Origin of the sequence: Mesorhizobium sp. M0768, assembly GCF_040320195.1 — a bacterium.
In the GTDB taxonomy this organism is placed as follows: Bacteria; Pseudomonadota; Alphaproteobacteria; order Rhizobiales; family Rhizobiaceae; genus Mesorhizobium.
Genome location: NZ_JAMYPD010000004.1, coordinates 81706 through 139376, shown reverse-complemented (window position 1 = coordinate 139376; position 57671 = coordinate 81706). Strand labels below are relative to the sequence as shown.

Annotated in this window: 51 protein-coding genes, 1 tRNA gene and 1 pseudogene (2 of these 53 only partly in view); 27 read left to right on the top strand and 26 right to left on the bottom strand. The window is 63.3% G+C overall.

Features of this window, described 5'->3' with window-relative positions; all coding sequences use genetic code 11:
- A protein-coding gene (locus NKI08_RS07200) for a LysR substrate-binding domain-containing protein (protein ID WP_352471415.1) crosses the window boundary here: on the top strand, positions 1-638 show its 3' portion. The gene continues 220 nt to the left of window position 1, outside the view; 638 of the gene's 858 nt are visible here — the last part of the coding sequence; its start codon lies off the left edge, out of view; the stop codon is at positions 636-638.
- A gap of 71 nt (positions 639-709) precedes the next feature.
- Here NKI08_RS07200 and NKI08_RS07195 read toward each other — a convergent pair whose 3' ends face one another.
- Together NKI08_RS07195 and NKI08_RS07190 are read right to left on the bottom strand one after the other, a co-directional pair.
- Positions 710-3325, bottom strand: a complete 2616-nt coding sequence (locus tag NKI08_RS07195) for a TIGR02302 family protein (protein WP_352768067.1) — start codon at positions 3323-3325, stop codon at positions 710-712.
- Positions 3326-3537: 212 nt separating this feature from the next.
- Positions 3538-4479 carry a threonine/serine dehydratase gene (locus NKI08_RS07190; RefSeq protein WP_352768064.1) on the bottom strand — a complete coding sequence of 314 codons (942 nt, stop codon included), beginning with the start codon at positions 4477-4479 and terminating at the stop codon, positions 3538-3540.
- A 50-nt stretch (positions 4480-4529) separates the two neighbouring features.
- Here NKI08_RS07190 and NKI08_RS07185 point away from each other — a divergent pair, with 50 nt between their 5' ends.
- The gene (locus NKI08_RS07185; protein WP_352489424.1) at positions 4530-4832 is read left to right on the top strand and encodes an ArsR/SmtB family transcription factor; all 303 of its coding nucleotides are present in this window, start codon (positions 4530-4532) and stop codon (positions 4830-4832) included.
- A gap of 10 nt (positions 4833-4842) precedes the next feature.
- Here the strand turns inward: NKI08_RS07185 and lysA are convergent, their stop codons facing one another.
- The 3 genes from lysA to argH all read right to left on the bottom strand — a co-directional run bounded on the left by lysA (position 4843) and on the right by argH (position 7805).
- A complete protein-coding gene (lysA, locus tag NKI08_RS07180; protein WP_352703637.1) occupies positions 4843-6111 on the bottom strand; it encodes a diaminopimelate decarboxylase in 1269 nt (422 codons plus the stop codon).
- 15 nt (positions 6112-6126) lie between these two features.
- Positions 6127-6333 (bottom strand): hypothetical protein, encoded by a 207-nt coding sequence (locus tag NKI08_RS07175; RefSeq protein WP_023677931.1) that lies wholly within the window; start codon positions 6331-6333, stop codon positions 6127-6129.
- Between the two features lie 71 nt (positions 6334-6404).
- Entirely contained in the window at positions 6405-7805 is a 1401-nt protein-coding gene (gene argH / locus NKI08_RS07170; RefSeq protein ID WP_352540187.1) for an argininosuccinate lyase, read from the bottom strand.
- A gap of 35 nt (positions 7806-7840) precedes the next feature.
- Between argH and tlpA the strand changes: the two genes are divergently transcribed.
- Complete coding sequence (gene tlpA / locus NKI08_RS07165; protein WP_023677933.1) at positions 7841-8524, top strand: thiol:disulfide interchange protein TlpA; 684 nt, start codon at positions 7841-7843, stop codon at positions 8522-8524.
- Positions 8525-8526: 2 nt separating this feature from the next.
- On the opposite strand, the gene NKI08_RS07160 is transcribed toward tlpA, so the two are convergent.
- Positions 8527-10959 (bottom strand): bifunctional diguanylate cyclase/phosphodiesterase, encoded by a 2433-nt coding sequence (locus NKI08_RS07160; protein WP_352768452.1) that lies wholly within the window; start codon positions 10957-10959, stop codon positions 8527-8529.
- Positions 10960-11253: 294 nt separating this feature from the next.
- On the opposite strand from NKI08_RS07160, the gene ugpB reads away from it, so the two are divergent.
- The 4 genes from ugpB (at position 11254) to ugpC (ending at position 15462) form a co-directional block, all read left to right on the top strand.
- A complete protein-coding gene (gene ugpB / locus NKI08_RS07155; protein WP_352471403.1) occupies positions 11254-12564 on the top strand; it encodes a sn-glycerol-3-phosphate ABC transporter substrate-binding protein UgpB in 1311 nt (436 codons plus the stop codon).
- Positions 12565-12645: 81 nt separating this feature from the next.
- Positions 12646-13530, top strand: coding sequence for a sn-glycerol-3-phosphate ABC transporter permease UgpA (gene ugpA, locus NKI08_RS07150; RefSeq protein ID WP_352683133.1), 885 nt, complete (start codon positions 12646-12648; stop codon positions 13528-13530).
- 8 nt (positions 13531-13538) lie between these two features.
- Positions 13539-14387, top strand: a complete 849-nt coding sequence (ugpE, locus tag NKI08_RS07145; RefSeq protein WP_352570555.1) for a sn-glycerol-3-phosphate ABC transporter permease UgpE — start codon at positions 13539-13541, stop codon at positions 14385-14387.
- Between the two features lie 7 nt (positions 14388-14394).
- Entirely contained in the window at positions 14395-15462 is a 1068-nt protein-coding gene (gene ugpC / locus NKI08_RS07140) for a sn-glycerol-3-phosphate ABC transporter ATP-binding protein UgpC (protein ID WP_352489430.1), read from the top strand.
- 22 nt (positions 15463-15484) lie between these two features.
- Here the strand turns inward: ugpC and NKI08_RS07135 are convergent, their stop codons facing one another.
- From NKI08_RS07135 to NKI08_RS07125, 3 genes are all read right to left on the bottom strand, one after another.
- The gene (locus NKI08_RS07135; protein WP_352615997.1) at positions 15485-16567 is read right to left on the bottom strand and encodes an ABC transporter ATP-binding protein; all 1083 of its coding nucleotides are present in this window, start codon (positions 16565-16567) and stop codon (positions 15485-15487) included.
- Positions 16564-18147, bottom strand: a complete 1584-nt coding sequence (locus NKI08_RS07130) for an ABC transporter permease (protein WP_352768060.1) — start codon at positions 18145-18147, stop codon at positions 16564-16566. Before NKI08_RS07130 ends, NKI08_RS07135 begins: the two co-directional genes overlap by 4 nt.
- Positions 18148-18316: 169 nt before the next feature.
- Positions 18317-19324: an iron ABC transporter substrate-binding protein gene (locus tag NKI08_RS07125; RefSeq protein WP_352768057.1), complete on the bottom strand. Its 1008-nt coding sequence runs from the start codon at positions 19322-19324 to the stop codon at positions 18317-18319.
- Between the two features lie 202 nt (positions 19325-19526).
- Here NKI08_RS07125 and NKI08_RS07120 point away from each other — a divergent pair, with 202 nt between their 5' ends.
- Both NKI08_RS07120 and NKI08_RS07115 read left to right on the top strand, forming a co-directional pair.
- Positions 19527-20069 (top strand): sigma-70 family RNA polymerase sigma factor, encoded by a 543-nt coding sequence (locus tag NKI08_RS07120; RefSeq protein WP_352489432.1) that lies wholly within the window; start codon positions 19527-19529, stop codon positions 20067-20069.
- 7 nt (positions 20070-20076) lie between these two features.
- Positions 20077-20715 carry an NrsF family protein gene (locus NKI08_RS07115; RefSeq protein WP_352471395.1) on the top strand — a complete coding sequence of 213 codons (639 nt, stop codon included), beginning with the start codon at positions 20077-20079 and terminating at the stop codon, positions 20713-20715.
- 8 nt (positions 20716-20723) lie between these two features.
- Here the strand turns inward: NKI08_RS07115 and NKI08_RS07110 are convergent, their stop codons facing one another.
- The 7 genes from NKI08_RS07110 to NKI08_RS07080 all read right to left on the bottom strand — a co-directional run bounded on the left by NKI08_RS07110 (position 20724) and on the right by NKI08_RS07080 (position 26278).
- Entirely contained in the window at positions 20724-21602 is an 879-nt protein-coding gene (locus tag NKI08_RS07110) for a 3-hydroxybutyryl-CoA dehydrogenase (RefSeq protein WP_023677945.1), read from the bottom strand.
- A 114-nt stretch (positions 21603-21716) separates the two neighbouring features.
- Positions 21717-22646, bottom strand: a complete 930-nt coding sequence (locus NKI08_RS07105) for an electron transfer flavoprotein subunit alpha/FixB family protein (RefSeq protein WP_023677946.1) — start codon at positions 22644-22646, stop codon at positions 21717-21719.
- Between the two features lie 156 nt (positions 22647-22802).
- Positions 22803-23552, bottom strand: a complete 750-nt coding sequence (locus NKI08_RS07100; protein ID WP_352615988.1) for an electron transfer flavoprotein subunit beta/FixA family protein — start codon at positions 23550-23552, stop codon at positions 22803-22805.
- A 208-nt stretch (positions 23553-23760) separates the two neighbouring features.
- Positions 23761-24564: a rhomboid family intramembrane serine protease gene (locus tag NKI08_RS07095; protein WP_352540182.1), complete on the bottom strand. Its 804-nt coding sequence runs from the start codon at positions 24562-24564 to the stop codon at positions 23761-23763.
- A 25-nt stretch (positions 24565-24589) separates the two neighbouring features.
- Positions 24590-25171, bottom strand: a complete 582-nt coding sequence (locus tag NKI08_RS07090; protein WP_352621660.1) for a cob(I)yrinic acid a,c-diamide adenosyltransferase — start codon at positions 25169-25171, stop codon at positions 24590-24592.
- Positions 25172-25196: 25 nt separating this feature from the next.
- Positions 25197-25388, bottom strand: a complete 192-nt coding sequence (locus tag NKI08_RS07085; RefSeq protein ID WP_023677950.1) for a twin transmembrane helix small protein — start codon at positions 25386-25388, stop codon at positions 25197-25199.
- Positions 25389-25411: 23 nt separating this feature from the next.
- On the bottom strand, positions 25412-26278 hold the full coding sequence (locus NKI08_RS07080; protein ID WP_352768051.1) for an SDR family oxidoreductase: 867 nt from the start codon (positions 26276-26278) through the stop codon (positions 25412-25414).
- 57 nt (positions 26279-26335) lie between these two features.
- Here NKI08_RS07080 and NKI08_RS07075 point away from each other — a divergent pair, with 57 nt between their 5' ends.
- The gene (locus NKI08_RS07075; protein ID WP_292656768.1) at positions 26336-27190 is read left to right on the top strand and encodes a YihY/virulence factor BrkB family protein; all 855 of its coding nucleotides are present in this window, start codon (positions 26336-26338) and stop codon (positions 27188-27190) included.
- On the opposite strand, the gene NKI08_RS07070 is transcribed toward NKI08_RS07075, so the two are convergent.
- A complete protein-coding gene (locus NKI08_RS07070) occupies positions 27157-28047 on the bottom strand; it encodes a DMT family transporter (protein ID WP_352471389.1) in 891 nt (296 codons plus the stop codon). The genes NKI08_RS07075 and NKI08_RS07070 overlap by 34 nt on opposite strands.
- Positions 28048-28174: 127 nt before the next feature.
- The gene (gluQRS, locus tag NKI08_RS07065; RefSeq protein WP_352768048.1) at positions 28175-29050 is read right to left on the bottom strand and encodes a tRNA glutamyl-Q(34) synthetase GluQRS; all 876 of its coding nucleotides are present in this window, start codon (positions 29048-29050) and stop codon (positions 28175-28177) included.
- A gap of 122 nt (positions 29051-29172) precedes the next feature.
- On the opposite strand from gluQRS, the gene NKI08_RS07060 reads away from it, so the two are divergent.
- Entirely contained in the window at positions 29173-29814 is a 642-nt protein-coding gene (locus NKI08_RS07060; protein WP_352471385.1) for a DNA-3-methyladenine glycosylase family protein, read from the top strand.
- A gap of 129 nt (positions 29815-29943) precedes the next feature.
- Positions 29944-30501, top strand: a complete 558-nt coding sequence (locus NKI08_RS07055) for an HNH endonuclease (protein ID WP_023677956.1) — start codon at positions 29944-29946, stop codon at positions 30499-30501.
- Positions 30502-30652: 151 nt separating this feature from the next.
- Here NKI08_RS07055 and NKI08_RS07050 read toward each other — a convergent pair whose 3' ends face one another.
- Positions 30653-31171, bottom strand: a complete 519-nt coding sequence (locus NKI08_RS07050; protein ID WP_352768045.1) for a disulfide bond formation protein B — start codon at positions 31169-31171, stop codon at positions 30653-30655.
- Between the two features lie 29 nt (positions 31172-31200).
- Positions 31201-31788, bottom strand: coding sequence for a YqaA family protein (locus NKI08_RS07045; protein WP_023677958.1), 588 nt, complete (start codon positions 31786-31788; stop codon positions 31201-31203).
- Between the two features lie 456 nt (positions 31789-32244).
- Here NKI08_RS07045 and NKI08_RS07040 point away from each other — a divergent pair.
- The 9 genes from NKI08_RS07040 to NKI08_RS07000 all read left to right on the top strand — a co-directional run bounded on the left by NKI08_RS07040 (position 32245) and on the right by NKI08_RS07000 (position 41949).
- Positions 32245-32329 (top strand) — tRNA-Leu (locus tag NKI08_RS07040).
- Between the two features lie 645 nt (positions 32330-32974).
- Complete coding sequence (locus tag NKI08_RS07035; protein WP_352768041.1) at positions 32975-34414, top strand: FAD-dependent oxidoreductase; 1440 nt, start codon at positions 32975-32977, stop codon at positions 34412-34414.
- A gap of 24 nt (positions 34415-34438) precedes the next feature.
- Complete coding sequence (locus tag NKI08_RS07030; protein ID WP_352540175.1) at positions 34439-35614, top strand: acyl-CoA dehydrogenase family protein; 1176 nt, start codon at positions 34439-34441, stop codon at positions 35612-35614.
- Between the two features lie 13 nt (positions 35615-35627).
- Positions 35628-36983, top strand: a complete 1356-nt coding sequence (locus tag NKI08_RS07025) for an LLM class flavin-dependent oxidoreductase (protein ID WP_352471376.1) — start codon at positions 35628-35630, stop codon at positions 36981-36983.
- Positions 36984-36990: 7 nt separating this feature from the next.
- Positions 36991-37332, top strand: coding sequence for a DUF3088 domain-containing protein (locus NKI08_RS07020; protein WP_352540173.1), 342 nt, complete (start codon positions 36991-36993; stop codon positions 37330-37332).
- A gap of 4 nt (positions 37333-37336) precedes the next feature.
- Positions 37337-38518 carry an acyl-CoA dehydrogenase family protein gene (locus NKI08_RS07015; RefSeq protein WP_352616976.1) on the top strand — a complete coding sequence of 394 codons (1182 nt, stop codon included), beginning with the start codon at positions 37337-37339 and terminating at the stop codon, positions 38516-38518.
- The gene (locus tag NKI08_RS07010; protein ID WP_352683050.1) at positions 38515-39870 is read left to right on the top strand and encodes an LLM class flavin-dependent oxidoreductase; all 1356 of its coding nucleotides are present in this window, start codon (positions 38515-38517) and stop codon (positions 39868-39870) included. Before NKI08_RS07015 ends, NKI08_RS07010 begins: the two co-directional genes overlap by 4 nt.
- A gap of 73 nt (positions 39871-39943) precedes the next feature.
- Positions 39944-41020: an LLM class flavin-dependent oxidoreductase gene (locus NKI08_RS07005; protein WP_352768035.1), complete on the top strand. Its 1077-nt coding sequence runs from the start codon at positions 39944-39946 to the stop codon at positions 41018-41020.
- 68 nt (positions 41021-41088) lie between these two features.
- The gene (locus tag NKI08_RS07000; protein WP_352768032.1) at positions 41089-41949 is read left to right on the top strand and encodes an NADPH-dependent oxidoreductase; all 861 of its coding nucleotides are present in this window, start codon (positions 41089-41091) and stop codon (positions 41947-41949) included.
- Positions 41950-41980: 31 nt separating this feature from the next.
- Here NKI08_RS07000 and gcvA read toward each other — a convergent pair whose 3' ends face one another.
- Positions 41981-42991 (bottom strand): transcriptional regulator GcvA, encoded by a 1011-nt coding sequence (gene gcvA / locus NKI08_RS06995; protein WP_352471368.1) that lies wholly within the window; start codon positions 42989-42991, stop codon positions 41981-41983.
- A gap of 342 nt (positions 42992-43333) precedes the next feature.
- Here gcvA and NKI08_RS06990 point away from each other — a divergent pair, with 342 nt between their 5' ends.
- Both NKI08_RS06990 and NKI08_RS06985 read left to right on the top strand, forming a co-directional pair.
- Positions 43334-44929, top strand: a complete 1596-nt coding sequence (locus NKI08_RS06990) for an ABC transporter substrate-binding protein (RefSeq protein ID WP_352768028.1) — start codon at positions 43334-43336, stop codon at positions 44927-44929.
- Positions 44930-45026: 97 nt separating this feature from the next.
- Positions 45027-46622 (top strand): ABC transporter substrate-binding protein, encoded by a 1596-nt coding sequence (locus NKI08_RS06985; RefSeq protein WP_352768026.1) that lies wholly within the window; start codon positions 45027-45029, stop codon positions 46620-46622.
- A gap of 80 nt (positions 46623-46702) precedes the next feature.
- Here NKI08_RS06985 and NKI08_RS06980 read toward each other — a convergent pair whose 3' ends face one another.
- Positions 46703-48142, bottom strand: a complete 1440-nt coding sequence (locus NKI08_RS06980) for an FAD/NAD(P)-binding protein (protein ID WP_352768024.1) — start codon at positions 48140-48142, stop codon at positions 46703-46705.
- 181 nt (positions 48143-48323) lie between these two features.
- Here NKI08_RS06980 and NKI08_RS06975 point away from each other — a divergent pair, with 181 nt between their 5' ends.
- Positions 48324-49685 (top strand): LLM class flavin-dependent oxidoreductase, encoded by a 1362-nt coding sequence (locus NKI08_RS06975; protein WP_502899571.1) that lies wholly within the window; start codon positions 48324-48326, stop codon positions 49683-49685.
- Complete coding sequence (locus NKI08_RS06970) at positions 49682-50773, top strand: rhodanese-like domain-containing protein (protein ID WP_352768019.1); 1092 nt, start codon at positions 49682-49684, stop codon at positions 50771-50773. Before NKI08_RS06975 ends, NKI08_RS06970 begins: the two co-directional genes overlap by 4 nt.
- Here NKI08_RS06970 and NKI08_RS06965 read toward each other — a convergent pair.
- The 4 genes and pseudogenes from NKI08_RS06965 to NKI08_RS06950 all read right to left on the bottom strand — a co-directional run.
- Positions 50760-51602 (bottom strand): annotated as a pseudogene (locus tag NKI08_RS06965) (acyl-CoA dehydrogenase family protein); the annotation flags it as partial. The gene NKI08_RS06970 and the pseudogene NKI08_RS06965 overlap by 14 nt on opposite strands.
- An 18-nt stretch (positions 51603-51620) precedes the next feature.
- Entirely contained in the window at positions 51621-52658 is a 1038-nt protein-coding gene (locus tag NKI08_RS06960) for an ABC transporter substrate-binding protein (protein ID WP_352768016.1), read from the bottom strand.
- A 9-nt stretch (positions 52659-52667) separates the two neighbouring features.
- Positions 52668-53852, bottom strand: coding sequence for an LLM class flavin-dependent oxidoreductase (locus NKI08_RS06955; protein WP_352471360.1), 1185 nt, complete (start codon positions 53850-53852; stop codon positions 52668-52670).
- A gap of 60 nt (positions 53853-53912) precedes the next feature.
- Positions 53913-55523, bottom strand: a complete 1611-nt coding sequence (locus NKI08_RS06950; RefSeq protein WP_352471359.1) for an ABC transporter substrate-binding protein — start codon at positions 55521-55523, stop codon at positions 53913-53915.
- A 314-nt stretch (positions 55524-55837) separates the two neighbouring features.
- Here NKI08_RS06950 and NKI08_RS06945 point away from each other — a divergent pair, with 314 nt between their 5' ends.
- Together NKI08_RS06945 and NKI08_RS06940 are read left to right on the top strand one after the other, a co-directional pair.
- On the top strand, positions 55838-56824 hold the full coding sequence (locus tag NKI08_RS06945; protein ID WP_352449708.1) for an ABC transporter permease: 987 nt from the start codon (positions 55838-55840) through the stop codon (positions 56822-56824).
- Positions 56824-57671: the 5' portion of an ABC transporter permease gene (locus NKI08_RS06940; protein ID WP_352471358.1), read on the top strand. The gene runs 151 nt beyond the window's last position; 848 of the gene's 999 nt are visible here — the first part of the coding sequence; it begins with the start codon at positions 56824-56826; the stop codon falls past the right edge of the window. Before NKI08_RS06945 ends, NKI08_RS06940 begins: the two co-directional genes overlap by 1 nt.

Sequence of the window (57671 nt, the reverse complement as noted above, 5' to 3'; positions counted from 1 at the left end):
GTATCGTTTCACTGCTCGACGAGACGGCGGCATCGATGGTCGCGGCGCCGCTTGGCGGGCCGGTGCGCATCGGTATCCCGGAGGAATATGGCCACGCGATCCTGTCGCGGGCACTCGGCGTCTTTGCCAAGCGCCATCCTCAGGTCGACATCACCGTCCGCTACGCGCATTCCGGTGCGCAGATCGCGGCGCTCGCCGCCGGCGAGCTCGATCTGGCGGTGGTGTTCGAATGGCAGGATCTGTCAGGCGGTGAGGTGCTGATGCATGACCCAACCGTATGGGTGACGTCGGAGCTGCATCACATGCATGAGGAGCGGCCGGTGCCGATCGCGCTCTACAACCGTGCCGGTTGGTGCAAGGATTTCGCGATAAAGTCGCTGGAACAGCGCGGTCTCGCTTATCGTGTCGCCTACACCAGCGATACCAATGGCGGCCTGCGGCTCGCCGTCACCTCCGGATTGGCGATTGCGCCGATCTCGCGCAGCAACATCCCGGCCGGCTGCCGCGAGCTTACGGCCGCCGACGGGTTCGGCGACATCGATTCCTCGAACGTGGTGCTGCGGCGCAATGCGAACGCTTCCGGCGAGGCAATCGACGGCATGGAAGAGGCGATCCGCGAGGCTTTCACCAACCGTTAAAGCATGCCACTCAGCTCGGCGCTGGCGGCCACCACGGACTGCGCGCGGCGATCTTCCGAATACAGGCAGCCTTACTTCAGCTCCAGCAACCGCTCCAGATAGCTGCGCTCGATATCGGGGCTGAGTGCGTTGCCGAGCCGCTTGCGGATCGCTTCGAGGATCTGGCGGGCACGCTGCACGTCGATCTCGTCGGGCACTCTCACCGAACTTCCGTCATCGGGACCCTCGCTGGTGCGAGGCCGCCCGAGCGGGTCACGGTCGGCATTCTGCTGGCGTCCGCCCTGGCCGTTGCCGCCCTGGTCGCCTTGCATTGCCTGCAGTTGCTTCATCATGTCCTTGGCGCCCCTGCGCAAGGCTTCCAATGCGCGGCCCTGGTGACCGACGGCCTGGTCGCCTTCGCCCTCGCCGAGCGCCTGTTCGGCATTGCCCATGGATTTGCCGGCCTCGCCAAACCCCTCATTGGGGTCGAGGCCCATGCCTTCGAGGCTCTTCCTCAATTGATCGAGCTCGCTCTGCAGCTTGCCCTGGCCTTCCTGCAATTGCTTCAGCGCGTCAGCAAATTCCTGCGGCGTCATCGGGTTCGGCCGGCCGAGCGGATCGCGGTCGTCACCTGGGCCGGGCTTGCCCTCTTCGCCCATCGGGCCTGGCTCACTGTTCTCGCCGAGCTGCTCGTCGCGGTTCTGCCCGCGCTGTTGCTGGCCGCGCTGCATCTGGTCCATGCGGAAAGTGTCGTTCATCATCTCCTGCTGGCGCCGCATGATTTCGCCCAGCTTGTCCATCTGCTGGCGCATCTCGCTGTCCTGCTGACCGCCCTGTTGCTGGCGGCCTGCCTGCAGATTGTTCATCATATCCTGCAGCTCCGACAGCAATTGCTGCGCCTGGTCGCGATTGCCGGATTTCGCCAGGTTCTCGATCTGGTCCATCATGCGGTCGATGTCGCTCTGGCGCAGTTCCTGGCCGTTCTGCTGCATCTGTGGCGCATTCGGATTCTGCTGCGCCCGCGCCGCGAATTCCTGCAGGAACTGATTCATCGCCTCGCGCAGTTCCTTCATCGCCTTCTCGATCTCTTGGTCGCTGGCGCCGTTCTTGATCGCGTCCTGCAGCGCCTGCTGCGCCTGACGCAGCCGCTTCTCGGCCGCCGAAAGATTGCCTTCCTCGATGCCGAGCGCGATCTCCCAGAGGTAAGCGACCTCGTCGCGCAACTGGTCGTCGCTGTCGGCCATCTTCAGCCGGGTGCGGGCGCTCATGATGGCGAGATAGTGCGTCATGTTGTCGAACGTGTCTTCGGGCCTGAGCGTGATCGCATCCATCAGGTCGAGCACGCGGTCCTTGGCATAGGCGTCGAGCGCCAGCATGCGGCGCTGCTCGACCACAGCCCGCGCCAACGGGTTGGAGAATGGCCGCTCCGGCATCACCAGCGTCTTGGTTTCGCTGGTCGCCGTGTGTCCGGCACCGTCGGTGGCGACAAGCCTGAGCTTGACGTTGCCACCGGCCCAGACATGGTCGGTCAGATCCTTCGTCGTCTTAGCGGCATTGGCCTTGCCGCCGCGGCGCGGCAACGTCAGCGGCATTTCCGGCGGGCCATAGAGCGGATGCGCGTTGGGCACTTGCGGATCGGCCAATGCGAAAACCGCCTTGGCGGAGGCCGCGCCATAGTCGTCGTCGATCTGGTAGTTGAGTTCGAAGGCGCCGTTGACGGCGCGCTTCGGCTCGCCGACAAAGCGGATCTGCGGCGGCTTGTCGGGAATTATGGCGAAGGCCCAGCGGCCGAGCTCGCCGTCGCTGGACTGCAGCGTCAGCGTGCCGTCGGCGGTTAACTTGCCGCTGAACTGGCGCACGGTGGAAGGCGTTGCCGGACTTGCCTCAGTCTTGGCGGCTTGCGGCCCGGTCGGATCGATGGCGCGGGTGTTGCCGCCGGTATCGGCGTAGCTCAGCGTTTCCTCGCCCGAACCGCCGGTGACGCGCAGCGACACATCGCTGCCCTCCGGAACCGTGAAGGTCGGCGACGCTTGAGTGGCGTTGTTGGCCAAGACGGGGGCGTTCAGGAATACCGGCGGCCTGCCGGTATAGGCCGGCGGCGTCACCCAGGCATCAATGCGCGGCGGCACGACGTCGCGGGCGGCACGGGCAACAAAACCGTCGCTCAGCCTGCCGCCCGATGGCCCGAAGGAGAAGGCAAAGGCAGTGACCAACAAAAGCGCGGCAACGGCGCGCAGCGCCCACGGGTCGCGTTCCGGCACGCGTGTGCGCGGCACGTCGCCGCCAAGCTCGCCCAGCCGGTCCGCCATCCGCCGCTGATGCTCGCGCCACAGGGCTTGCGAAAAAATGCTTTCCTTGCCGCTCGGGCGATCGGTCTGGACCTGCACCGGGCTGTGCAGCAATCGGTTCGCCGCCTCGATGCGGCGGTCGACCTCGGCTCTGGATGGCGTGCGGAAGAAACGCAGTGGATAGAGTGCGGCAAGCGCTGCGACGCCGAATGCCGTGATAAGACCGATCCGCGCCAGATCGGGCAAAAATGGGAACAGGCCGAGCCACGAAATGCTGAGGAACAGGCTGGCGACGATGATCAGTGGCAGGAGCAATGGCCAGCCGCGTTCGACGATTATCGAGACCTGCGTCCCCAGCCGGCTCAAGGCAAGGCGCCTGGCCAGACTGCGATCGCTGGTGAAAATGGGTCGTTGTGTCATCGGCCCTTCCTGGCCGGGCGGGATAGCCCAGGCCTCACGAGTCTATCGCATGGGCCCGAAAAGTCGATTTTCGGGAAGCACGATGCGAAGACCTAAAATCCTAGCGCGTACTTCGTGCGTCCAAGCGGATGCACATCGTCCTAAGGATACCAACAAACACGGCGAAGGCGAGGCGGTTCCCCAAAACGTGAACAATAATGCCCCGGATATTGTCAGAATTTCGCCGGATTGGCGTTTGCGCCGCAGACCAGTACGGCAACGCGCTCGCCTGCAGCCGGTGCGTAGCGGCCGGACAGGAGCGCCGCGAAGGCGGCCGCACCGCCCGGCTCGGAGATGATTCGCACGCGGTCCCACAGCGCCGCCTGGGCGGCGATAATGTCGTCGTCGCCGACCAGGATCGAGCGCTCGACGAATGCCTCGGCGATAGGATACATCATTTCGCCGACACGCTTTGGCGCGAGCGAATCGGCGGCGATGCCCTCAGCCGGCGCGTCGACGGGTCGGCCCGCCTCGAAGGCGCGATGAAGCGTCGGCGCACCCTCCGGCTCGACCGCGATTATCCTGATGCGGCCGGAAAACCAGGCAGCCATGCCGCCGATCAGCCCGCCGCCGCCGACGGCGACCAGCAGGGTGTCGAGCTTCGGCAGGTCGGCCTCGATCTCGAGGCCGAGCGTGCCTTGCCCGACCAGCGTCTCCTCCTGGTTGAAGGCGTGGATCTGCAGCGCGCCGGATTTTTCGGCGAAGCTCTCGCTGGCGGCCAGCGCCTCGGCATAACGGGCGCCGCCGACGATCAGCTCGGCGCCGTAGCCGCGGATGCGGTCCAGCTTGGCCTGCGGGCTCACTTCGGGAACAAAGATGGTCGCCTTGTGGCCGAGCCGCATGGCGGCATAGGCGACGGCGGCGCCGTGATTGCCGCCCGACGCGGCGACGACGCCGGCCGCAGGAACCGGCCGTTCGAGGAGATTGGTGAACGCACCACGCGCCTTGAACGAGCCGGAATGCTGCAAGCACTCAAGCTTCAGGTCGACAGGCAGAGGCGGGCGGCCGAAATCTGCCATGTCGACGCGCAGCACCGGCGTGTGGCGCACGAAGGGCCGGATGCGGGGTTCTATCGCCGCAATGCGCTCGCGTGTGATCGTGTGGCCGTGCAGCATGCTTTCACTCCCAGAGTTGACATTAGTTAGTAACTTGGCAAAGTGCCTAAATGCAAGAGGTCGACGTTTTCAAAGCGATTGCCAACGAGCGCAGGCTCCAGATCCTCGATTGGCTCAAGGACCCGCGCGCGCATTTTCCGCCGCAGACGGACGGCGATCTGGTCGAGGACGGCGTCTGCGCGCTGCTGATCGCGGAGAGGCTGGGGATCACCCAGGCTACGCTCAGCGAGCATATGCGCGTGCTCACCCAGGCAGGGCTTTTGCGCAGCAAGCGCATCAAGCAGTGGATATTCTATCGCCGGAATGAGGACAGAATCGCCGAAATCAGGGCGCTCATTCAGCACCGGCTGTAGCTGCAGAGTTCTACTCCAACCAGTCCGGCACCGAGTCCAGTCCGATCAGCTCGTCATAGGTCTGGCGCGGACGCACAACGTGGAAGCGGTCGCCGTCGACCAGCACTTCCGGTACCAGCAGCCTGGTATTGTAGGTGCCGGCCTGAACGGCGCCATAGGCGCCGGCGGTGGAGACAGCGATCAGGTCGCCGGATTTCAGCCGGGGCAGGTCACGGTCGAGCCCGAGATAGTCGCCGGTCTCGCAAACCGGGCCGACGACGTCGACCTTCATGCGTGGTGCAGCGGCCGGCTGCTGTGCCACCGGCTTGATGTCGTGAAAAGCGTCGTAAAGCGTCGGCCGGATCAGGTCGTTCATCGCGGCGTCGACGACGAGGAAGTTCTTGGCGTCGCCCTCCTTCACGAAGATTACTTCCGACACCAGGATGCCGGCATTCCCGACGATCAGCCGGCCTGGCTCGAACATTACCTTCAGCCCAAGTTTGGCAACATGTTTCCTGACGATCCGGGCATAGGCATCGGGCAAAGGCGGCGGGTTGTTGTCGACGCGGTAGGGAATGCCAAGGCCGCCGCCGACATCGATGTGCTCGATGGCATGACCGTCGGAGCGCAAGGCGCCGACCAGCTCCACCAGCAGCGCAAAGGCGTCGTCGAAGGGCTGCAATTCGGTGATCTGGCTGCCGATATGGGTGTCTATGCCGGTGACCTTGATGCCCGGCAGCTCAGCCGCGCGCGCATAGACCTTCCGCGCATGCTGCCACGGAATGCCGAACTTGTTCTCGGCCTTCCCAGTCGAAATCTTCTTGTGCGTCCTGGCGTCGACATCCGGATTGATGCGCAGCGAGATCGGCGCGATCTTGCCCAGCGCGGTGGCGCGGGCCGACAGCAACTCCAGCTCCGGTTCGGATTCGACGTTGAAGCAGAGAATGCCGGCCGAGAGCGCAGAATCCATTTCGCGCGCGGTCTTGCCGACGCCCGAAAACAGGATCTTGCTTGCCGGGATGCCGGCCGCCAAAGCGCGGCGCAATTCGCCCTCCGAGACCACGTCGGCGCCGGCGCCGAGCCTTGCCAGCACCCTCAGCACGGCCTGGTTGGAATTCGCCTTCATGGCATAGCAGACGAGAGCATCGAGCCCGGCAAAGGCCTCGGTGAAGACGCGAAAATGCCTGGTCAGCGTCGCCGTTGAATAACAGTAGAACGGCGTGCCGACGCTGGCGGCGATGTCTGATATCGCCACGTCCTCGGCATGCAGCGCGCCGTCGCGGTAGTCGAAATGGTTCACGAGATTGGTCCGAAATCAGAGCAGCGGGTCGAGGATGAATTTCTTGTCCTCGACAGGTTTTTCCGGCTCCGGCGGCAAAGGTTGCTTGGCCTTCTCGGCGTCCTTGCGGGCCTGCACGGCTGCCGCGTACGGCGTGTCGAGCGCAGCCTTCCTGCCGCAGGCCGCAACGGTGGCCATTGCCGCCAGCAGCGTCAGCGTCACCAAAATCCTGCTTCCGGTCATCGTGCCATCCGTCCGAAACTGTTGCCCGCAGCCGCTTCTAGCCGAGTTTTGCGGCCATTGCACCCCGCGTCTTACGCCTTGGCGAGCCGCTTTTTCCAGTAGCGGATCTGCTTGCGCACCTCGGACGGCGCGGTGCCGCCGAAGCTCGTGCGGCTCTTTACAGAATTCTGCACGGCAAGAACCGAAAACACGTCGGCGCCGATACCGGGGTGAATGGACTGCAGATCCTCCAGCGAAAGCCTGTCGAGCCCGACCTTCTTCTCCTCGGCCAGCGCCACCGCCCGACCAGTGATATGGTGCGCCTCGCGGAACGGCAGGCCGAGCGTGCGCACCAGCCAGTCGGCGAGGTCGGTCGCAGTCGAATAGCCGGCGCCGGCCGCATTCTTCATCGCGGCAGTGTTCACCGTCATATCGCGCACCATGCCGGTCATCGCCGCCAGCATCAGGTCGAGCGTCTCGGCCGCGTCGAAGACGGATTCCTTGTCTTCCTGCATGTCCTTGCCATAGGTCAGCGGCATGCCCTTCATCACCGTCAGCAGGCCGACGAGATGGCCGGTGACGCGGCCGGTCTTGCCGCGCACCAGTTCGGCAGCGTCCGGGTTCTTCTTCTGCGGCATGATCGACGAACCCGTCGAGAAACTATCCGATAGCCTGACGAAGCCGAATTGCGGCGTCGACCAGATGATGATCTCTTCGGCCAGCCGCGACAGATGCGTCGCGCAGATCGCCGCCAAGCCCAGGAACTCGAGCGCGAAATCGCGGTCCGAAACACTGTCGAGCGAATTGCGCATCGGCTCGCGGAAGCCAAGCGCCTTCGCCGTCTGGTGCCGGTCGATGGGAAAGCTGGTGCCGGCGAGGGCGGCGGCGCCGAGCGGGCTTTCATCCATCCGCTCAATCGCATCGCGGACGCGCGACAGGTCGCGTGCAAACATCTCGACATAAGCCATGCAGTGGTGGCCGAAGGTCACCGGCTGCGCCGCCTGCATGTGGGTGAAGCCCGGCATCACCGTTGCCGCATGCTCCTCGGCCCGATCCAGGAACGCCGTGATCAGGCCCTTCAGCGCCTCGGTGACGCGAAAGCACTCGTCCTTGACCCACAGCCTGAGGTCGACCGCCACCTGGTCGTTGCGCGACCGGGCGGTATGCAGGCGGCCAGCGGCGGGGCCGATCAGCTCGGCCAGACGGGCCTCGACATTCATGTGGATGTCTTCCAGCCTGGTCGAAAACTCAAATGTACCAGCCTCGATCTCTGCCAGGATCGTGTTCAGCCCGTGAGCGATTTTTTTTTGGTCGGCCGCCGAAATAATGCCCGTTTGCGCCAGCATCTGGCTATGGGCGATCGAGCCGCGAATATCCTGCGCATAGAGTTTGCGGTCGAACGAGATCGATGCGTTGATCGCTTCCATGATTGCGGCCGGACCCGAGGCAAAACGTCCGCCCCACATCTGGTTGCTGGCCTTCTTGTCGTTCATCGCTATAACCCGTGCTCCGGAGCAGTTTTTGAAAAATGGCAGACGGCAATAGATTTTTCCCGGCTTTGCGTCTCATCCTCGCCGCTTTGGTTGCGGGCGTGCTGGCCGGCGCGGTCGCGGTATATGTCAGGGAAAGCAGTTCTGGCAACAAGGCGCCCGCGCAAGTGGCCGCCGGCGGCGGCAAGGACGACGTCGCCTGCGCCGCCAAGACCGACCGTGCCAAGAAGATCGCCGCCGCTGCCACCGGCCAGGTTGCCGCGCTTTTGCCGGCGGATCCGCCGCAATCGCTGAAAAGCCTTGCCTTCAACGGCCCCGACGGCAAGCCGACGACGATCGCCGATCATGCCGGCAAGACGGTGCTGCTCAATCTGTGGGCGACATGGTGCGCACCTTGCCGCGCCGAAATGCCCGCGCTCGATGCGCTGCAGAAGGAGATGGGCAGCGATGCGTTTCAGGTTGTTGCCGTCAACGTCGATGCCGGCGACGATGCCAAACCGAAGAAGTTCCTGGAGGACACCGGCGTCAAGTCGCTCGGCTACTATCGCGATGCCACGATGGCGCTGTTCAACGACGTCAAGACGCGCGGCCTGGCGCTCGGTCTGCCGGTCACCATGCTGATCGATGGGCAAGGCTGCCTGATCGCCCATATGAATGGCCCGGCCGAATGGTCGGGGCCGGATGCCAAGCGTCTGGTCGAGGCGGCGCTTCAGCCGGGATAGGCTCAGACCGTGCGCAGGCGCGGCTTGAGCACGGCAATGCTTGCGCCGCGTCGGCTGGCGGTGCGGATTGCCGGAGCGGCCACGCCCGTCAGTTCCCCGAATGTCTCGATCGGAGCCGGTTTGCCGAGGTAGTAGCCTTGCCCGATCTCGCAAGCCTCGGCGTCTAGAAATTGCAATTCACCCGGCGTCTCGATGCCTTCTGCCAGAACCGGTAGGCCGAGACCGCGTCCAAGCCCCAGCACGGCGCGAACGATCGCCGCGAACTGGGCGTTCTTGTCGACCGATTTGATGAACGACCCGACGATCTTGATCTTGTCGAAGGGAAAGGCGCTGAGGTTGGACAGCGAAGAATAGCCGGTGCCAAAATCGTCCATCGCCACATGCACGCCAAGCGCCTTGACCTGCCTCAAGGTTGCCAGCGCGCGCGGCATGTCCTTCACCAGGGCCGTTTCGGTGATCTCCAGTTCGAGCCTGCCGGGGGCCAGGCCGGATCTCGTCAATGCGTCGTGCACCTTGCGGCTGAAATTCGGATTGTGAAGTTGCACGGCGGAGACGTTGACGGCGACCATCAGCGGGTTTGTCCAGCGAACAGCATCGTTACAAGCCGTCGTCAGCACCCAGTCGCCGATCTGCGCGATAGCGCCACTGTCCTCGGCCACCGGGATGAAAACGGCCGGAGAAATGTCACCCCGCTCAGGGTGCTGCCAACGGACCAGGGCTTCGAAGCCGATCATCCTGCCGCCGCGGATCTCCTTCTGCGGCTGATAGACGAGGTGGAACTCCTTGCGGGCGATCGCCTGGCGCAATTCATGCTCCATCACGCGCTTGTCGCGGGCCGCGGTGCCCATGGCCATCTCGAAAAACCGATAAGTGTCCCTGCCTTCGGTTTTGGCGCGATGGAGTGCCGTGTCGGCATGGCTGATCAGGCCGGCCTGGTCTTCGGCATCCAGCGGAAAGAAGGCAATGCCGATGCTGGCCGAGACGAGGCCGGAGCCGACCGAAACCCTGTTTTCCTCCCGGATCGCCGCCAGCAAGTCCTCGGCTATCCGGCCTGCGGCCAGGGGGTCGGGGAGGTTCGGAGCTATGATGGCAAATTCATCGCCGCCGAGACGCGCGAGCATCTGTCCGTTGCGCGGGATGCCGGAAATGCAGTGCGCCAGCTTCTGCAGCATAGCATCGCCGGCGCTGTGGCCGTAGAGGTCGTTGACTTGCTTGAACCGGTCGAGGTCAAGCAGCAGGAGCGCCAGATATCCATCCTTGCCGCCACGATCCATCGACGCGAATTCTGCTTCCAGCCGGGAAGAAAAGCTCCGCCGATTGGCAAGCCCGGTAAGCGGATCGAAATGCGCGAGGCGGAGGATCTCTTGTTCTGCCTTCTTGCGCTCACGGATGTCGCGAACGGCAAGCACCGTATGAGGCCTGCCGCAGTAGGTGATTCTCCTGGCGATCAGCTCGACAGGAATTCTCGCGCCGTCGCTGCCCCTTAACTTCGCTTCCTGCGCCTGTTCGCCGAAGCCGGACATATCGGCTGCGCTCTGTCCGTCGAAAAGCTCGCCGAGTTGCATCGTGTTCAGGGTGGCTGTCGCTGTTCCGGTCAGCTTCGCCATACTGTCATTGGCGCTGACGATGCGGGTGCCATCGCAAACGATCAGACCTTCCACCGCCGCATTGGCGAGATCGTGCATGCGATCGGCCTCGAGCTTCTGGTGGCGAAAGCGCAGATCGATCCACAGCGCGGCACCCGACAGCACAAGGATTACCAGGCTGGCGACCGCTGCGGCAAAGGCCTGGGAAATGGGCTCGATGGAATGTTCGGATATTTCAATCGAGGAATCCGGAATGATCGACACCGCGGCCATCGCGATGAAATGCAAGCTGCAAATGGCCAGCGTCAAAAGCGCGGCGCCGCCGAGAGTCGCGAGCGCTGACGGGCGGCGCAAGACGACAAGAAGCGCCAGTGCCGCGAGGCTTACGCCGGCCAGAAGCGATATCGCGACAAGGAGCAGGTTCCAAACGAGCCGGCCTTCGACCTCGAAAGCTGCCATGCCGATGTAGTGCATCGTCGCGATGGCGCCGCCCAGAATGGCGCCACCGACGAGGAAATGGTCGATGCCGCGGCGCAAGGTGGCGACCCACATCCCAAGCGCGGTCATGATAACGGCGGCGGCAAGCGAAAAGGCGGATAATCCCGGATTGTATGCGTTCGGTATTCCCGGCGTAAACGCGGTCATGGCGATGAAATGCGTCGCCCATATGCCGAACCCGGTCGAGGCCGCGGCGATCATCAGCCAGACAAGCCGGTTTCGCTCGGTCGATCGGCCGACATGCTTAAGGAGATTAACTGCTGAGAAACAAGAAATTCCACAGACGAGTGCAGCGAGCGCAACCAGTCTCAGGTCGTGCTGATTTACGATACAATTATAGACCGTCAGCATCCTGTTCACTCGGTCTGCCAAAACTAACAGGGGAGGTGTGACGGATTAGCTCTTGGAGATTTTAACGAATGGTTAACCCGCGGGCCATGAGGCGGGTCTTTTCGGGGGAAAACCGATGCCGCGCCGAAAAGGCGGTGATGTCGTTTCTGACGCCGCGCTTTCGGTAGCGAGTGCACTTTAGGAAGAAATGGTGTTCATTGATCCGCAACAAAACCGTTGTCCCATTGTCATCAGCGCCACATATTGGCTTTGCGGAGGTGCCCCCTTTCGCCAATGACAAACGGGAGATGAAACATGAAGTTCTTCGGCTTTGCGGCCGGTATCGCCGCCACCGTGACCCTGCTTTCCACCACCTCCGCCTTCGCCGTCACGCAGATCAGCTGGTGGCACGCCATGACCGGCGCCAACGCCGAGGTCGTCGCCAAGATCTCCAAGGATTTCAACGCCAGCCAGAGCGACTATGAGCTCGTTCCGGTGTTCAAGGGCACCTATCCGGAGACGCTGAATGCCGGCATCGCTGCCTTTCGTGCCGGGCAAGCGCCAGATATCCTCCAGGTGTTCGACGTCGGCACCGGCGTGATGATGGCGGCCGAGGGTGCGATAAAGCCGGTGGCCGATGTGATGACCGGCGCCGGGATGACTTTCGACAAGAGCCAGTATCTGCCCGGCATCGTCGGCTATTATTCGAAGCCGGACGGCACCATGCTATCGTTCCCCTACAACTCTTCCTCGCCGATCCTCTATTACAACAAGGACATCTTCCAGAAGGCAGGCCTCGACGTGAACAATCCGCCCAAGACGTGGAACGAGGTGTGGGAAGCTGCCAAGAAGATCAAGACGAGCGGCGCCGCCCCTTGCGGCTATACCTCGACCTGGCTGACCTGGATCCACCTGGAGAATTTCGCGGCGTGGAATGACGTGCCTTGGGCCACCCAGCAGAATGGCCTGGCCGGCGGTGATGTCGAACTCAAGATCAATGCGCCGATTTTCGTCAACCACTTCCAGGCGCTCGCTGACCTGGCCAAGGACGGCACATTCAAATATGGCGGGCGCACCTCCGAAGCCAAGCAGATATTCCTCGCCGGCGAATGCGGCATCTTCACCGAATCGTCGGGCGGCCTCGGCGATATCGTCAAGTCCGGCATGAACTATGGCATCGGCCAGCTTCCTTACGACAGTGACGCCAAGGGTGCCCCGCAGAACACGACGCCGGGCGGTGCCAGCCTGTGGGTGTTCGGCAACAAGTCGGACGAGGAATACAAGGGCGTCGCGGCCTTCTTTGCCTATCTGTCCAAGACCGATGTGCAGGAATATCTGCACCAGAAGTCGGGATATTTGCCAGTGACGCTTGCGGCATACGAGGCGACTAAGAAATCAGGCTTCTATGACAAGAACCCCGGCCGCGAGACACCCATCCTGCAGATGATCGGCAAGTCGCCGACCGACAATTCGAAGGGCGTGCGCCTGCCGAATCTGCCGCAGGTGCGTGATATCCAGAACGAGGAGCTGGAGAAGATGCTGGCCGGCCAGCAAACCGCCCAGCAGGCACTCGACAATGCGGTTGCGCGCGGCAACGCGGCGATCAAGGAAGCGCTGGAGAACTGACGGGATTATCTCAGTTAGTCGGTTGGAATATCGCCCACGCGAGCTCGCGCGGGCGATACCTGGATAGCGAGGGAAATCAGCCTGTCTCCACGCGTCGTCTTTCCCAACAAGATCCTGCCCTACCTGCTGGTGGCGCCACAACTCGCCATCACCCTGGTTTTCTTCTACTGGCCGGCCGGTCAGGCGCTGTACCAGTCGATGCTCAGGCAAGACCCGTTCGGGCTGAAGAGCAGGTTCGTCTGGTTTGCCAATTTCCGGAAGGTGCTGGCCGATCCGGCCTACCTCAACTCGATCAAGGTCACAGTAGTGTTCTCTCTTGCGACCGCGATCGTTGCCATGGTTGTGGCCCTGCTGCTCGCGGTCATGGCCGAGAAGGCCGTGCGCGGCAAAGGCCTTTACCGCACACTGTTGATATGGCCTTACGCCGTGGCGCCGGCGATTGCCGGCATGCTTTGGCTTTTCCTGTTCAATCCCTCGATCGGCTCGTTGGCCTATTTGCTGAGAAGCCTCGGCGTCGTATGGGACCCGCTGCTCAACGGCACCCACGCCATGATCCTGCTGGTGTCGGCTGCTGCCTGGAAGCAGATCAGCTACAACTTCCTGTTCTTCGTCGCCGGCCTGCAGGCGGTGCCGAAAACGCTGATCGAAGCGGCGGCCATGGACGGCGCCGGCGAAACCAAGCGCTTCTGGACCATCGTCTTCCCGCTGCTTGCGCCGACAACCTTTTTCCTGCTGGTCGTCAACACCGTCTATGCCCTGTTCGACACGTTCGGCATCGTTCATGCCGTCACCGGCGGCGGGCCGGGCAAGACGACAGAGACGCTGGTCTACAAGGTCTACAATGACGGCTTCGTCAATCTGATCCTGGGCGACTCGGCGGCGCAGTCGGTCATCCTGATGGCCATCGTCATCGCGCTCACAGCAATCCAGTTCCGCTATGTGGAACGCAAAGTCCACTACGGCTGAGGGCAGCGATGATCGGCCAGTCCCCGCTCCGCACCTTCATCGCCCATGCCGTGCTCATCCTCGGCATATTGATCGTGGCTTTTCCGATCTACTACACCTTCGTTGCCTCGACGCACACGCTGCAAACGATCCTCAGGCCGCCCCTGCCGCTCTTGCCCGGCGGCCAGCTATGGAACAATTACAGCGAGGCGCTGTTCGGCGGCATCGGTCGTATCGGCGGGGTCAGCGTCGGCAGGCTGCTCCTCAACACCACGATCATGGCGCTCGGCGTTGCGGTGGGAAAGATCTTCATCTCGATCCTGTCGGCCTACGCGATCGTGTTCTTTCGCTTTCCGTTGCGCATGACCTTCTTCTGGCTGATCTTCATCACCTTGATGCTTCCAGTCGAGGTGCGCATCCTGCCGACCTACAAGGTGATGGTCGATCTCGGCATGATCGACACCTATGCCGGCCTGATCGTCCCGCTGATCGCCTCGGCCACCGCAACGCTGCTGTTTCGCCAGTTCTTCATGACCATACCGGGCGAATTGGTCGAGGCGGCGCGTGTCGACGGTGCCGGGCCATGGCGCTTCTTTTTCGATATTCTGGTGCCGCTGTCGCGGACAAACATCGCCGCGCTGTTCGTGATCCTCTTCATTTATGGCTGGACGCAGTATCTTTGGCCGCTGCTCGTCACCAACAGCAACGACATGAACACCATCGTCATCGCGCTGAGAAAGATGGTTTCCTTCGCCGATGCCGACACCCAATGGCACCTCGTGATGGTCACGGCAATGCTGGCCATCGTGCCGCCGATCCTGGTGGTCGTGCTGATGCAACGCTGGTTCGTGCGCGGTCTGGTCGAATCCGAAAAGTGAGAAGCCGATGGCGACCGTGGATCTGAAGGATGTCAGGAAAATCTATCCCAGCGGCGTTGAGGCCGTGAAGGGCGTTTCCATCGCCATTCCCGACAAGGAGCTTTGCGTGCTGGTCGGCCCGTCCGGCTGCGGCAAGTCTACGCTGCTGAGGATGATCGCCGGACTGGAGACGATTTCTGCCGGTACAGTCGCCATCGACGGCAAGGTGGTCAACGCCATTGGCCCGACCGAGCGCGACATCGCCATGGTGTTCCAGAACTACGCGCTCTACCCACATATGAAGGTCTATGACAACATGGCCTATGGCCTGCGCAACCGCGGCACGCCGAATGACGAGATCGACAGCAGGGTACGCTCGACTGCCAAGGTGCTGGAGCTTTCGGCGCTGCTCGACCGGCGCCCGCGCGAGCTTTCCGGCGGTCAGCGCCAGCGCGTCGCCATGGGTCGCGCCATCGTGCGCAACCCGAAGGTCTTCCTGTTCGACGAACCGCTGTCCAACCTCGATGCGAAATTGCGCGGGCAGATGCGCATCGAGATCAAGAATCTGCAGCGCTCGCTTGGCGTCACCTCGGTTTATGTCACGCACGACCAGCTTGAGGCGATGACGCTGGCCGACATCCTCGTCGTCATGAACGCCGGCCTGGTCGAGCAGACCGGCGCGCCGCTTGATGTGTACGAGAAACCGGCCTCGACCTTCGTCGCTTCGTTCATAGGCGCACCGCCGATGAATCTGCTGGCGCTCACAGAGGCCTCCCCAAGCTCGGTATTGGCGGACGGTACTGTGATTGGCTTGGCGCCTCGACAGGGCAAGGCAGTGACGCTAGGCTTTCGTCCGGAGGACGCCGACATCACCTTCGCGGCAGAGGCGCCGGCCGGCGCGCTCGCGCTGCCGGCAACAGTGGAAGCGGTCGAACCGGTCGGTGCCGAAAGCTTTCTCCATTGCGTGGCAGCCGGCAGCCGCATCGTCGTGCGCGTCTCAGGCCGCGCCAGCGCCAAGCCAGGCGACCAATTGCGCGTCGTGGCCAGGTCCGAAAAGCTGCATTGGTTCGATCAGGCGGGCAAACGGGTCGATTGAAGTCGGCCTTGCGCAAAACCGTTCAGGCAAACACATGCGCCTTGCCCGACACGGTCAGCCGGACGATCTCGCCGATCGCCGGCGCGTCCATGCCCGGCTTGCGCAGGATCAACGGCGTATTGCCGATAGCGGCGGCGTCGGGCGGATCGGGGCTGTTCAACAGACGCACCGCGATGGTGCACATCGAGCCGGCGAACTCCGATTCTGTCACCTCGCCGAACAGCATGTCCGGCGTGCCGGACATGCCTTCACGCGATGTGCGTTTCAGCAACACCTGCTCCGGCCGCAGCATGATGCGGGCGACGTCGCGCCGCTCCGAGCTGTCGACAGCGATGCGGCCGAGCGGCGAGATGGCGAAGCCATCGGCGATCCTTGCCGGCAGGACGATGGCGTCGCCAAGGAACTCGGCGACCATCCTGTCCTTCGGCTTGAAATAGAGCTCGCGCGGCGTGCCGACCTGCGAGAATTTGCCGTCGCGCATCACCGCGACCTGGCTGGCGAATGACAGCGCCTCGGCCTGGTCGTGGGTGACCAGGATGGTGGTGATGCCGGCGGTTTCAAGGAGCTCGGCCACGGCCTTGCGCATCGAGGCGCGCAGGCCCGTGTCGAGCGCCGAGAACGGCTCGTCGAGCAGCATCAGCCGCGGCTTCATGGCCATGGCGCGGGCGAGCGCGACGCGCTGCTGCTGGCCACCGGAGAGTTCGTGCGGACGGCGTTTCAGGATTCCTTTGTCCAGCCCGACGACATAGGCGAGCTCGGCGATGCGCTCGCTGCGCTTTTCCTCGTGACGGCCCATGCCGAAGCCGATATTGGCGGCGATGCTCAGATGCGGGAATAGAGCGCCGTCCTGCGCCACCAGCCCGATGCCGCGGCGATGCGCCGGCACGGCCGTGTCGCCATCGGCCAGCACCTCGTCATCAAGCACGATGCGGCCCTGGTCCGGCGCCTCGAAGCCGGCGATCAGCCGCAGCAAGGTGGTCTTGCCGCAACCGGACGGCCCGACGATTGCCGTACGGCTGCCGCTGGCCACGCTGAGGTCGACGCCGGCAAGTGCTGCGACGGGCCCGTAGTGCTTGTGGATGCCGCTCAGCTCGAGAAAGCTCATCGCCCGGCCATCCGCTTCGACTGGACGTAGAGCAACCAGGTCAAAGGCAGCGACATCGCCACCATGATCAGGGCGTAAGGCGCCGCCGACGCATAGTCGATCTCGCCGCTATAGGACCAGAACGCCATGGCCAGCGTGCGGGTGCCGTTGGGCGCCAGCATCTGGGTTGCGGTCAATTCGTTCATGATACCCAGAGCGACCAACGCCATGCCGGCTGCGGCGCCGGGCGCCGACAGGCGGATGGTCGTCGACCACAGCGCCTTGAGCGGCGACCGGCCGAGGCTGGAGGCGGCGCGTTCGAGCTCGACCGGCGCCTGTGCGATCGACGCCCTGAGGCTAATCAGGGCGCGCGGCAGGAACATCAGCGCATAGGCGACCAGGATGGTGAACAGGGTCTGGTAGAGCGGCATGGCGATACGCACGGCGATGGTGACCAGCGCCAGGGCGATGACAACGCCGGGCAACGCGCCGACGATATAGTTGCAGCCCTCCAGGACGCGTTGCAGCCGCCCCGGCGCGCGGATCGAAATCCACGCCATCGGCATTGCCGCGACGGTGGCGAGCAGCGCGCCGGCAATTGCCAGGAACAGCGTTTGGCCAAGCGCCAGGCCGATCTCGTCGAGCCGCCAGACATCGGCGCCGCCGGCCATGAGCCAGCGGCCGATAGTGGCGAACGGCACGCCGAGCGCCAGCAGCGTGGTAATGGCAGGCAGCAGCAGGCAAGGAATGGTGGCGCGCCCAAGGCTCGTGCGCTGCTGCTGGCGCGCAGCACCCGAACCGACGCGGGCATAGCGCTCCTCGCCGCGCACCAGCACCTCCAGCCCGAGCAGCACAAGGCAGCAGGTCACCAGCACGCCGGCCAGCATGTTGGCGGCGGGACCGTTGAAGGTCGACTGGAACTGGTCGACGATCGCGGTGGTGAAGGTGTCGAAGCGGATGAAGACATAGAGCCCGTATTCGGCCAGGAGATGCAGGCCGACCAGCAGGGAGCCGCCGCAAATAGCGAGCCGGAGCTGCGGCAGCACGACACGCCTGAACACACGCCACGGGCCGAGACCAAGGGCTGCCGCTGCATCCTCGAGAGCGGGATCGAGCCGGCGCAATGCCGCCGCCACCGGCAGATAAAGGAAGGGGAAATAGGCGATGACCGACACAAGCACGCCGGCCCACAGGCCGTGCAGTCTGGGCACCATGGTGACCCAGGCGTAACTGTGGACGAAGGCCGGAATGGCGAGCGGCGCCACCGACAGCCAGGCCCATAGGCGGGCACCCGGCAGATCGCTGCGCTCGGTCAGCCAGGCCAGCGTGACCGACAGCACGATCGAGATCGGCACCGCCAGCACCACCAGCAGGCTGGTGTTGACCAGAAGCTCGCCGACGCGCGGCCTGAACACCAGCGCCGCCACCGTTTCCCAGCCGGTCTGCACCGCCACCCAGACGATGAAGGCAAGCGGCAGCAGCGCGAAAAGCGAGACAAAGACGGCAGCCAACGCAATCCATGAGACCGACCAACGACGTGCCCGCACGGCCGTGGCGTCGGCCGGCAAGCCTGGGCGTGCGAGATCGATCGCGGATTGCATCAGATCAGACGTTGCGCCAGCTCCGCCCGGAGGCGGAAACGATCGGCGGCGGATAATCTCGCGGGTAGCTTGTGGTCATAGGCAAATGCCATCTTGAAAACAGAGCGCTCCTGTGGAAAGCGAATTCCCACAGGAGCGCAGTCGGTTGCCCTTTTAGGACGAACGCCGGCTAAAGCAAGCCGGCCGCCGTCATCAGGTCGGTCACCTTTTTCGAGTTCAGCGTCGTCGGGTCGACTTTCGGCGCCTGCAGATCGGCCAGTGGCACCAGCTTCGGATTGGACTCGGCGCCCTTGCCGACTGCGTATTCGAACGAATCGCCTGTTTTCAGCACGTCCTGGCCGCCATTGCCGGTGACCCATTTCAGGAAAGCCTGCGCTTCCTTCGGGTGCTTGCTCGAGGCCAGCACGCCGCCGCCGGAAATCGAGACGAAAGCACCGGGATCCTGATGCTTGAAATAGTGCAACTCGACGTTCTTGCTGTTCTCGCCGGTCTTGGCCTGATCGCCGTAGTAGTAATAGTGATAGATCACGCCGCCTTCGACCTCGCCGGCATTGACCGCCTTCATCACCGTGCTGTTGCCCTTATAGGCGGTAAAATTCTCCTTCATCGTCTTCAGCCATTCGGCCGTCGCCGCCTCACCCTTGAGCTGCAGAAGCGCGCTGACGATCGCCTGGAAATCGGCGCCGGAGGGCGAAGCGGCCCAGCGGCCCTTCCAGCTCGGATCGGCGAGATCGAGCAGCGATTTGGGCAGCTGGTCGGCGCTCAGCTTGGTCTTGTTGTAGGCAAAGACGGTGCTGCGCGCGGCAACGCCGACCCATTTGCCGCTCGCCGGCTGGTACTCCTGCGGAACCTGGGCCAGCGTCTCGGTGTCGACCGGTGCGAACAGGCCGGCCGCCTCGACCAATGCCATGGCCGGCGAATTCTCCGTCAGGAATACATCGGCGGGCGAAGCGGTGCCTTCGGCAACAATCTGGTTGGAAAAATCGCTGTCGCCGCCATTGCGGACGGTAACCTTGATGCCGGTTTCCTTGGTGAATCCCTCCGCCCAAGCCTTGGTCAGGTTTTCGTGCTGGGCGTTGTAGACGACGATGCCCTCGTCCTCTGCCATTGCCGGGCCGGCGATCAGGCTGATTGCAAGTGCTGTCGCACCGGCAAGGGCGGAAAGAGCATATTTCATGGCGTCGTCCTCGATTTCGATTGGCTTTGGCTTGGCACGCTGCACCTATCAATACATGACTAGCGCAGTCAACATTGCTGGCCCACTCAATCGCTCAAAAGGAGCAAACTTTCGTGATGCTCAGCTAATTTGCCTTGGACATTATTTCGCCGGCCACGTAACAAATCAGCGCCGAGACGCGAATATCGGGGAGTGAACTCTTGTGAGCGGCAAGGACGAAGCCGAGCTTTCACGGCTGCTGCGGGCCGCGATCGCCGGAGACGAAAGAGCCTATGCCGACTTTCTGCACCGGATCGCCGCGCTCGTTCGTGGCTTTGCCCGGCGCAAGATCGTGCAGGGCGGGGTGGATCCCGAGGATGTAGTGCAGGAAACCTTGCTGGCCATTCATGTGAAACGACACACCTGGCGCCATGATGCGCCGGTGCTGCCTTGGGTTTATGCAATAGCCCGCTTCAAGCTGATCGATGCGTTCCGGCGGCGCGGTCGGCGGATCGAGATCGAGATCGACGAAATCGCCGAGACCTTTGCCGAGCCGGAATCGGAGACGGTGAGCGAGCGCGACGTCAACCGGGCGCTCGACAGCCTGTCGCCGGCACAGCGTTCCGTCGTCTCGGCCGTATCGGTCGAAGGCCGGTCAATCGGTGAGACCGCGGCCAAATTCGGCATCAGCGAGACGGCTGTGCGGGTGTCACTGCACCGCGGGCTTGCCGCCATTGCCAAACGGTTCAGGGCGGGGCGGGAATAAGAATAACATGAGGACCGAAGATTTCATCAGGGCGCTTGACGCCGATGCCCGCAGCAAGGCGCTGCCGCTAGGCACCGCCTGGTGGCTTGCCGCCGGCGTGGCCATCGTGATCGCGGCCGCGGTTTTCTGGCTGACGATCGGCCCGCGCCCCGACATTGCGATCGCCATGCACACGATGCGGTTCCTGTCCAAATTCGTCTTCACGATTGCTCTTGCCGTCAGCGCCTTTGTCCTGGTGCGTGGGCTGTCGACGCCCGGTGCATCGACCGGCCGGGCGGTGAGCTGGATGATCGCCGCGCCGCTGCTGGTGATTGTGGCTGTGATTTTCGAACTCTTCGCCGTGCCTGCGTCCGACTGGGGCACGCGCCTGGTCGGCACGAACATGGTCATCTGCCTGACCTTCATTCCGTTGATCGGGATCGGCCCGCTTGCCGTCTTTCTCGCGGTGCTGCGCCATGGCGCGCCGACAAGGCCGGTGCTTGCCGGTGCGGCCGCGGGCCTGCTTGCCGGCGGGCTGGCGGCGACCTTCTATGCGGCGCATTGCTTCGACGATTCGCCGCTTTTCGTCGGCACCTGGTATACGATCGCGGTCGCCATCCTTGCCGTGCTCGGGGCGCTCGGCGGACGACTTTTTGTGCGCTGGTAGCGAGGTGATCAGCGTGTCGGAACGGGATGCTCGCCGCGATAGTCGTAGAAGCCGCGCCCGGTCTTGCGGCCGAGCCAGCCGGCCTCGACATATTTGACCAGCAGCGGGCAGGGGCGGTATTTCGAATCCGACAGCCCGTCATGCAGCACCTGCATGATCGACAGGCAGGTATCGAGCCCGATGAAGTCGGCAAGCTGCAGCGGCCCCATCGGATGGTTGGCGCCGAGCTTCATGGCGGTATCGATGGCGTCGACCGAGCCGACACCTTCATAGAGCGTGTAGATCGCCTCGTTGATCATCGGCAGCAGGATGCGGTTGACGATGAAGGCCGGGAAATCCTCCGAGACGGTGATCGTCTTGTCGAGCTGCTTCACATAGGTTTTTGCCGCCTCGAAGGTCTGGTCCTCGGTGGCGATGCCGCGCACCAGTTCGACCAGTTTCATCACCGGAACCGGATTCATGAAATGTATGCCGATGAAGCGTTCCGGCCGGTCGGTCTGCGAAGCCAGCCGTGTGATCGAGATCGATGACGTGTTCGTCGCCAGGATGGCCTCGGGGTTGAGCTGCGGGCAGAGCTGGGCATAGATCTTGCGCTTGACCGTCTCGTCCTCGGTCGCTGCTTCGATCACCAGATCGGCGCCCGCAAGGTCGGCCATGGCCGGTGCCGCGGAAATGCGCGCCATCGCCTCATTGCGCAGCTTTTCCTCGAGTTTGCCGGAGCCGACCTGACGGGCCATGTTGCCGCTGATCGTAGCGATGCCCTTTTCGATGCGGTCGGGCGAAATATCGTAAACCAGCACCTTATAGCCCGCCAGCGCCGACACATGGGCGATGCCGCCACCCATCTGGCCCGCGCCGATGATGCCGATCGTTTCGATCTTGCTCATTACCCGATCCCGTCGAGGCCTTTGCGGCCCGTTTTTTGTGCAGTGCAAACTAAAAGGGCGGGGCGACTTCGTCTACCCCACCCCTCAGAATTTAATACGCTTTGGCAGAAGGCGTCAAAGCGCCTTTTGCAGTTCCGGCAGAATGACGAAGAGATCGCCGACGAGACCGTAGTCGGCGACCTGGAAGATCGGCGCTTCCTCGTCCTTGTTGATGGCAACGATCACCTTCGAATCCTTCATGCCGGCAAGGTGCTGGATGGCACCGGAGATGCCGACGGCAATATAAAGGTCGGGCGCTACCACCTTGCCGGTCTGGCCGACCTGCCAGTCGTTCGGCGCATAGCCGGCATCGACGGCGGCGCGAGATGCGCCAACCGCCGCACCGAGCTTGTCGGCGACCGGCAGGATGACCTCCTGGAACTTCTCGGAGGAGCCCAGCGCACGGCCGCCCGAGATGATGATCTTGGCCGAGGTCAGCTCTGGACGGTCGGTCTCGGAGAGCTTGTTCTCGACAAAGCTCGACAGGCCGGGATTGGCCGCCGCCTGGACCGTCTCGACCGGCGCGGAACCGCCCTCGGGCGCTGCCTGGAAGGAAGCGGTACGCACCGTGATGACCTTCTTGGCGTCACTGGACTGCACCGTCTGGATGGCGTTGCCGGCATAGATCGGCCGCTTGAAGGTGTCGGGCGACACGACTTCGATGATTTCAGATATCTGGGCGACATCGAGCAGCGCCGCCACGCGGGGCGCGACGTTCTTGCCCGACGAGGTCGCCGGCGCGATGATCGTCTCGTATGGCTCAGCAAGCGAAACGACGAGTGCCGCCAGCGGTTCGGCGAGACGCTCGGTCAGTTCGTCGGCGTCGGCGAGCAGCACCTTGGTGACGCCCTTGAGCTTGGCGGCGGCGTCCGCTGCCGGCTTGGCACCTTTGCCGGCAACCAGCACATGCACGTCCGAACCGATCTGCAGCGCCGCCGAAAGCGCCTTGGCGGTCTGGTCGGAAAGCGCAGCGTTGTCGTGTTCGGCAATCAGAAGAATAGCCATGATGTTTTCCTGACTTTCGTCTTCGAGGCTCCTGAAATCCGGTCAGGCCGAGTCGAAAACGGTTGGTTTCGAGAACCGGAGCGGAGCGTACTTCAGTACGTGAGCACCGGAAGCGGAGAAACCGGCCGTTTGCAGGCCGGGCCTCATCGGATTTCCTTAGAGCACGCCGGCTTCGTTCTTCAGCTTGTCTACCAGTTCGGCGACGCTCTTGACCTTGACGCCCGCCTTGCGGCCGCCCGGCTCCTCGGTCTTGAGCACTTTAAGCCGCGGCTTGACGTCGGCGCCGTAATCGGCAGGGCTCTTCTCGTCGAGCGGCTTCTTCTTGGCCTTCATGATGTTGGGCAGAGACGCGTAGCGTGGCTGGTTCAGCCGCAAATCGGCCGTGACGATCGCCGGCATCTTCAGTTCCAGCGTCTGCAGGCCGCCATCGACCTCGCGCGTCACCGTGGCCTTGTCACCGTCGAGCACGATCTTGGAGGCGAAGGTGCCCTGCGCCCAGCCGAGAAGTGCGGCCAGCATCTGGCCGGTCTGGTTGGAATCGTCGTCGATCGCCTGCTTGCCGAGAATGACAAGGCCGGGCTGTTCTGCCTCGACGACGCCCTTCAGCACCTTGGCGACGCCCAGCGGCTCAGTCTGCTCGTCGGTCTTGACCAGGATGGCGCGGTCGGCGCCCATGGCGAGCGCCGTGCGCAAGGTCTCCTGTGCCTGCTGCGGCCCGATCGACACGACGATGATCTCTTCGGCCTTGCCAGCTTCCTTCAGCCGGATCGCCTCTTCGACCGCGATCTCGTCGAACGGGTTCATCGCCATCTTGACGTTGGCGAGTTCCACCGCCGAACCGTCCGCCTTCACCCGGACCTTGACGTTCGCATCCACAACCCGCTTCACGGGCACAAGGATCTTCATTTGCCTGTCACCTCTTTCACGATAGTCTCTTCACGCTCGTCGGGCGCGCTATAGCAGCGTGCACCTCTTCATAGTTGTCGAAAGCCGACATTCCGGACGGAATTCTGGTCTTCGCCACGCCAGTAGGGTGGCGCTTCCGTAGTTGCGGCGACCCCGCGCGTCAATATCCGGGGCGCACTCGGATCCTCTGCGAAGCACTCAAATCGGTTCAGTCCGGACCGGAAACGCTTCCCCGGCCCCAGCGCGGCGCCGGCTGCGCAGGTTGTGGGTCGCTTGGCGCCGGCTCCCCGGCTACGGGCGCCGGACCGGCGACCACGGCTGGCTCCTCGTCTGCGCCGGCGAGTAGCGGTACGCCGCGGCTGCGCAAGACAAGCACCAGCACGGCTCCAGCGATGATGCCGCCGATATGGCAGGCCCAGGAAACCTGATCCTCGCCCCCCTGGGAGAACATGAAGATCTGGAACAGGATCCACAGGATCAGCGGGATGAACGCCGGGATGCGCAACGGGATGCGCGCGAAGACCAGCACCCATACCTTCACCCGCGGATATAGGATCAGATAGGCGGCGACCACACCGGCGATGGCGCCCGACGCGCCAATCAGCGGCACCCGCGAATCCCAGGCAACCAGACCCTGGAGGAAAGCGCCGGCGATGGCGCAAAGCAGGTAGAAGACGAGGTAGCGGACATGGCCAAGTGCATCCTCGACATTGTCGCCGAACACCCACAGGAACAGCATGTTGCCGCCGAGGTGGAAGATATCCGCGTGCAGGAAGGAATAGGTCAGATAGCTCAGGCTCTCCGGAATGACGACAAATTGCGGAGCGAGCTCGACGCTGTCATGCACAACCGACGGGATGAAACCGAGGCCCATCACCGCGGCGTTGGCGAAATCCTCGCCGCCCAATGTGGTGACAAAGTAGATCAGCACGTTGAGCGCGATCAGGCTGATCGTCACATATTGCAGCTTGATGTGCCGCAGCCGGTTGGTGTCATAAAGCGGGATAAACATCAGGCCTCTCCCGGTTCCGGCAGATTCAGCGGTTCTTGCCGGGAACCCATAGCACGTCGGCATTTCCGTTGTCATTGACCGCGCGTGCGGCGACGAACAGAAAGTCCGAGACACGGTTGATGTATCTTATCGCCTCGCGGTTGACGTGCTCGTCTGGATCTTGCGACAGCGCAACCATGACGCGCTCGGCGCGGCGGGCCACCGTGCGGGCGAGGTGAAGGGCAGCCGCTGCCGGCGTACCGCCGTTGAGCACGAAGGATTTGAGCGGCTCAAGGTCCTTGTTGAGGAGATCGATATCCTGTTCGATGCGGTCGGTCTGCGAGGCGATGATGCGCAACGGCTCGTAGTCGAGCGGCTTGCCATTATCGGGGACTGCCAGATCGGCGCCGAGGTCGAAAAGGTCGTTCTGGATGCGGCCGAGCATCGCATCGATCGCCGGATTTACTGCCGCGGTATGAATGCGGGCCATGCCGATGCAGGCATTGGCCTCGTCGACCGTGCCGTAGGCGTCGATGCGAAGGTCGGATTTCAGCCGCCGCTCGCCGGAGCCGAGACCGGTGGTGCCATCGTCGCCAGTGCGGGTGTAGATCTTGTTGAGTTTGACCACGGGGTACCTCCCGGCTGGTGCTGCGTCACTTACGGGTGAAATACACCGCCAGCATGATCAGCACCAAGGCCACGAACTGCAAGAGCACGCGCGTCTGCATCAGCTTGTTGGAGGTCATGCTGGAGCCGCCGCGCATCATGTTGATGAGGCCGCGGATCAGCACGATCACCACTGCGACCATGACAAGAACGGCGAGGATGTTGAAGACGGTTGCCATGGTGTGTTCCAGTTGAATTGCGTTCAGGCGCGTTTGGCGAGCAGACAGTAGAGTGCAGAAGCCGGCAGGATGCGTTTAAGGATCACACCGATCCTGGCCGGCACTGTTACCACATAATGCGGGCGCGGGCGCCGCGACAGAAGCGCATGGCGCAAGGCGGCATAAACCACCTCCGCCCCGGGCTTCAGCCGCGATGTGCTGCCGCCGGCCCGCAGCCGTTTGAGTTGCGCCGCATAGGCAAGGCGATGAACGGAATTCTCGTGATCGATATTTGCCAGGAACCACGCAAGGCTGTTGCTGGCGATCTTCGATTTCACCGGCCCCGGCTCGATCAGCGAAACATGGATGCCGCTACCCCGGAGTTCTTGATAGAGGGACAGCATCAGCCCTTCGATAGCGTGCTTCGATGCCGAGTAGGCGCCGCGAAAAGGCACCGGCGCGAGGCCGAGGATCGATGAGCAATGAACGAGACGACCATGGCCCTGACGGCGCATCACCGGTACGACGCGGCGAGTGAGATCATGCCAGCCAAAGACATTGGCTTCGAACTGCTGCCGTAAAGCCTCGACCGGCAGGTCCTCGACGGCGCCGGGTTGTCCGTAGGCGCCATTGTTGAAGAGCGCACCGAGCCGGCCGCCGGTCCGTTCCAGCACCGACGCCACCAGCGCCTCGATCGATCCGGGCTCGGTGTAGTCCAGATAAAAGGCCTCGATGCCGTCGGCCTCGAGCGCGGCGATATCTTCGGGCTTTCGGGCCGTTGCGAACACCCGCCAGCCTTCCCTCTTAAGAGCATGGGCGCAATAGGCGCCTATGCCGGAAGAGGCACCTGTGACAATGATGGTGCGCAACTCTTCTCCGGGAGGAATGGTGGTTTGACCTAGGGTTGTCATTTACCGCAAACCCTTCCCATATTCGCGGCGTCGGGACAATCGAAGGGAACGCGGTTCTTGTTGCGGAAGATCGTAGCCCTCAAACGCGTCCTCTACGACGCGCTCGGCCATTTCAACACCGACGACGGCTGGGCAATGGCCAGCCATCTGGCGATCACCGCGCTGATGGCGCTTTTTCCTTTCCTGATCTTCGCTACGACGCTGGCGAGTTTTTTCGGCGCGCAGGCTTTCGCCGACACCGCCGTGCACCTTGTGTTCGACACATGGCCCGAGCAGATCGCCAAACCGATCGCGCGCGAGGTGCTCAACGTGCTTACCGTCCGGCGCAGTGACCTGTTGACCTACGGTATCGTGCTTGCCGGATATTTCGCCTCGAACGGCATCGAGGCGCTGCGCACCTCGCTCAACCGGGCCTATCGTGTCTCGGAAACGCGCGGCATCATCTACCGGCGGGTGCAGAGCATCATCTTCGTGCTGATCGCGACGGCCGGGTTTTTGGCCATCAGCGTGCTGTTGGTCTTCGCGCCGTTGCTGGCACGGCTGGCCGAGTCGCATTTCGAATGGATAAAGCCCTACATGGGCACGATCACGCTGTGGCGTTACGTCATCGCCTCGGTCGTCATCATCGGCGGCCTGTTCGCCGTGCATTTCTGGTTGCCGGCCGGCAAGCGCCGCTTCGTTTCGATCGTGCCTGGCATCATCTTCACGCTGGTCGGCTGGCTCATCGGGTCGACCATCTTCGCCGCCTATCTCGATCATTTCTCGTCCTATGTGACGACCTATGCCGGCCTCGCCTCGATCATGATCGCCGTCGTCTTCCTCTACATCGTATCAGCGATCTTCATCCTCGGTGGCGAGCTCAACGCCGCGATCAGCCGCTATTTAGAGGCGCGTGCCCGCGTCGGCGGCTGAGCCGTCGCCAGCCCGACGCCGAGCGTCGCGATCGCCATGCCGGCGATCTGGAGCGGGCTCAAGTGCTCACCGAACAATGCCCAGGCGATGACCGCGGTGACGGCCGGCACGAGGTAAAACAGCGAGGCGACCTTCGACATTTCGCCGTCGCGGATCATCACCATCAACAGGAAGATGGCGCCGATCGACAGCACCAGCACGAGCCAGGCCATGGCGAAGATCAGTTCGCCATTGACGATGACCGTTCGCGTCTCGAAGGCTAGCGAGGCCAAGGCCATTACAGATGCGCCGCCGACATATTGCCAGAACGTGGCAGCCACCAGATCGCCGCCGGAAGCAAAGCGCTTCTGCCAGATCGTGCCGGCGCTCATGCCGAGCACCGAGACAAGTGAGGCGCCCAGTGTTTCGGCCGTCACCCCGCCGCCGAGCGCGCCGAGCTTCGGCCAGAGCACGATCACCACACCGATCAGCCCGAGGCCGAGACCGGCCCAGTGGCGCGGCAGGATGGCCTCGCCGAGAAGCCTGCCGGCGAGCACTGCCGTGATCAGCGGCTGCAGGCCGACGATCAGGGCTGAAAGCCCAGCGGGCATGCCCCGGTGGATGGCCCAGAACACGCCGCCGAGATAGACGCCATGCATCAGGATGCCGGCGCCGGTCGCGTGCAGCGCCTCGTCGCGGGTGGCGCGGCTCGAACCAAGTGCGGCCATCAAAGCGACAAGCAGGATTGCGGCTAGGACAAAGCGCGCGGCCAGGAAAGTAAAGGGCTCCGCCCACGGCATGGCATAGCGCGCGCCGATGAAGCCGGTCGCCCACAGGACGACGAAAGAGGCGGGGATGAACCGCTTGAGGCTGTGCATTTTTCCGGAGGCCACGCGTCGGTGAGGACTGATTGTCGCGCTTGCTCTAATGCCGTTCCGAGCGGAAGGCAAAACCAAACCGTTGATCCATAGGCTCAATTCCATTCAAGGAATGCCTTTGGCGCCGCTAGAGACCGACCAGCCGCCTCACATCGTCCGGCGATGCGCCCGTCTTACGCTGGGCGGCAAGGCCGGTATCGCCAAGACTCTTCGACAGCTTTCGTCCGTCCGGGCCGAGGATCAGGCGATGGTGAAAATAGGCCGGCTGCGGCAGGCCAAGCAGTTGCTGAAGCAGCCGCTGCACGCTGGTCGCGGAATAGAGATCCTGGCCGCGCACGACATGGCTGACGCCCTGCAGCGCGTCGTCCATGGTGACGGCGAGGTGATAGCTGGTCGGGATTTCGCGGCGCGCCACGACCACGTCGCCCCAATCCTGCGGATGGGCTTCGACACGACGCGTCGCGGAGAGCGTCTCGTTCGTGTATTCGGCCCATGACAGGTCCTTGCCGGCGCGCGCTATTGCCGCATCGACGTCCAGCCGCCAGGCAAATGGCACATTTTCGGCCTGGCGCCGCTTGCGTTCGCTCGCCGTCAACGCCTTGTCGGCGGCAGGATAGAGCGGCACGCCGTCCGGGTCGCGCGGCCAGTCGCGGCCACGCTTCTCGCTGTCGGCGATAAAGGCGCGGATCTCACTTCTGCTCATGAAGGCCGGGTAGACAAGTTCTTCCTCGATCAGCCGCTCGAGCATCGCCCGATATTCGGCAAAATGCTCGGACTGGCGGCGCACCGGTTCCTCCCAGCCAAGCCTCAGCCATTTCAGGTCGCGAAAAATGCCTGCCTCGAATTCCGGCGTGCAGCGTGTCGTGTCGATATCCTCGATGCGCAGCAGCAGGCGTCCGCCCGTCGCCTTTGCCAATTTCTGATTGAGCAGCGCCGAATAGGCATGGCCGAGATGCAGTTCGCCGTTCGGGCTCGGCGCGAAGCGGAATGTCAGCAGTGTCATTGTCCGGCGGCAATCGGGTTGTGTGGCGCTTTCGCCAATTGCTACTTTGCGCCGGTGGCGTCGTGCGTCCAGAGGGACACGTGACGAAGCGTGCGGCACTTTTGATTTTGGAACAAGCAGACATGCAACGCATCGCCAGTCTCGACGACATTGCGCAAGGGCTGGATAGGCTATGCTTACTCGACCCACGCCTGGAAAGAGTGCGCGGCATGGCCGGCGAGGTGCCGCTCAGGCTATCGGAGCCGGGGTTCAGGAGCCTTGCTTCCATCGTCGTTTCGCAACAAGTGTCCCGCGCGAGCGCCGACGCCATCTTCGGCCGGCTGACGAGACTGCTCGATCCGCTGACGCCGCAGGCGATACTTGCCGCCGACGAGGTGATCTTTCGCGAGGCCGGGCTGTCGCGACCCAAGCAGCGCGGCCTGCTTGCCGTCGCCCGGGCGGTGGCCGACGGGCTCGACCTCGATCACCTCTGCCGGCTCGATGCAAGCGAGGCGATCGCGGCCATGACCAGGGTGCCGGGGATCGGCCCGTGGACGGCTGAAGTCTACCTTTTGTTTGCCGCCGGACACCCGGACATCTTTCCGGCGCGCGACGTTGCACTGCAGAGCGCGGTCGGCCATGCACTAGGCATCGACCCGCGTCCGCCGGAGAAAATGCTGATCCGGCTTGCCGAATCATGGAGCCCGTGGCGCGGTGTCGCATCGCGGCTTTTCTGGGCTTATTATCGCGAATTGAAGGGCAGGGATGCCGCGCCTCCGGCCTGAATCCGCAAAAAAGCATTGAAATCATGCGTTTTTGAGACCCGGCATGATCGACAATCCGCTTCACATCCCTGTCATGTCGGGCTTACAGTATCCGCGCCGACCGGTTCTAGGGTGAAGGAGGTCAACGACGTGACGGTTGCCGTATCTCCGGATGGGCTTCCAGCGCTGGTGCTGAACGCGGATTACCGTCCGCTCAGCTATTACCCCCTGTCGCTCTGGTCCTGGCAGGATGCCATCAAGGCGGTGTTCCTCGAGAGGGTGAACATCGTCGCCGAATACGAACACGCCGTCTCTTCACCGACCTTTTCGATGAAGCTGCCGAGCGTCGTCAGCCTGAAGGCTTACGTGAAGCCGTCGAGGCATCCGGCGTTTACCCGTTTCAACGTCTTCCTGCGTGACCGTTTCCAATGCCAATATTGCGGCACGCCGGACGATCTGACGTTCGACCATGTCATTCCTCGCCATCGCGGCGGCGCCACGACCTGGGAGAATGTCGTCGCTGCCTGCTCGCCCTGCAATCTGAGGAAGGGCGGCATGATGCCGGCCCACGCCAAGATGTGGCCGCTGCAGAAGCCCTACCAGCCGACGGTGCATGATTTGCATAATAACGGCCGGCTGTTCCCGCCCAACCATCTACACGAAAGCTGGATGGATTATCTGTACTGGGATGTCGAACTCGAGCCGTGAGATCATCCGATAATTCGGGAGGCTGGCCGTCTGAAGCGATTTTCTGCGCTTCCGATGCTCACGGACCAATGTCCGCTCCGCTTCGGTTCTCGGCAATCACTCCACCCGACTCAGCCTGCCGAATTCTTGGATGATCTCGTGTCGCGCTAAATCAGTCGCGGGCGAAGGCGCTGCGGAAGGCTACGACTGCCAGGACAAAGCTGGCGATGGCGTTCCAGCCGGCCAGCGACAGGCCGAGGATGCGGAGCGCCGCCTTGTCGCAGGAGGGCGGGACGAATTTGTCGAGCGCATCGAGCACGCCCTTGCCGCCGGTGTCCACCGGCCCGGCGGCTGCGGTGCAATCGGTCGGGCCTGGCCACCACGCCCATTCGACGCCGGAGTGATAAACGCCGAGATAGACGCCGTAGAGCATCAGCAGGCCGCCAATAGCCAGCAGGCCACGGCTTACCCAGGCTGGCGCCTGAAGAGCCGACGCAAGCACCGCCAGCAGCATCAAGGGCACGCCGACGTAGTAAGGCGTGCGCTGCTCGAGGCAGAGCTTGCAGGGGATGTAGCCGCCGAGATACTGGAAGGCCAGCGCCGAGCCGACCGTGGCGGCCATGGCGACAGCAAGGAACAGGGCGGTGCGCAGCCGCTGTCGTCCGGTATCGGCATTCACGGTCGCTGTCATCGGGCTCAGTCCATTCGGTTCGATGCCGTTCAGACGGCGTATTTGACGACGATATAGAGCAAAATCAGGGCGGCGGCGGCGGCGCCTGCAATCTGGCCGAGGCGCTTTTCGATGAAGTGGCGGATCGGCTCGCCATAGCGGCGCAAGAGCCACGCGAGAAACAGGAAGCGAGCACCGCGCGCCACGATTGCCAGCACGATGAACAGCAGCAAAGGAACACCGATGACCCCCGACAGGATCGTCACAACCTTGATCGGCGGCAGATGGGCGAGGCCGGAGGTGACCAGCATCAGGATGATGAAGCCGACACCCGATGAGACGCGCATCGCCTCGAACTCGTCATATTTGCCATAAAATTCGAGGATCGGCCGCGCCACCGCATCATAGGCATAATGGCCGATGAACCAGCCGGCGATGCCGCCCAGCACCGAGGCGACGGTGGCGACCAGCGCGTAACGATAGGCGCGATCCGGCCGCGACAGCGCCATCGGCAGATAGAGGACGTCGGCCGGCACCAGGAACACCGAGCTCTCGACGAAGGCGATGAAGGCCAGCCACCATTCGGCGGATTTGCTCGCCGCCAGCGACAAGGTCCAGTCGTAAAGTCCGCGAAGCATCGGCACTCCTAATGCACGCCCAAACCAGAAGCGGTCTTGGGATCACGACATGTACAAACAAGACTTGGAAGCGCCCCGCATCAACCTCGTCGGACAAGGTGCGCTTCAATGACATGCGCCGCCTCTCTAGAAAGATTTTCCGCGCTGCACAATGGCAGCTGCTTCACGAAATCGAAAGGCTGAGGCTTGAGCGAGCCCAGATGTTGGGATTTGGCCAGTTGACGAACAGGCCTCCAACCGTATAGTCCGCGCCCATCCAGGCCGCCCGGCCTGAGCCCCTATGGCGGAATTGGTAGACGCGCTCGACTCAAAATCAGGATGCGTCTACCGTCAGCCCGCAGGGTAATAGGATTGGAGGTCAATAGGTTAGGAGTTAAGGGCCGCTTAATTCTCGAACTGCCACCCTCTACGTAGGTGCAGCATGAGAGCGTTGAGAGGTAAATGAGTTAGCGCCTTGCGGGTGTGGTGAAACTGGTAGACGCGCTGGATTCAAAATCCAGTTCCGAAAGGAGTGTCGGTTCGAGCCCGACCACCCGCACCAACTATCGGCCGACAAACTTTGAGAACGGCGGTCATTTCACTTGTCGCGCCAGAGTTCGAATCGTGTCTGCCGCCCACCTCTACCAGGATACTCCGCAATGTCCGGTGATGGATGGGACAGATCAAATACATAAAATCAATATGTTATGAGAGATCGTGTGCAAAAACTGCACACGAAAGTGCCGCTACTCTTCTGTTTTCGTTCCTGCGATGGCGTAGCCGACGGGCCTCTTGGGACGCCTGTTGAATAGCTGCGCTGTCCTATCCTGCGAGGACCGTTGCTGGTGTATCCGCGACCTGCCGTCTGTCAGATGGCGGACGCCACACATGTCGGTCGACCAAGATTAAGCTTGATCCCGCTGACCACGCGACGCCGCTGATGTGCTCGACACCAATGCCCGACTGCATCGGCGTATTGCGCGTGAGCCGTAAGAAATAAAAATGACCAGTGCGCTTGCGCCCGCTGCAATATCGAAAAAGATGCTCCGGCTTCAGGGAGGCCACACGCACCGCCCATTCGTCGGCTGTGAAAGCGCGTCGTTGCAATGCAAGTGAAAAAAACTACCGGCCACTCAAAGCGAACATTTCTGGACTGTTTGCCGCCCGAGGCGGAGTTTGACGAGGCTCAACTTCAGCCGGGACCGAAATGGCCTTACCGACCGATCCAGATCACCACGCCCGGGAAACGCTCCGGCTGATCGGCCCCGATCCGCAGAACTGGGTGCCGGACCGGGAAGGCATCGACCACAATGTCTTCATCGTTGGCGGTGGGCAGACGGGGGCGACCTTTGCCTTCGCGTTGAGGCGTGCCGGCATTGGCAAGGTCACTGTCGTCGACGCGGCACCGGATGAGAGCAAGGCCGGCATCTGGCTCACTCATGCACGGATGAACCGGCTGCGAACGCCAAAGGGCTTGCCGGGGCCGGAACTCGGCTTGCCGGGCTTGAGCTTTCAGTCCTGGTACGAAGCCCGCCACGGTGCGGAAGCCTATGCCGGATTCGACCGCATCGCACGGACGGATTGGGCGAACTACCTGAAATGGTATCGCGCGTTCCTCGGTATCGGCATCCGTTACGGCACGCGTCTCATTCGCATCGAGCCGGCCGGCGGGCTTTTTCGCCTCCACCTCGAAGCCGACGGCACGCCATCGGTCGAAACGGCGCGCAAGATCATTCTGGCCAATGGCTTTGGCGGCAGCGGCGGTCCAGTGATACCGGCGGTACTTGCCGCCTTGCCGCGGGGCCTTGTCGCACACAGTTCGGCGGCAATCGATTTTGCCTCGCTCAAGGGCAAGGCAATGGCTGTCGTCGGGTCGGCGGCTTCGGCATTCGATGCGGCCGGAGCTGCCCTTGAGGCCGGCGCGAAATCGGTGCGTCTCTTTGCCCGCCGCAACAGCATTGCCAGTGTGCCGATCAACCGCGTGCGCGGCTATCCCGGCGCCTATGACAATTATCCTCGGCTGCCCGATGCGGTGCGCTGGCGCCAGGCATTGCGCTTCCGCGAGGCCGGTTCAACGCCGCCGCTCGATGCGGTGGAGCGGGCGGTGCGGCATCAGAATTTTCATCTCCATCTCGGTGCCCCCTGGACAAATGCGGATGTCGAAGACGGCAAGGTCGTCACCGATATCGCAGGCGAGACGTTTGCGTTCGACTTCGTCGTCGCCGGCACCGGCTATTTCGCCGACCCGACGCGCAAGCCTGAGTTCGCCGATTTCGCCGCCACCATCCGGCTATGGCGCGACCAGTACGCGCCGCCGGAAGCAGAGCTGGATGAATTTTTCGGCGCCCATCCTTATCTCGGCCTCGGCCATGAATTTCTCGAGAAGGCGCCGGGGGAGGCGCCATTCCTGAGGAATATCCATGTCTTCAATCCCGGCGGCTTTGTCAGTTTCGGCCTGCCGATCGGCGATGTGCCGTCGATCAGGCGCGATGTGCCGGCCGTTGTCGCGCGCATCAGCCGCGATCTCTTCCTCGCCGATCTCGACAGCCATGAGAGCCGCATAACCGGGAGCCATCCGGCCGAGTTCGGCGAAGACGCCTATGCCGCTTCCGTCTCGCGGCCGGCGCAGACCATCGCGGCGGAATAGACGCATTTCCATGGACAAACGCCGATGACCTTCAGCCCTGACCTTTCCGACCCGTTCGTCGCCACGGCGGTCGAACTGCGCGAAATCTTCGATCGGGATGCCGTGGCGCGCGACAAGGCCGGCGGCCGGCCCGTCGAACAGATCCGCCTGCTGAAGGAAAGTGGTTTGCCGTCGGCGCAGATTCCCAAGCGCTATGGCGGCAAGGGCGCACCCTGGCTGTCGGTGCTTCGCGTCGTGCGCGAATTCGCCCGCACCGACGGCTCGCTCGCCCATCTCTACGGATACCATCATCTGCCGCTCAATGGCGTGCTGTTCCGTGGCACGCAGGCGCAGAGGGACCGGCTGCTGACACGCTCGGCAAGGGAGAACTGGGTCTGGGGCAATTCCGGCAACGCCATGTCGAAGACGTCGACGGCCAGGCGCAACGGCACGGGCTGGATCCTGAGCGGCTTTCGGCCGTTCTCCTCCGGTTCCCACATCGCAGACTACATCCAGGTTGCCTGGGAGGACGGCCAGGATAGACTAGCGGCAGCGATCCCGGCTGACCGTGAGGGCATCGTCATCGAGGATGACTGGGATGGTGTCGGCCAGCGGCAGACCGGCAGCGGCAAGGTGACGTTCAAGGACGTGCATGTCGGCGACGACGAACTGATTGGCTCGCCCGCGGTGCCGCTGACGCCGTTCCAGACGCTGACGTCACTGTTCCAGCAGGCGGTCCTGCTCAACCTGTTCGTCGGCAGCGCGCAAGGAGCGCTGAGCGAAGGCCGGGACTATACGGTCTCGCAATCGCGCCCCTGGGTCTATTCCGGCTATGAGAAACATACCGACGATCCGTTCGTGCAACGCAAATATGGCGACCTCTATATCCGCACGCTCGCCGCGGCCGAACTGGCCGATATAGCAGCATGCAGCCTCGATGCCGCCTATGGCCAGGGCGAGGCGTTGACCCTGGAGCAGCGCGGGCAGACGGCGATCGATCTCGCCACCGCCAATGTCTACGCCGGACAAGTCGGCCTCGACGCGTCGAGCGAGGTTTTCGAGGTGATGGGCGCCCGCTCAGCCACCAAGGCCAACGGCTACGACAGGTTCTGGCGCAACGTGCGCACGCACACGCTGCACAATCCGGCCGAATACAAGAAGCGCACGATCGGCACCTGGTTGCTGACCGGGGAATTCCCGGCCGGCGGACTGTACCGCTGAGGAGGCGAAAAAAATGGCCAGGCGCAAGGACAAGCTCAAGCTGGGAGCGTTTCTGCTCTTCACCGGTCACCATGTGGCGGCCTGGCGCCATCCAGCGGCAGGCGAGGGGACCAGCCTCGGCGACTACGTCGAACTTGCCCGGCTGGCGGAAGCGGCCAAATTCGACGCGATCTTCTTTGCCGATGGCGTCGCGGCGCGGCTGAGCAACCTCGAGGCCGCCAGCCGCAAGGCGCATAGCGGCGTCTATCCGTTCGAGCCGATCACGCTGCTGTCGGCACTGTCGGCTGTGACCAGGAACATCGGCCTCATCGCCACGGCGTCGACCAGTTTTTCCGATCCCTACAATCTGGCCCGCCAGTTCGCGTCGCTCGACCATCTGAGCGGCGGGCGCGCAGGCTGGAATCTGGTCACCTCTTCCGATCCGGAGGCAGCGTTCAATTTCGGTCACGAGACGCATATCCAGCATGGCGAGCGCTACGACCGCGCCGAGGAATTCGCCGATGTCGTGCTCGGCCTGTGGGACAGCTGGGAGGATGACGCCTTCCCGCGCGACAGAGCAAGCGGGCGCTATTTCGACAAGGACAAACTGCATGTGCTGAACCACAAGGGCCAGCACTTCAAGGTGCGTGGTCCCCTGAACACGCCGCGAACGCCGCAAGGTCGTCCGGTCGTGGTCCAGGCCGGCGCGTCGGGTCCGGGCAAAGAGCTGGCGGCTCGTACCGCGGAAGCGATTTTCGCCGCGCAGATCACGCTCGACGAAGCCACCGCCTTCTATGCCGACGTCAAGGGCAGGCTCGGCAAATATGGCCGCTCGGAGGATGACCTGAAAGTCCTGCCAGGCATTTTCCCGGTCGTCGGCCGCACTGAAGCCGAGGCGCGGGGGAAGTTCGAACAGCTGCAGGATCTCATCCAGCCGGAAGTCGGCCTCGGTCTGGTCTCGGCGCTGGCCGGCGGCTTCGACCTCAGCGCCTATCCGCTCGACGGGCCGGTGCCGGATTTGCCGGAGACCAATGCCGGCAAGAGCCGGCAAGCGCTGGTGATCGATCTGGCGTGGCGCGAGAACCTGACGATCCGGCAGCTTTATCTGCGCATCGCCGGCGCCCGCGGCCACTGGCAGGTGGTCGGCACGCCGCAACAGATCGCCGACACCATGGAAGAGCGGTTCGAGAATTACGGCGCCGACGGCTTCAACATCATGGCGCCGATCATGCCCGGCGGCCTGAAGGATTTCATCGAGCTGGTGGTGCCGGAACTGCGCCGCCGTGGCCTCTTCCGCGACGAGTATGAGGGCAGCACCTTGCGCGACAATCTCGGCCTGAAGCGACCGGCAAACCGTTTTTCGCGGCATGCCGCGGCAGCTGCGGAATAGGCCGGCAATGGCGCGCGACACGCTCTTTCTCATCCAGCCGGGTTTCGCCGACCCAAATCAGCCGGGCCAGACGTTCGTCTGCCCCTATTGCAACCAGGTTGAGGGATTGCTCGCAGCCTTTCCCGATCTCGCCGCCAGACTCGACGTTGAGCGCGTGCCGTTTTCGAGGCCGAGAGGCAAGGTGATCGACGCGCTCGGCGAACGGCACCAGTCGCTGCCGGTGCTGATCATCGGCAGCAATCCGCCCGCCGACTTGCCGACGGCCAAGGGCAAGGTCTTCGCCGATGACACCAGGCGCATTCTTGCACTGCTTGCCGAGCGCCACGGCTTCCCGCAGCTGCATGAGTGAGACGATGACCTTCGATCCCGATACGTCCAATCCATGGATCGCCAAGGCGGTCGAGCTGCGCGACATCTTTGCCCGCGATGCGGTCGAGCGCGACCAGCTTGGCGGCAGGCCTACCGAACAGATACGTCTTCTCAAGCAAAGCGGCCTACTCACCATCGTGATCCCCAAGGAATTCGGTGGCGCCGGGGAACCCTATTCGACGGCGCTGAAGATCGGGCGCGAGTTCGCCAAGGTCGACGGCTCGATCGGCCATATCTACGGCTACCATTTCAGCGCACTGATCGCCGCCAGGCTCAATTCGGACGAACCGCGCTCAGCCGATCTGCTGCGGCGTTCGGCTGCCGGCGACTGGTTCTGGGGCAACACCGGCAACAGTTTTTCCAAAACGCTGTTCGGCCGCAAAGATGGCGAGTGGACGATCGTAAACGGCTTCAAACCCTTCGCCTCCGGCTCGCATGTCGCCGACTATCTTTCGACCTCGTGGGAAGACGAGGTCAGCGGCGAGAGGAAATTCGCGGCGATCCCCGCAAATCGCGAAGGCATCACCGTTCTCGACGACTGGGACGGCATCGGCCAGACGCAGACCGGCAGCGGCAAGGTCGCCTACAAGGACGTCAGGATCCACGACAGCGAGTTGGTGCGCGGTTGGGTCGACGCGTCGTTGCCAATCCGCACCATCGGCCCGCTGCAGCAGCAGAGCGTGTTGCTCAATGTCTTTGTCGGCACGGCCCAGGGCGCGCTGCTGGCGGCGCGAGATTATACGCTCAACAGTTCGCGGCCGTGGATGTATTCCGGCGTCGAGCGCCATATCGACGATCCATGGATCAAGCGGCAGTATGGCGAGCTCTGGGTCAAGACGCGGGCGGCGACGGCGCTGGCCGATCGCGCGGCGGCGGCGATCGATCATGCGATCGCGCGCGGCAAGGCGCTGACCGAGCAAGAACGCGGTGAGGCGGCGGTTGCCGTCGCCGCGGCCAATGTGCTGGCAGGCGATGTTGCGCTCGAAGTCACGACCGAGATATTCGAGGTGATGGGTGCCCGCTCCGCAGTGCGCAAATACGGCTTCGACCGCTTCTGGCGCAACGCACGCATTCACACCTTGCACAACCCTGCCGAATACAAGACCCGCACTGTCGGCACCTGGTATCTGACCGGCGCTTATCCCGAGCCCGGCGTCTTTCGATGAGCGGCCGGCAGCTCCATCTCAACGTCAACATCCTGCATGCCGGCTTCTCGCCGGCGGCATGGCGGATGGACGGCGTCGACCCCTATGCCGCCTTCACCGTTGACCACTATGTGCAGGTGGCGAAGATCGCAGAGCGCGCAAAGCTCGACGCCGTATTCCTTGCCGACCAGGCGGCGATATCGGACCGCATTGACTATCGTCCGATCACGTCGCTGGAGCCGACCATCGTGCTGGCGACGGTAGCCGCCGCAACCGAGCGCATCGGCCTGATCGCCACCGCTTCAACCAGCTTCAACGAGCCCTACAATATCGCCAGGCGCTTCGCGACGCTCGACCATGTCAGCGGCGGACGCATCGGCTGGAACATCGTCACCACGGCCGATCCCGCCTCGGCCCGCAATTTCGGCCTCAACGGTGCCATCGATCATGGCCGGCGCTACGAGCGGGCGGCGGAATTCGCTGACATCGTCAAGGCATTGTGGGACAGCTGGGAGGACGATGCCTTCATCGGTGATGTCGCCAGCGGGCGCTTCGTCGATGCCACCAAGGTTCACGCCATCGACCACAAGGGCGCACATTTCTCGGTGCACGGGCCGCACAATGTGCCGCGTTCGCCGCAAGGGCATCCGGTGGTCGTCCAGGCCGGCGGGTCCGATGACGGCAAGGACCTCGCCGCCCGCCACGCCGAAGCTGTGTTTTCCGCATCGCAGTCTTTCGAGGAAGCGCTCGGCTATGCGCGGGAACTTAAGGCGCGTGCCGTCGCCTATGGCCGCACCGGCGGCGTGCCGCTCAACCTCGCCGGCCTAGCCACCATCATCGGCAGCACCGAGGCCGAAGCGGAGCGGCGGCAAGGAGAGCTCTGGGACCGCATCCCGCTCGACTACAGCCTTGGCCGGCTGTCCGGCGTGCTCGGCATCGATCGCGAGCGGCTGAAGCTCGACGAGAAGCTGCCAGAAGGGATTCAACTGCCCCCCAATGGCGGCCACACCTTCTTCAAGGCCACGCTCGCGCTCGCGCGCAGCAACGATTTCACCGTTCGCCAGCTGATCCGGGCGCTGAACGGCAGCACCGGCCACCGCACCATCGTCGGCACGCCCGAGCAGATCGCCGACGATATCGAAAGATGGTTTGTCGCCGGCGCCGCCGACGGCTTCAACCTGATGCCGGACGTGCTGCCGACCGGACTGGAGGTCTTTGTCGATACGGTGGTGCCGATCCTGCGCCGGCGCGGCCTGTTCCGCACCGACTATGAGGGGCGCACGCTGCGCGACCATCTCGGGCTTGCCAGACCCGAAAGCCGCTTTGCACCGCAGCCGCACAAGGCGCCAGCGCTGCATGAGGCCACCCATTGAATGGTCATCAAAATACAACGGAGGGGAAGGTCCTGCCATTGACCTCATGCCCGGCCAAAATACAGGCCCGACAATGAGCGCTGATACCGAGTTTCTTTGGTACATCCCGAACCAGGTCGATCCCGGTCACCGCGGCGAGCCGGCCGTCGAGGACCACAACAGCCTGGAGACGCTGACCAGCCACGCGAAGGCGCTTGAGGAATACGGCTGGAAGGGCGCGCTGATCGGTACCGGCTGGGGTCGGCCCGACACTTTTACTGTCGCGGCCTCGCTCGCCGCGCGGACCACCTCCTTCGAGCCGCTCATCGCGATCCGCCCGGGGTACTGGCGGCCGGCGCACTTCGCATCCGCCGTAGCCACGCTCGACCAGCTGACCGCCGGTCGCGTGCGTATCAACATAGTGTCAGGCAAGGACAACCTCGCTGCTTATGGCGACAGCGAAGGTGACCAGATACATCGCTATGCCCGTACCAGAGAGTTCATGCGCCTGGTTCGCAGACTTTGGACTGAAGAGAACGTGACCTTTGCGGGCGAGCACTTCCAGGTCACTGGCTCTACCGTGATGCCCCGCATCCATGTCCGTGGCGATCGTCGCCATCCCAAGCTCTACTTCGGCGGCGCGTCGGAGGCGGCGGAGCGGGTGTCGGCCAGCGAGGCGGATGTCCAGCTCTTTTGGGGTGAGCCGCTCGACGGCGTCCGGGAGCGGATCGAGCGGCTCAAAGCCTTGAGCAGGGAACTCGACCGAGACCTCCCGCCTCTGGAGTTCGGGTTGCGGGTCACCACGCTGGTCCGCGACACCGCTGGGCAGGCCTGGGCGGATGCAGAAGCGAAGGTCGACGAGATGGCCAAGGGCCAGGGAGCCGGCTGGAACGATCACGGTCGGGCGGTAGCGGTGGGCCAGCAGCGTCTGCTCGATCTGCACGCACGCGGCGAGGTGCTGGACGACAATCTCTATACTGCGCCGGGCAAATATGGCGGCGGCGGCGCTGGCACCACCTGGCTGGTCGGCTCGGCCGCCGACGTCGCCCGCTCGCTCGGCAGATACCGGGATCTGGGCATCACGCATTTCGTGCTCTCGGACACGCCGTATCTTTCCGAGATCAAGCGGCAAGGCGATCAGTTGCTTCCGCTTTTGCGCAACGGGGCCTAAGCCGCGCTTCTTGAATGACCTGGGGTCGTCAGAACACCGGATAAGCCAGATTGCCAGTAGGGAAGACGATGTCACAGCCGGCCGCCTTCAGCATCCGCCCTTCCGACGCTGACCTGCGTGGTGAAGCGGCGCTACGGCGGCGTTATCGAGCGCCGCAAAGCGCGCATACCGGAACCTGGAACGAAGCCCTCGAGGCGATCCTTTCGCATCGCTCGGTCCGCAATTATCTCGCCAAGCCTCTTCCCGAAGGGACGCTGGAACTGATCGTCGCCGCCGCCCAGTCGGCGCCGACTTCTTCCAATCTCCAGGCGTGGAGCGTCATCGCAGTCGAGGATCCGGCGCGCAAGGCGCGGCTTGCCGAACTGGCGGCGATCAATCGCCATATCGAGCAGGCGCCGCTGCTGCTGGTCTGGCTGGCCGACCTGTCGCGGCTGCGCGCCATTGCCGAGGCAAACGGCCGGGTGGGCGAGGGGCTCGATTATCAGGAGAGCTTTCTGCTGGCCGTGATCGACGCCGCACTTGCCGCACAGAACGCCGTGGTGGCGACCGACGCGCTCGGGCTCGGCTCCTGCTACATCGGCGCGATGCGCAATCATCCGCAGGAGGTGGCGCGCGAACTCGGCCTCCCGCCGGAAACCGTGGCGGTGTTCGGCCTGACCGTCGGCTATCCCGATCTCCTGGCTGCGACTGACATCAAGCCCAGACTGCCGCAGGCTGCGGTGCTGCACCGCGAGCGCTATCGATCAGAGCCCGATCCGGACGATCTTGCAGCCTACAACCAGAGGCTTCGATTATTCCAGCAGGAGCAGGCGATGCCTGTGGTGGACTGGACAGAGTTGGTTTCGAACCGCATCGGCAGCAAAGCAGCGCTGAAAGGCCGTGATCGCCTGGGCGAAGTGCTCAAAGCGCTGGGCTTCAAGCTCAAATAGGCGCGCGCCTGCTCGCGAGACCGCGGCGAGGCTATTCGGCCGCGATAATGGCGATGCGCGCCGGAAGCGCCGCCGGCGGTGGGACGTCGAGAGCGCCGAGCTGGCGCGCCTCGGCCTTCAGCCAGCCATGAAAGCGCTCGACCGTCTCCAGCTTCGCCTTGTGCGGCGTCGTCGCAAAATAATAGGAAAACTCGACCGGCTGCGGTGAGCCGAATGGACTGACCAGACGCCCCGCGGCGAGGTCAGGCTCGGCCAGCCGGAATTTGCCGAGACCGATGCCCTTGCCGGCAGCAGCTGCGTCGAGCACCAGTGACGATTGGCTAAGCCGTATACCGCCCTCGACAAAGCGGCCGGACAGGCCGTTGGATCTCAGCCAGCCCTTCCAGTCAGGGCAGCTTGGATCGCGTTCCGGACCGTCCTCATGCAGGATCGGTGCGTCACGCAGCCCCTCCGGCCCGCGATAGAGACCGTGCATGCGAGCAAATTCCGGGCTGCAGACGGGCAGCACCGCTTCCGAAAACAGCCGTTCCGTCAGCAGGCCGCTATAGGCGCCCGACCCGTAGCGGATGACGCAGTCGACGTCTTCGCTGGCAAAGTCGGCAAGCCTGGTTGATGCGTCGACCAGCACTTCTAGGCCGGGTACCGCGTCGCGCAGTGCGTCGAGGCGCGGGATCAGCCATTTGCTGGCGAAGGAGGGCGCAACCGACACTTTGATCGGCGCATCCTCCTCGTCGCCGGAAATCCGCGCGACCGACTCGACAACGACGTCGAAAGCCTCGGTGAGGCCGGGCATCAGCGCCTGGCCGGCCGACGTCAGCAGAAGCTCGCCACGGTTGCGATGGAACAGCGGTTGACCGAGGTGATCCTCGAGCAGGCGGATCTGCTGGCCGATGGCGGCAGGCGTCACATGGAGTTCTTCGGCCGCCCGCGTAAAGCTCAGGTGGCGGGCGGTTGCGACAAAAGCTCGAAGCGACGTCAGCGGCGGAAGCCTCGCCAGCGTCGGCCGCAGCTTCCTTGATTTTGCGCGAATGAGATCGACCATGGAGCGCATTCAACACGTTCAGGCCGGGCGCGACGAGGGCGGGCTTTGCGCCAAAGTGCCCGGTGGAAAATTTCGTTTGCCGCAGCGTCGCGGCAGCGGGAACGGAAATCTAAAAAATCGTAATGTCTACAATTCTTGTAGAAATAAGATCGGAGCGCTGATTTGGGCGTCGAGCAGCTTTGCCAGATCCTGGAATGAAACGGTCGTGCGAAGCAGTGCTTTCGGCAGACGATAGAAAATCATTCTTCCGGTTTTGCCGCGTGGCAGGGATCATCGCGTCGAGGCGCCGGAGTGTGTTCGGCCGCCGGATGCCATCGTAGCCGTTTTCCGGAGCTCAAGGCCATGTCTGTCAATCGTCGTCATTTCAACCAGCTGCTGTTGCTTGGCGGTGCGAGCTTCGCATTGCCCGGGGTTTCCTTCGCTGCCGAAGGAACGCCGGTTCAGGGTGGCACGCTCAACTGGGCCTACTATCCCGACCCCACGTCGCTGATTGCCATCAACACCTCGTCGGGCACCGGCCAGGCGATCGGTCCCAAGGTGAATGAAGGTCTGCTCGATTTCGCCTATGACCTCAGCCCGAAACCGCTGCTGGCGACGGAGTGGTCGATCAGCGATGACGGCCTGCGCTACACCTTCAAGCTGCGCGAGGGCGTCAAATGGCATGACGGCAAGGACTTCACGTCGGAAGACGTTGCCTTCACCATCTTCCGGCTGAAGGAGGCGCATCCGCGCGGCCGCATCACCTACCAAAACGTGACCGCGGTCGAGACGCCCGATCCGCACACCGCCATCATCGTGCTTTCAAAGCCGGCGCCCTATCTGATCACGGCACTGAGCAGCTCGGAATCACCGATTGTGCCGAAGCACGTCTACGAAACGTTCAAGCCGGCGGAACAGCCGAAGCTCGAACAGACGATCGGCACCGGTCCCTTCATTCTCAAGGAATGGGTGCCCGGCAGCCATCTGATCTTCGACCGCAATCCGGATTATTGGGACGCGCCTCGGCCCTACCTCGACCGCATCGTCCTGCACGTCATCCTCGACCCGGCCGCGCGTTCGGCGGCTCTTGAAACCGGCGAGATCGATATCGGCGCCAATCCCGTGCCGCTGGCCGACATCGAACGGCTGAAGGCAAACCCCGCTCTGGTCGTCGACACCAACACCTACGCCTATTCCGGCCCACAGCAGCAATTGTTCTTCAATTACGAGAACGAAATCCTGACCAAGCGCGATGTGCGCCTTGCCATCGCCCACGCAATCGACCTGCAGAAGCTGGTCGACATCGCGCTCTACGGCTATGCGCAGGTATCGCCGAGCCCGATCAGCACGGCGCTGCCCAAATGGTATGACCCCAGCATCAAGGCGCGCGAACCCGATACCAAACTGGCGGAGAGGCTGCTCGACGACGCCGGCTATCCGCGTGGCGCCGATGGGACGCGCTTCAAGCTCCGGCTTGCCTACAACGCGTTCCTGCCGGCGTCCTATGCCGATTTCATCAAGCAGTCGTTGGCGACGGTCGGCATCGATGCCGAGATCCTCAAGCTTGACCTGTCGACGTTCCTGAAGACCGTCTACACCGACCGCGCCTGGGACCTGGTGGTCGAGTCGCTGTCGAACACCTTCGATCCGACGCTCGGCGTCCAGCGCGCCTACTGGTCGAAGAACTTCAAGATCGGCCTCGTCTTCTCCAACGCTAGCCACTACGCAAACCCCGAGGTCGACCAGATCCTCGAATCCGCGGCAATCGAGCCCGACGAGACCAAGCGGCGCGAGCTCTGGTACAAATTCCAGCACGTCATCCATGACGACGTGGTGTCGGTCGATCTGGTCGCCGCCGGCGCCCAGATCGTCGCCAACAAGAAGGTCCGGGGTTTTGCGCCCGGCGCTCAGGGGATCAACAACAGCTTCGCGCAGATATGGCTCGCGCCAAACGCCTAAGCGTTCTGCAAGCCCTCTGGTTGGGACCAGCGCGTGAAAACGACGATCCCGACTTTTCTCCATGAAAGATAAATCGCGCCAATTCGGAGTACCGACCATGACCATCAACCGACGCCTGTTCAATCAGTTCCTGCTGCTGGCCGGCGCGAGTGCTGCACTTCCCGCCGGGGCATTCGCAGAAGACGCAAAGCCGGTGGCCGGAGGCACGCTCAACTTCGTCTACTATCCCGAGCCTAACCAGATCGTTTCCATCAACACCAGCGCTGGCGGACCGGCCACCATCGGTCCGAAGATTTTCGACGGCCTGCTCGCCTACGACTACGATCTCAATCCCCGACCGCAACTGGCCACCGAATGGTCGATCAGCGACGACGGGCTCGAATACGTCTTCAAGCTGCGCCAGGGGGTGAAGTTCAGCGATGGCCATGATTTGACCTCCGAGGACGTCGCCTTTTCTATCTCCCGGCTGCGCGAAGCGCATCCGCGCGGTCGCATCACCTTCCAGAACGTCACCGACATCGACACGTCGGACCCGTATATCGTGAAGATCAAATTGTCGAAGCCGTCCGCCGCCCTGATCTCGGGGCTGGCCGCGACGGAATCGCCTGTCGTGCCCAAACACATTTACGAGAAGCTGAAGCCGGCCGACGATCCGTCCTTCGAGCAGATCATCGGCAGCGGGCCGTTCGTGCTGAAGGAATGGGTAAAGGGCAGCCACATCCTCGTCGAAAAGAATCCGACCTATTGGGATGCGCCTAAACCCTATCTCGACCGGATCATTTTCCGCTTCATCACCGATCCGGGCGCGCGCGCCGCGGCGCTCGAAACGGGCGAGGTCGACATCGGACCGAACCCGGTGGCCTTCGCCGATCTGGAGCGTTTCAAGGCGCTGCCGCAATTCGTCGTCGACAGCACGGTCTTCGCCTATAGCGGCCCGCTGCACCAACTGATCATCAACCTCGAAAACCCGATCCTGAAGGAGAAAAAAGTCCGCCAGGCAATCGCACATGCGATCGATCTCGATGCGGTCAACGCCATCGTGTTCTACGGCTATGGCCAAGTGTCGCCGACACCGATCAGCGTCGTCAACAAGAAGTATTTCGATCCCGACGTGAAGGCCGCGACCGTCGATACGGCGCTGTCGGAAAAACTGTTAGACGAGGCCGGTTTCAAGCGAGGAGCGGACGGCATCCGCTTCAAGCTAAGGCTCACCAACAATCCCTACAATCCGTGGGGCTATGCCGACTTCCTCAAGCAGGCGCTGGCCAAGATCGGTATCGACGCCGAGATCCAGAAGTTCGACTTCGGCACCTATGTCAAAACCATCTACACCGACCGCACTTGGGACCTGTCGACCGAATCTTGCGGCAACATCTTCGACCCGAGCGCCGGGGCGCAGCGGCTCTACTGGTCAAAGAACATCAAGAAAGGGCTGCCGTTCTCCAACGGCGCGCATTATGAGAACCCGGAGGTTGACCGGTTGCTGGAAGCCGCATCGGTCGAGCTAGACGAGGCCAAGCGCAGGCAACTCTTCTTCAAGTTCCAGGAGATCATCGCCGACGAGTTGCCGATCATCAATCTGATCGCGCCACCGACCATCATCATCGCCCGCAAAACCGTCAAGAACTACGCGCCTGGCGCCGAAGGCCTGTCAGCGAATTTCGCCGACGCCTATCTCGACCCGAACGCCTAAATCTGCCGGGCAATCATGAGAGAAGGGCCGCATAGAGCTGCGGCCGTTTTCGTTTCTTCCATTTCGCAAAGCTGGTAACTTCAGGCCAAAGCACCCAGCCTTCGGCTGGCGCCGACCAGAAGGCCGGCAAGGGCTATGGCCTGCGCCAGTTGTTCGCCGATGGAGCTCGATTCCCAGGCGACGCCGCGCAGCGGATGGCCGATGGCGAACAGATTGCCATGGGTCTCGCCATCACGGGAAATCACCTGGCCGTCATGCGTCGCGTCGATGCCGAAGCCGGTCGCATGCGGCCTGACGATGCCGTTCTCGAGCAGGCTGCGGACGAACGGATCGGCGATCCGTCGCCAATCATGCTCCTGATGGCCGCGGCAGTTGACGACGCCGTCGAAGCGCAGCCGTTCGACTGCGCCGGTATCGCGCCAGCGAATTTCAGCGACGATGCCATTTGCCTGCGGATGGAGTGCCAGCACCCGTCCCGCTCGACCCGTCCAACGGCCTTGGCTTCGCGCCAGTGCCACGCGCTCAAAGCTCGGTGGCGCCGCGCGGTGCGCGGTGACATCCCAGAAGGCGCGCAGATGGCGTGCGAACTTCAAGCGCTCCTTGTCGGTGGCGCCTTGCCACAATGCCAGGATCCACGGCCGGATCGTCAGCGGCAGCCCTTGCCAATCCAGGCCGGTGGTTTCGATTGCCCGGCGTTCGGCCTTGACCAGTGCGAGAAGCGCCCTGGTGGTTTTCGGCAGCGGCCGCCCGGCGAGGAAATCGCGCCACGCTTCCGCGTTGCGCCGAGGTTCGACGATCTGTCCGCGCCGCGACACGACGCGATAACCGCCGTTGAAGCCGCGCGCTTCCATGCTGGCGACGACGTCGACCATGCTGAGGCTGGAGCCGATCAGCAGCAGTTCCTTGCTGCCGGCGAGCCGATCGAGCGCCGCCGAATCCCAGGGATTGGCGACATAACGGGGATCGCTGACGACGGCTGCTTCCGTGGTGGACGGCTGGCTCTGGAACACCCCGGTTGCCAGCACCGCCTCATCCGCCAGCAATTGCTGGCTATCGCTGGTGCCGACGCATACCCCGGACGGACCCGTCAGCATGTCGACGGCGGATGCCTTGATGTGGCGCAGCGAAGAACGCGGATCTGCTTCTCTGATCGCTCTTGTCAGTTCCGACTGGACATAGCTGCCGAACAGCCAGCGCGGCGGGCTTGAGTCCGGGACATCCTCGGGCGGTGTCCAGCCGTGCTCCGGCCCATTCGCCATAAGCCAGCGAACGAGGTGATCGGGATCGTCCGGATGCAGCGAGAAGATGCGCGCCGCGCCGTTGACGAGGTGTTGTGGATCGACGGTGCTATAGGCAACGCCGCGACCGAGCTCGGCCCGGCGCTCGATGATGGTGATTGCCAGCGGCTCAGTTGAACGGTCGAGCAGCTTGATCGCGGTAACCGCGCCGGCAAAGCCGCCGCCAACGATGATGATTGAACGAGGGATCGAACGTAGCGGGGAGGAAGGGGTATGAAGCATCAAGAACCTTTGCGATGCCGGTGGTCGTGGCTCCAGCCCATCGCCCCGGCAACGATCATCGTGCTTTCCCGTAACCCGATGTCAAAAAACAATAATTGCCAGCTGACGAAAGGCATTCTTTCACTCAGCGGGTTTGGCAGGCGCTAGATAGGAACGCCCTTTGCGACCAGCCCGAGAACCGCTGATGACTGAAAATCGAAAGATAAGGCTTGGAGCCTTTGTTCGCGGACCGGGCCATCATGTCGCTGCCTGGCGCCATCCCGATGTGCCTGCCAATCCGGGCCTGAGCTTCCAGCACTATGCGGACGCCGCGCGCACTGCCGAGCGTGGCCTGTTCGACATGGTGTTTCTGGCCGACAGCCTCAGCGCGCGCAATGGCGAGCAGCCGATCGACACCTTCGAGCGCACCGGCCATGTCGTGCATTTCGAGCCGCTGACGCTTTTGTCGGCGCTCTCGACCATCACGCAAGGGATCGGGCTCGTTGCGACCGCCTCGACCACCTATTGGGAGCCGTTCCACTTGGCGCGGCTGTTCGCTTCGATCGATCATCTCAGCGGCGGCAGGACAGGCTGGAATGTCGTCACCTCAGCCGATGCGCCGGCGGCGGCGAATTTCAGCCTCGACCAGCATCCCGTTCATGCCGACCGTTACGCCCGCGCCGAGGAATTCGTCGCTGTCGCGCAGAAGCTTTGGGACAGCTGGGACGACGATGCCTTCGTCGCCGACAAGGCTTCGGGGATCGCCATCGACCGGCGCGGCATCCACGCCCCGGACCATGCCGGCCGGCATTTCCGCGTCAAGGGACCGCTCAACGTCGCTCGCCCACCGCAGGGCCATCCCGTCATCGTCCAGGCGGGCTCGTCCGATGCCGGCCAGCACTTGGCGGCGCGGACGGCGGAGGTGGTTTTCACCGCCCACCCGACCATGGAATCGGCGCGCGGCTTTTACGGCGAACTGAAAGGCCGGCTGGGCTCGTTTGGCCGCTCCGCCGACAGCTTGAAGATCATGCCCGGTGTCTTCCCGGTCGTCGCGCCGACGCGCACGGAGGCCGAGGACAAGTTCGATGCGATCCAGCGCCTGGTCGATCCTGTGGTTGGTGTGGCGCTGGTTTCAGGATTGCTCGGCGGTGTCGATCTTTCCGGCCATTCACTCGACGGACCGTTGCCGGAACTGGGCAGTTCCGATGCCGTGAAGAGCCGCCTGAAAGTCGTTTCCGAATTGGCCGCGAGCCGGAACCTGACCATCCGCCAATTGTATCTCGCCGTTGCCGGCGCGCGCGGCCATTTCCAGATCGTTGGCACGCCAAAGGATGTGGCCGACATGATGGAGGAGTGGTTCGCCGGTGGCGCGGCGGACGGCTTCAACGTCATGCCGCCGATCCTGCCGACGGGCCTCACCGATTTTGTCGACCTCGTCATTCCGGAGCTGCAGCGGCGGCGTCTGTTCCGGACTGCTTACGAAGGCGGGACGTTGCGCGAGAACCTCGGCCTTGCGCGCCCGATCCGTGGCGCCGCTGAACAGCAAGAGAGGAAAGCATCATGAGCGACAGGACGATCGATTCGAAAATGTTTCGCCAATGGCTGGCGGATGGCGAAGAACTGGCGGTGCTAGACATTCGCGACAGCGCGACTGTCGGATACGCATCGCCGCTGTTCGCCACCAACCTGCCCGCGGCTCAGGTCGAGGCCGAGATCGACCGCTTCATCCCGCGCAAATCGGTGCGCACCGTGCTGGCGGACGACGGCAGCGGCGTTGCCGAGCAACTTGTCGAACGACTGGTGGGGTATGGCCGTACCCAGCTGTTTTCGCTGAACGGTGGAATTCCGGAATGGACGCAAAGCGGCGTTGAAGACCTGCCGACCTTCGATACGCCGGGCGTCGATTTTTCGCTGGCGATCCGCGACGAGAAGGGAACCCCGGTCGTCAGCGTTGAAGAGCTCGCGGTGCTCAGAGGCCGAGGCGCCGACGTGGTGGTGCTCGACAGCCGCACGGTGGCGGAGTTCGAAAAGGACCATGTGCCGGGCGCCATCAGCGTGCCGGGCGCCGAGCTGGTGCTGCGCTTCGCCGACCTGGTGCGGTCACCGGAGACGCAGGTTGTCGTCTCCTGCGCCGGCCTGCCGCGCGCCATCATCGGGGCGCAGACACTGATCGATGCCGGCGTGCCCAACCGGGTCGCCTATCTGCACGACGGCACCAGGGCATGGCGCGAGGCCAGTCTTGCACTCGAAACCGGCAAGACCGCAATCTATGGTCCGGCAAGCGAGGATGCCAAGCGTTTCGCCGGGGAGCACATCGCAAAGCTTGCCGAAGGCGACAGCTTTCCCCGCATCAATGCGGCCACGGCCGCGAACTGGGCGAAGGACGAAAAGCGGACGACCTACCTGCTTGACGTGCGCACGCCCGACGAGTTCGCCGAAGCGCATATTCCGGGGTCGATCGCGTCTGAGGGCGGGCAGTTGCTCGGTGTCGCCTATCGCACCATCGCCGTGCGCGGCGCCCGCGTCGTGCTGATCGACGATCTGCTCGGTGTCCGCGCGGCGACGACGGCGCATTGGCTGCAGCGGCGCGGCTTTGAGATCGCGATCCTCTTGTATGACTTCCAGTCGACCAGCCTGGTGGAAGCGGCGTAGGGCAGGAGCCAAGACTTGCCGGCGCGTGCGTGCTGACAAAGGAGACAAGCCGGTCACGGGCAGCACGGGCGGCACCGTGGTAGACAGCGCCGATCAGCGAAAAGAAGAACGCCGTCGCGCCTTCCTCGCGCCTCAGCGGCTCGGATGCCGGCTGCGCCTCGGTGATGTCTTCGGCAGGAACCGCAACATTATCCAGAATGATGTCGTCGCTGGCCGTCGCCCGCATGCCGGCGGCGTTCCATGTCTTTTCGACGCGAAATCCAGGCGCGTCGGTCGGCACCAGGAATGAAGCCAGACGCGGCTGCGGCTCGTCGGTCAGCGCCAGCAAGTTCACCCATTTCAGAATAGGAATGCCGGTGACGTAGTTCTTGTGGCCGGATATCCGCCAGACGTTGCCGTCCCGCCGGGCAATGGTTTCGGGCGGCTTGCCATGAGCTGGCGAGCCGATCCGGGGCTCGGCCTGGGCGGCGTTGATCAGGGCAGGGCCAAGACGCCCGGCCTCGACAATCCGCTGAACCAGATGGCGCGGCCATTTTCCGGATTTCCGCATCGCATACTGGCTGTTGTAGTGCATAGCCAGCACCAGCGCTGTCGACGGCTCGCCACGACCGATCTCGGCGATCACCGCCTGTGCTTCCGTCAGCCCGCCACCGAAGCCGCCATGTTCGCGCGCCGTGACCAGGCCAAGCAGCCCCGCCTGGTGAAGCCGGTCAAAATTGGCGAATGGGAATTCCCCGGTCGCGTCGTGATGCGCGGCGGTCAGCGCGAAGTCGTCGGCAAGGCCGGCCACTTTCTCGAGGAGTTGCGGAAACTCGGCAATTGTCGACATCATGACGTTGGCTTTCTCTCAGGCGGCGGCGCGAATGTTCACCAGATCGAGCGGCCGGCGATCGACCCAGGCCTCGACGTCGAAATCGCCGGCGAGGAAGCCCCAGTCGCGCAGGAAATTCTTGTAGTGGGAAACCGCTGCGACGAGCTCAGGCTGCAGTCCGAGGCCGAGATGCTTATGGACATCCGGGCCATTGGCGGCCAGCACCTGTTCCTCGGTGGCCCCGGCTTCGCGGGCAACAAAGCGCTGCGTCTCTTCCGGATGCGCCTCGGCCCAGGCACTGGCGCGCAGGATGGTCTCGATCAGTCGCGCGACCAGATCGGGGCGTTGTTCCGCCAGCAGTTCATCGACGGTCAGCACGCGCGGCGAACCGGAATTGATGCGGATGTTCGGGTCGGGGTGGAAGCCGAATTCCACGACCTGGATGGCGCCGATCAGATTGGCGACATTGATGCCGGCCGTGCCCTTGACATAGATGGCGTCGACCTCGCCGCGGATCAGGGCTGCGGCTTCCTCGCCATAGGGCTGCTTGCGCTTGAGGCCGAACAGCGACGGTCCTTCCTGGCCGTCGAGCACGCTGTCGGCCAGCGCTATGTCGACGATCTCGACGTCGCCATAGCCAAGGCCCTCGAGCGAGAGCGCCGAGACCAGTCCCTTCAACGCCGTCGCTCGCATGAAGTCGACGATTCCCTCGGGGCGCCGGGCGATGCCGAAGCGACGGCCTTTCAGGTCCTGGATTGTCCTGATGCCGGAACCGGGCAGGGCGATGATTGCCTGGAATTCGTCGGTCCAGGTGATGCCGACGAGACGCGTCTTGCGCCCTTCGGACCGCGCGCGGATCGGCGGCACGTTGCCGCCGTGGCGGAACGACCAGTCGAGCGTATGGTTGAAATGGCTCTGGCGGATGTCGCGATTGGGCGAATCGATGATCGACTTCAATTCGATCCCCTCCTTGCGAAAGGTCTCGTCGAGAAGCCCGAGCTGTGCGGCGAGCCCGACAGGCGTCGGCACCGGGCAGCGTGTGTACCAGATTTCGGAGATCGCAGTCGCGGTCATGATGGCTCCTTAGGTGTTGCGCAGGCCGGCCTGCTTCATCAGCGGCAGGATGTTCTCGCCGAAGAATTCGAGGTCAGGCTTGAAATCGAAGAAGGACAGCTGCAGGCCGTCAATGCCGGCGTCCTTCAACTTGACGAACTGGTCGACGATCTGTTCGGGCGTGCCGATGAGATAGATGTTGCCGCCGACCTTGGCGTAGGGATCGTCGCGGCCCTCGCGTCCTTTCCAGGCCTGGGCATCGCTGTTGAAGGTCTGGAAGCCTTTCGGCGTGCGGCTGTCGGCATGGGCGACGATCTCATCGGCGACCGCCCAGGCCTCCTTCTCGGTCGGCCTGCTGATGACCAGCGGGTTGAGCAGCGTGCGCACGGTGCGGCCGACGCCGAGGGCTGCGTCCTTCACCTTCTTCGTATGCGCCGGCAGCGCTTCCAGCGCGCTGGCGATGTCGGAGCCGGCCGGGCTGGTGACGAAGACGATGTCGGAATAGCGGCCGGCAAAGGAAATGCCGGCGTCGGAGCCGGTGGCATTGACCAGGATCGGCCGGCCGTAATTCGGCTTGGGCGTGACGAAGCCGCCATTGAGCTTCCAGCTCGATTCTCCGGAGAATGAGAAATTCTCGTCGTCCTGCCACAGTCGCTGCAGCACTTCGACGAACTCGGCGGCGAGTTCATAGCGGCGGTCGTGCTCGATGCGGTTCCAGCCGAACATTTCATGTTCGACGGCGCGATGGCCGGTGACGACGTTGATGCCCCAGCGGCCGCCGGAGATGTGGTCGAGCGTGGCGCCGAATTTCGCCAGATGCAGCGGATGCCAGGGACCGTAGAGAACATGCATGGTCGAAATCAGCATGATCTTCTTGGTGATCGCGGCCATCGCCGCCACGGACACGAAACTGTCCAGCGCCTGGCCGTTGAAGACACCGCCATAACCGCCCTTGGGCAGCCACTGGCTGAGCGCGAAGACGAGGTCGAAGCCAAGCTCCTCGGCCTTCAACGTCAGATCGCGATTGTAGTCGAAGCGCCAGTCGGTCGAGCGCGGCAGCGTCGAGTTGGTCCAGCCACCGGCCTGGATCGGCAGGAATAGCCCGAGCAGCACCGGCTGCTGAAGCGCTTTCGACAGCGGGCTGTCCGGATAGTCGGTCGGCGCCTTGAAGAAGGGCGTGCCGACGATGGAACCAGGCTTGTGGGCGAGCGTCATGGCGAACTTTCTCGGGTGGAGGAAGGGAACCCGTGCGAAGGACCGCGCACGGGTCAGGGCTCAGGCGACGATATGGGTTGTTGCGAGGGAGCCGGCATTGCCCTCGGCGCCCACCGTGTGACCGGCTATGCGCCTGTTGTAGAGGGTGATTTCCGGTTGGCTGACGATGTCGATATCGGGCAGGTCCTCGACAAGGATCTGCTGGATCGCGGCCCATTGCTCGAAGCGCTTTTCGTGGTCGACCTCGACGGCGGCCGCTTCAAGAAGTTCGTCGACCTTGGCATTGCTGTATTTCGAACCGTTGGAGAACGGCACGCCGGGTTTGAAATTTTTCGACCAGTAGAGGCGCTGTACGCCTACCGTCGGGTCGAACAGATTGCTCATGCCGTTGAAGGTGAAGTCGAAGTCGCGGTCGGTGTAGATGCGCTTGGTGTAGGTGGCGAAATCCTGGCTGCGCACGGTGACCTCGATCCCGACCGCGGCCAATGCCTGCTTGATGTAATCGGCGCCGCGCTTGTAGGTTTCGCCGCTCGGGACATAGTCGTGGACAAGCTTGAGCCGGGTACCGTTGGCGTCGCGCGGCAAGCCTGCTTCATCGAGCAGTTTATCGGCGGCGGCCGTGTCGACCGGATAGGTCTTCAGGTCGGCGACGAACCACTTCTTCAGATTGGGGTTGATCGGGCCCGGAATGGTTTCGCCATAGCCATAGTTGATCGTCTCGCGAATGACGTTGCGGTCGATGACATGGGCGAAGGCACGGCGGACGCGAACATCCTGGAAATAGGCTTTCTCCAGGTTGAATTCGACCCGGCTGATGCCGTTGGAATATTGGTAGCCCTGTTTCTCGAAACCGATATGCGGCAGCGTTTCGAAGCGCTGCAAATCGCTGTACGGAATCGGCGTTGCCGGCGCCAGATCGATCTCGCCGGTCTCCAGCGCCAGCGCGCGCGCCGAAGCGTCCGGGATGAAGCGCACGATCAACCGGTCGAGATAGGGGCGCGGCGCGTCCCAATAATCGGGATTGCGTTCATAGACGATGTGGCTGCCGCGCACCCATTCTTTGAAGACGAACGGGCCGGTGCCGACCGGAGCGACGTTGACCGGATTTTCGGCTGCCTTTGTGCCGTCATAGAGGTGCTTCGGCACGATTGGCGTTTCGGCCGCAGCCAGGGCCGTGATCAAGTAAGGCGCCGGCCTCGACAGAACCAGCGCTACGGTCAGCGGATCCGGCGTCTGGATGTCTACAAGGTTGAGGAAGGTGTTGCGGCCGCGCGGATGAACCTCTCTGATCGTGGTGATCGAATAGGCGACGTCGGCGGCGGTGAACGGCTGGCCATCATGCCACTTCACGCCTTCGCGCAGCTTGAAGGTGTATTGCAGCCCATCGCCACTGACTGACCATTGTCTGGCCAGGGATGGGCGCGGCGTGAGATCGAAATCATAGGTCAGCAGGCCCTCGGTGGTCTTTGCCGAGACGTAGACCGAATTGAATGCCGTGTGGGCGATGGTCGTCAGCACAGGCGGCTCAGCCGAGAGCACCAGCGTCGCCGTTCCACCCTGTTTCGGCTCGGCGGCGTAGGCGCTGCGCGATGCAGGCAACAGGGTCGCTCCGAGCGCGGCCGCCGAGATGCCGAGGAACCTGCGGCGGTTCGGACTGAGGAAATGAGACATAGCGTCCTGGTCCTTTTTTGCTGCCGGACCCGATCGGCCGATCGTCGGCCACCAGGCTAAAAATCCGTCGTTCCAAGAGCGGGCCCGTTTGCGAAAAGATTTGGCCGACCTGCTCCCGCGCTTAAGATTTCATACTTCAAACAGCTAAGTTTGTAGTATGAAATAAAATTCTATTCTGCAATGAAGCCATTTGCAGGATAAAATTTCTTAAATCAGGTTTGACAATGTCTATAAATCTTGTCAACTAAAAAGCGCGGAACTTTCCGGGAAACAGCAAACCCGCATCGTCAGCCACAGCCGGGATAGCGAAAACGATGTCGACCCTGACGCGCATTGGCAGAACCTTCCGGCGCACCGCCATCCAGGCGGTGCCGACCGTTCTGGGCATCGTCATCCTGAACTTCTTCCTGCTGCAGCTCGCGCCCGGCGATGCCGCCGATGTCATGGCCGGCGAGGCTGGCTCGGCCACTGTCGAAACGATGGCGGCGCTTCGCCAGCGCTTCGGGCTCGACAATCCGCTTCTCGTCCAGCTGTTCAACTATCTCTACAATCTGGCGCATTTCAGCCTCGGCTTTTCGCCGCGCTACGGCATGCCGGTCGCCGACCTGATCGGCCAGCGGCTGCCCGGCACGCTAGTGCTGATGGCGGTGGCTCTGGCCGTCGCCATTGTGCTCGGCCTCGCCCTTGGATCGGTGATGGCGGTGTTTGCCGGGCGCCTGCCGGATCGTGTGCTCTCCGTTATTTCGCTGCTGTTCTATTCAATCCCGGGTTTCTGGATCGGCTTGATGCTGATCGTGCTGTTTTCGGTCAAGCTCGGCTGGCTGCCGAGCGGCGGCTCGGGAACCATCGGCAGCAACCTGACCGGCCTTGCCGGGCTCTGGGACAGGGCGCGCTACATGATCCTGCCGGCACTGTCGCTGGCGCTGTTCTACGTGGCGATCTATGCGCGGCTGACACGAGCGGCGATGCTGGAGGTCCAGTCGCAGGACTACGTGCGCACCGCCGCAGCCAAGGGCCTGCCGCCGGCCATCATCACCATTCGCCATGTCCTGCGCAACGCGCTGATCCCCATTACCACCATGGCCGGCATGCATGTCGGCGGCATGCTCGGCGGCGCCGTGGTTGTCGAGACTGTCTATTCCTGGCCCGGCCTCGGGCGTCTCGCCTTCGAAGCGGTCATGGGCCGCGATTTCACCGTGCTGCTCGGCATCCTTCTGTTGTCGTCGCTGCTGGTGATCATCGCCAACGCGACCGTCGATCTTCTGCACGCCTGGCTCGATCCCCGCATCGGAGTACGCTGATGGCTTCCACCGATTTCGCCGCGGGCGATGCCCGTTCCCGCCGTCTCCATGCCGATGCCCGCGGGCCCGCGGCACCGCCTGAACCCGAGGCAAAGAGTTGGAGCAATCTCCACGCGCCCGACGCACGCTCCGCTTCGGCAGCGTCGGTGCCGATAGCCGCTGGCGGGCGTGCGCTGAAGGTTTTCCTGCGCAATCCCAACGCCATGTTCGGCGTTGTGTTCCTGTCACTGGTCGTGCTGGCCGCACTGCTCGCACCAGTCCTCTATCCGGCCGATCCGCTATCGATGGTGGCGCGGCCCTTCCTGTGGCCGGGCCAGAACCCAGCCTTCCCACTGGGCACGGACTCCATGGGCCGCGATGTGCTTTCGGGCATTCTGCATGGCGCGCGGATTTCGCTGTTCGTCGGCCTGGTGGCGACCGCGCTCGGCCTCAGCTTCGGCATCCTGGTCGGCGCCGCCGCCGGCTACTTCGGCGGCTGGATCGACGACCTGCTGGTGCGCCTGATCGAGATCTTTCAGACCATACCGAGCTTCGTGCTGCTGGTCGTCATGGTGGCGATCGCGCAGCCGACCGCGCCTGTCGTGACAGTGGCGATCGCCGTCATCACCTGGCCGACGGTGGCGCGGTTGACCCGCGCCGAGTTCCGGGCCATCCGCGAGAAGGATTTCGTCATGGCCGCCCGCAGCCTCGGTTACGGCCATGTCCGCATTATCTTCCGCGAGATCCTGCCCAATGCGCTGCCGCCGTTGATCGTGACCTCGTCGGTGATGGTGGCGACCGCGATCCTGATGGAATCGGCGCTGTCCTTCATGGGCCTCGGCGATCCCAACGTCGTCAGCTGGGGCTC

Coding starts and splice junctions, on each gene's coding strand:
- NKI08_RS07080 (WP_352768051.1), bottom strand. CDS start 26,278: ATGACAACCCTAGGTCAAACCACCATTCCTCCCGGAGAAGAGTTGCGC.
- NKI08_RS07160 (WP_352768452.1), bottom strand. CDS start 10,959: ATGCTGACGGTCTATAATTGTATCGTAAATCAGCACGACCTGAGACTG.
- ugpC (WP_352489430.1), top strand. CDS start 14,395: ATGGCGACCGTGGATCTGAAGGATGTCAGGAAAATCTATCCCAGCGGC.
- ugpE (WP_352570555.1), top strand. CDS start 13,539: ATGATCGGCCAGTCCCCGCTCCGCACCTTCATCGCCCATGCCGTGCTC.
- NKI08_RS07060 (WP_352471385.1), top strand. CDS start 29,173: ATGCAACGCATCGCCAGTCTCGACGACATTGCGCAAGGGCTGGATAGG.
- gcvA (WP_352471368.1), bottom strand. CDS start 42,991: ATGGTCGATCTCATTCGCGCAAAATCAAGGAAGCTGCGGCCGACGCTG.
- tlpA (WP_023677933.1), top strand. CDS start 7,841: ATGGCAGACGGCAATAGATTTTTCCCGGCTTTGCGTCTCATCCTCGCC.
- NKI08_RS07015 (WP_352616976.1), top strand. CDS start 37,337: ATGACCTTCGATCCCGATACGTCCAATCCATGGATCGCCAAGGCGGTC.
- NKI08_RS07030 (WP_352540175.1), top strand. CDS start 34,439: ATGACCTTCAGCCCTGACCTTTCCGACCCGTTCGTCGCCACGGCGGTC.
- NKI08_RS07025 (WP_352471376.1), top strand. CDS start 35,628: ATGGCCAGGCGCAAGGACAAGCTCAAGCTGGGAGCGTTTCTGCTCTTC.
- gluQRS (WP_352768048.1), bottom strand. CDS start 29,050: ATGACACTGCTGACATTCCGCTTCGCGCCGAGCCCGAACGGCGAACTG.
- NKI08_RS07010 (WP_352683050.1), top strand. CDS start 38,515: ATGAGCGGCCGGCAGCTCCATCTCAACGTCAACATCCTGCATGCCGGC.
- NKI08_RS07175 (WP_023677931.1), bottom strand. CDS start 6,333: ATGACCGGAAGCAGGATTTTGGTGACGCTGACGCTGCTGGCGGCAATG.
- NKI08_RS06960 (WP_352768016.1), bottom strand. CDS start 52,658: ATGACCGCGACTGCGATCTCCGAAATCTGGTACACACGCTGCCCGGTG.
- NKI08_RS07135 (WP_352615997.1), bottom strand. CDS start 16,567: ATGAGCTTTCTCGAGCTGAGCGGCATCCACAAGCACTACGGGCCCGTC.
- NKI08_RS07100 (WP_352615988.1), bottom strand. CDS start 23,552: ATGAAGATCCTTGTGCCCGTGAAGCGGGTTGTGGATGCGAACGTCAAG.
- NKI08_RS07020 (WP_352540173.1), top strand. CDS start 36,991: ATGGCGCGCGACACGCTCTTTCTCATCCAGCCGGGTTTCGCCGACCCA.
- NKI08_RS07195 (WP_352768067.1), bottom strand. CDS start 3,325: ATGACACAACGACCCATTTTCACCAGCGATCGCAGTCTGGCCAGGCGC.
- NKI08_RS07110 (WP_023677945.1), bottom strand. CDS start 21,602: ATGAGCAAGATCGAAACGATCGGCATCATCGGCGCGGGCCAGATGGGT.
- NKI08_RS07190 (WP_352768064.1), bottom strand. CDS start 4,479: ATGCTGCACGGCCACACGATCACACGCGAGCGCATTGCGGCGATAGAA.
- ugpB (WP_352471403.1), top strand. CDS start 11,254: ATGAAGTTCTTCGGCTTTGCGGCCGGTATCGCCGCCACCGTGACCCTG.
- NKI08_RS07050 (WP_352768045.1), bottom strand. CDS start 31,171: ATGACAGCGACCGTGAATGCCGATACCGGACGACAGCGGCTGCGCACC.
- NKI08_RS07005 (WP_352768035.1), top strand. CDS start 39,944: ATGAGCGCTGATACCGAGTTTCTTTGGTACATCCCGAACCAGGTCGAT.
- NKI08_RS06950 (WP_352471359.1), bottom strand. CDS start 55,523: ATGTCTCATTTCCTCAGTCCGAACCGCCGCAGGTTCCTCGGCATCTCG.
- NKI08_RS07125 (WP_352768057.1), bottom strand. CDS start 19,324: ATGAAATATGCTCTTTCCGCCCTTGCCGGTGCGACAGCACTTGCAATC.
- NKI08_RS06980 (WP_352768024.1), bottom strand. CDS start 48,142: ATGCTTCATACCCCTTCCTCCCCGCTACGTTCGATCCCTCGTTCAATC.
- argH (WP_352540187.1), bottom strand. CDS start 7,805: ATGAACGACAAGAAGGCCAGCAACCAGATGTGGGGCGGACGTTTTGCC.
- NKI08_RS07115 (WP_352471395.1), top strand. CDS start 20,077: ATGAGGACCGAAGATTTCATCAGGGCGCTTGACGCCGATGCCCGCAGC.
- NKI08_RS06970 (WP_352768019.1), top strand. CDS start 49,682: ATGAGCGACAGGACGATCGATTCGAAAATGTTTCGCCAATGGCTGGCG.
- NKI08_RS06985 (WP_352768026.1), top strand. CDS start 45,027: ATGACCATCAACCGACGCCTGTTCAATCAGTTCCTGCTGCTGGCCGGC.
- NKI08_RS07070 (WP_352471389.1), bottom strand. CDS start 28,047: ATGCACAGCCTCAAGCGGTTCATCCCCGCCTCTTTCGTCGTCCTGTGG.
- NKI08_RS06990 (WP_352768028.1), top strand. CDS start 43,334: ATGTCTGTCAATCGTCGTCATTTCAACCAGCTGCTGTTGCTTGGCGGT.
- NKI08_RS07035 (WP_352768041.1), top strand. CDS start 32,975: ATGGCCTTACCGACCGATCCAGATCACCACGCCCGGGAAACGCTCCGG.
- NKI08_RS07085 (WP_023677950.1), bottom strand. CDS start 25,388: ATGGCAACCGTCTTCAACATCCTCGCCGTTCTTGTCATGGTCGCAGTG.
- NKI08_RS07105 (WP_023677946.1), bottom strand. CDS start 22,646: ATGGCTATTCTTCTGATTGCCGAACACGACAACGCTGCGCTTTCCGAC.
- NKI08_RS06945 (WP_352449708.1), top strand. CDS start 55,838: ATGTCGACCCTGACGCGCATTGGCAGAACCTTCCGGCGCACCGCCATC.
- NKI08_RS06955 (WP_352471360.1), bottom strand. CDS start 53,852: ATGACGCTCGCCCACAAGCCTGGTTCCATCGTCGGCACGCCCTTCTTC.
- NKI08_RS07045 (WP_023677958.1), bottom strand. CDS start 31,788: ATGCTTCGCGGACTTTACGACTGGACCTTGTCGCTGGCGGCGAGCAAA.
- NKI08_RS07130 (WP_352768060.1), bottom strand. CDS start 18,147: ATGCAATCCGCGATCGATCTCGCACGCCCAGGCTTGCCGGCCGACGCC.
- NKI08_RS07185 (WP_352489424.1), top strand. CDS start 4,530: ATGCAAGAGGTCGACGTTTTCAAAGCGATTGCCAACGAGCGCAGGCTC.
- NKI08_RS07095 (WP_352540182.1), bottom strand. CDS start 24,564: ATGTTTATCCCGCTTTATGACACCAACCGGCTGCGGCACATCAAGCTG.
- NKI08_RS07000 (WP_352768032.1), top strand. CDS start 41,089: ATGTCACAGCCGGCCGCCTTCAGCATCCGCCCTTCCGACGCTGACCTG.